We start from the raw sequence: 56334 nt of genomic DNA, 5'->3' as shown, positions 1-56334 counted from the left end.
CGTGCTTCGGCCCGGGCCAGTGCCGCTTCGAAGTCGAGCATCGCCTGCACCCGGCCCTGATCGCAGAACACGTCGCGCATATCGCGGGCAGTAAAGTAGGCATCGAACAATTGATTGCCCGGTCGCTGAGTCATAAACAGTCCTTGCCGGCGCGGGCCGGTGTGGCCCGCGCGCATCGGTTTAAAGGTCGTGGTGCAAATACTTCGCTTCTTTGGGCAGGCGCAGGCTGAACAGGAACGCCACGGCCATCATGATCGTGACATACCAGTAGAACGCGTTTTCCATTCCGCCAGCCTTGAGGCTCAGGGCCACGTATTCTGCCGAACCGCCGAAAATCGCGTTGGCCACCGCATAGGCCAGGCCGACGCCGAGGGCGCGGACTTCCGGCGGGAACATCTCGGCTTTCACCAGACCGCTGATCGAGGTGTAGAAACTGACGATCGCCAGCGCCACGGTGATCAGCACGAAAGCCAGGAACGGGCTGCCGACACTTTTCAGGCTGAGCAGGATCGGCACTGTGAACAACGTGCCGAGACCGCCGAACCAGAGCATCGAGTTACGCCGGCCGATCTTGTCGGCAAGCATGCCGAACAGCGGCTGCATGCACATGTACAGGAACAGCGCGCCGGTCATGATGTAGCTGGCGGTCTTGGCGTGCATGCCGGCGGTGTTCACCAGGTACTTCTGCATGTACGTGGTGAAGGTGTAGAAAATCAGCGAGCCGCCGGCGGTGTAGCCGAGCACGGTGATGAACGCAGCCTTGTGATCGCGGAACAGTGCGCGGATGCTGCCGGCGTCCTTGTTCTCGCGCATTTCCTTGCTGGTGGTTTCTTTCAGCGAGCGGCGCAGGAACAGCGAAATCAGCGCAGCGGCCGCGCCGACCACAAATGGAATCCGCCAGCCGTAGGCACGCAATTCTTCTTCAGAGAGGAACTGTTGCAGGATCACCACCAGCAGCACCGCCAGCAGTTGCCCGCCGATCAGGGTCACGTACTGGAACGAGGCGAAGAACCCGCGCTGGCCCTTGAGCGCGACTTCGCTCATGTAGGTCGCGGTGGTGCCGTACTCACCGCCCACCGACAGGCCTTGCAGCAAGCGCGCGAACAACAGCAGCAGCGGCGCCCAGACGCCGATGTCCTTGTAGGTCGGCAGACAGGCGATCAGCAACGAGCCGAAGCACATCATCAGGATCGAGATCAGCATCGAGTTCTTGCGCCCGTGCTTGTCCGCGACCCGGCCGAAAATCCAGCCGCCGATCGGTCGCATCAGGAACCCGGCGGCGAATACGCCTGCCGTGTTGACCAACTGCACCGTGGGGTTGTCGGAGGGGAAAAACGCCGGGGCGAAATAGATCGCGCAGAAGGCGTAGACGTAGAAGTCGAACCATTCGACGAGGTTGCCGGACGACGCGCCGACAATGGCAAAGATGCGCTTGCTGCGCTCTTCACCGGTGTAATGGGAGGTGAGGGTTGTCATTGTTTTTCACTCGATAGGGACAGTGAGAGTCTAGACACACTTTGCAACAGCCCCGTTCCACATTGGATCACCAGCCAGACCCGATCTCTGATCGTTCCCACGCTCCGCGTGGGAATGCCGCCATGGACGCTCTGCGTCCAATGTGACGCGGAGCGTCACGGTATGCATTCCCACGCGGAGCGTGGGAACGATCAGTATCCGGTTCAGTAATCGAAGAACACCGTCTCGGCATCAGTGCCCTGCAGGATCACATTCCACTGATAGACACCCGCCGCATCCGGCTTCGCCAGCAACGTATCGCGGCGCTCGGCCGGTACGCATTCGAGCAGCGGATCATTGACGTTCGCCGGATCGCCCTCGAAGTAAATCCGCGTCAGCAAGTGCTTCACCAACCCGCGCGCAAACACCAGCACCACCAAATGCGGCGCCTGGGTCGAGCCCTTGAGGCCTTCAACCGTGCCCGGCTTGATGGTGGTGAAACGAAAGCGCCCTTCCGCATCCACCGGCACCCGGCCGAAGCCTTCGAAATTCGGGTCGAGCGGCTTGGCCTGCTCGTCTTCCGGGTGGTCATATTTGCCGGCGGCGTTGGCCTGCCAGACTTCGAGCATGGCGTCGTTGACGACATCGCCGTTGCCGTCCACCACTTGCCCGGTGATCGCCACGCGCTGGCCGAGGGTCAGTTCGTTGGCGAGGTTTTCACGGTTCAGCCAGGTCAGGCCGATGTGGTAATACGGCCCGACGGTGTGGGACGTGGTCGCAGTCAGGGTCATCTCATTTCTCCATCGGCGTGGCTTCGCGGCCGCGCAGCACGATGTCCCAGCGATAAGCGAGGGCGTAGGACGGAATGGTTTTTTCCAGATCGAAAGCGGCGATCAGGCGTTCCTTGGCCGAGGTGTCCGGCACGCAGTTGTAGATCGGGTCGTAGGCCAGCAGCGGGTCGCCGGGGAAATACATTTGCGTGACCAGGCGCGTCAGGATGCTCGGCCCGAACAGCGAGAAATGCACATGGGCCGGACGCCAGGCATTGTGGTGGTTGCCCCACGGATAGGCGCCGGGCTTGATGGTCTGGAACTGGTACCAGCCGTCGGCGTCGGTCACGGTGCGGCCGGTGCCGGTGAAGTTCGGATCCAGCGGCGCGTCGTGCAGGTCACGGGCATGGTTGTAGCGACCGGCGGCGTTGGCCTGCCAGATCTCCACCAGAATCCCCGGCACCGGCAGGCCGTCTTCGTCGAGCACACGCCCGTGAATGATGATCCGCTCACCGAGCGGTTCGCCCTGATGCTGGGCGGTCAAATCGTTGTCGGTTTCGGCAACACGCTCGGCGCCGATGGTCGGGCCGGTGATTTCCGACAGCGAATGCGGCAGAAACACCAACGGCTTGGACGGCGAGCGCAGATTGGTGGATTGATAGGTCGGGTGCAGGTACGGCGGCTGGGTGCCTTCCTGCGGGCGGCGGTAACCAGGCTTGTCAGTCATTTCGCTTTCCTCTGTTCTTTTCATCACGGCTTGCGTCAGACGCGTTCGATGGCCAGGGCCAGACCCTGGCCGACACCGACGCACATGGTCGCCAGACCTTTCTTGCCACCGGTCTTTTCCAGCTGATGCAGGGCGGTCAGCACCAGACGCGCGCCGCTCATGCCCAACGGGTGGCCCAAGGCAATCGCGCCACCGTTCGGGTTGACCTGGGCCGCGTCGTCCGCCAGCCCCAGTTCGCGCAGCACCGCCAGACCCTGGCTGGCGAAGGCTTCGTTGAGCTCGATCACATCGAAATCGCTGACCGCCACGCCGAGACGTTCGGTGAGTTTGCGCACCGCCGGCACCGGGCCGATGCCCATCACCCGTGGCGCAACACCGGCGCTGGCCATGCCGAGCACTTTGGCGCGAGCGGTCAGGCCGTGTTTTTTCACCGCTTCCGCCGAGGCCAGAATCAGCGCGGCGGCACCGTCGTTGACGCCCGAAGCGTTGCCGGCGGTGACGGTCTTGTCCGGGCCGTTGACCGGTTTCAGTTTGCTCAGCGCTTCTAGCGTGGTGTCGGCACGAGGGTGTTCGTCCTGGCTGACCACGGTTTCGCCCTTTTTGTGGGCGATCCGCACTTCGACGATTTCCTCGGCGAAGTAGCCGGCAGCCTGGGCAGCGGCCGTACGTTGCTGACTGCGCAGGGCGAAAGCGTCCTGATCCTCGCGGGAAACTTCGTAGTCGTCGGCGACGTTGTCGGCGGTCTGCGGCATCGCGTCGACGCCGTACTGGGCCTTCATCAACGGGTTGATGAAACGCCAGCCGATGGTGGTGTCTTCCAGCTTCATATTGCGCGAGAACGCCGCATCAGCCTTGCCCATCACGAACGGTGCGCGGGACATCGACTCGACGCCACCGGCAATCGCCAGCTCCATTTCACCGCTGGCAATGGCGCGGAACGCCGTGCCGATGGCATCCATGCCCGACGCGCAAAGGCGATTGAGGGTGACACCCGGAACGCTCTCCGGCAGACCGGCCAGCAACAGCGCCATGCGCGCCACGTTGCGGTTGTCTTCGCCGGCCTGGTTGGCGCAGCCGAGGAATACTTCGTCGATGGCGCTCCAGTCCACCGACGGATTGCGTTCCATCAGGGCCTTGATCGGCACGGCGGCCAGGTCGTCGGCGCGAACCGCCGCCAGACCGCCACCGAAACGGCCGATGGGGGTACGAATCGCATCGCAGATATAAACGTCGCGCATCATGCTTCTCCCGGTGCCTGGCCGTGGGCAGCGGCCGTGCGCGCTTCGAGATCGCGCAGCGCAGTCAGTTCGACTTCTGTCGGTTCAGCGGTGGTTGCCACGCTGTCGGCAAAACGGATCGGCCAACCGGTGGCGGCGACCACTTGCTCGCGAGTCACGCCCGGGTGCAGCGCGGTGACCACGAATTCGTGGGTGCCCTCTTCCGGCTCCATGATGCACAGGTCGGTGATGATCCCGACCGGGCCGGCGCCCGGCAGGCCCAGACGTTTGCGCGAATCACCACCCTCACCATGGCCGACCGAGGTGATGAAATCGAGCTTGTCGACAAACGAACGCGCCGACTGCTTGAGGATGATCAGCACACTTTTGGCAGAGCCGGCGATCTCCGGCGCACCACCGGCACCCGGCAGGCGTACTTTCGGCTGGTGATAGTCGCCGACCACGGTGGTGTTGATGTTGCCGAAACGGTCGACCTGGGCTGCGCCGAGGAAACCGACGTCGATGCGCCCACCCTGCAGCCAGTAGCGAAAAATCTCACCGGTCGGCACGACAGTATCAGCGGTTTCTGCCAGTTCGCCGTCACCGATCGACAGTGGCAATACGCTGGGTTTGGCGCCAATCGGACCGGATTCGTAGATCAACACCACGTCCGGCGACGACGTCAGGCGCGCCAGGTTGGCGGCTTTCGACGGCAGGCCGATGCCGACGAAGCACACCGAGCCGTTCTTCAGGCGACGGGCTGCGGCGACAGTCATCATTTCATTGGTGGTGTAAGTCATTACTTGGCCTCCGAAGCAGCGGCCAACTTGGCCTGGAACTCGCTGAAGTCAGCGCAGCCATGGATGTATTCGTTGATCCACGCGGTAAACGTCTCACGGTCGCGGGCGATCGGATCCCACGCCTGATAGAAGCGGTTGTCACGTTCGGTGTAACCGTGGGCGTAGGACGGATGCGCGCCACCGGGTACATGGCAGACCGCGCTCAAGGCCCAGGTCGGCAGCACGCAGGCGTTCATCGGGGCGTTGAGGTTGTCGACGATTTCTTCGACCGTGACGATGCAACGCTTGGCGGCCAGTGCGGCTTCTTTCTGCACACCGAGAATGCCCCACAGCAGCACGTTGCCCTGACGGTCGGCTTTCTGGGCGTGGATCACGGTCACGTCCGGACGCACCGACGGCACCGCCGCCAGCACTTCGCCGGTGAACGGGCAAGTCACGGATTTGATCAGCGGGTTGACCTTCGGCAGGTCGGAACCGGCGTAGGCCCGCAACACCGCGAACGGCAGGCCGGAGGCGCCGGCGACGTAGGCATTGGCCAGGTCGGCGTGGCTGTGTTCTTCGATTTCCAGCGCGTGCGGCCATTGCTTCTCGACCGCGTCGCGCAGACGGTGCAGCGAACCCACGCCAGGGTTGCCGCCCCAAGAGAAGATCAGCTTGCGTGCACAGCCGGCGCCGATCAGTTGGTCGTAGATCAGGTCAGGCGTCATCCGCACCAGGGTCAGATCTTTCTTGCCCTGACGAATGATTTCATGACCCGCCGCCGTAGGGATCAGGTGAGTGAAGCCTTCGAGCGCGACGGTATCGCCGTCGTTGACGAATTGCTTCACCGCGTCGTGCAGCGAAAGGATCTCAGCCATGGAGCGGGCTCCCGTTTTTGTAATGAATCGCCAGTGAATAAAAAGGCGCGAGGTTCTGCGCCGGAGTCACTGAAGATTAAGCCGCTGATTTTCACCAAACAATCCGATAATCGACTGAGTGTTCGTTTATCGAACAGATTGTTATCTGCCTATCATTCCGTCACTGATCGTTCCCACGCTCTGCGTGGGAATGCAGCCCGGGACGCTCCGCGTCCCTTCCGAAGCCGAACGCGGAGCATTCTCTGCGGCCAGTTCGACGCGGGAACGATCCTGCAATGAAACTCAGGTCGCGTCCGCGTGACTGACCAGCCCCTTGATCACCACCGCTGCCGTGGCCAGCCCGGCCGGAATCACCAGCGCCGTCAGCACTTGCTCGAAATTCCAGCCCAACCCCAACAGGGTCGCGCCCATCCACGCCCCGAGAATCGCGCCGAAGCGGCCGATCCCGAGCATCCACGACACACCGGTCGCCCGGCCCTGCGTCGGATAAAACCGCGCCGCGAGCGACGGCATCGCCGACTGCGCGCCGTTGACGCACATGCCCGCCACCAGCACCAGCGTCGCCAGCAGCGTGATGTTGCCCAGACTCTGCCCGACCGCGTAGGCAAACACCCCGGCCAGCAGGTAGAAAATGCCGATGACCTTGTGCGGATTGAACCGGTCCATCGCCCAGCCTACGCCCACCGCACTCAGCACCCCACCGAACTGGAACAACGCGCCGATGAAGGCCGCCTGCTCCATGCTCGCGCCGCTGTCGCGCATCAGGGTCGGCAGCCAGCTGGTCAGCAGGTACACGATCACCAGACCCATGAAATAGGTCAGCCACAGCAGCAACGTGCCGACGCTGTAGGTGCCGGAAAAAATCACCGCAAACACGTTGCGCGCTTTCACGGTTTTCTGTTCCGGCACGCTGAAACTCGCGGCCTGCGCGACGATGGCAGGATCAATGGGTGCGAGGGTCTTGCGCACCTTGTCGGTGCCGCGATTGCGCACCACCAGATAACGCGCCGATTCCGGCAGCCAGAGCAGCAGCACCACGGTGAGGATCAGCGGCAGGATCCCGCCGATCAGCAACAGACTGTGCCAGCCGAATGCCGGGATCAACTTGGCCGAAATAAACCCGCCACCGGCCATGCCCAGGTTGAAGCCGCAGAACATGCTGGTCACCAACAGGGACTTCTTGCGCTCCGGGGTATATTCCGACAGCAGCGTGGTGGCGTTCGGCATCCCGGCGCCCAGTCCCAGACCAGTGAGGAAACGCAGCACCAGCAACTGATCGACATTGGTGGCGTAGGCCGACGCCAGGCTGAAAGCACCGAACAGAAAAACCGCGCCGACCAGTACGACTTTTCGCCCGAAGCGGTCAGCCAATGGCCCGGAGCCCAGCGCACCGAAGACCATTCCGATCAGCGCGGCACTCATCACCGGGCCGAGGCTGGCGCGGTCGATGCCCCAGTCTTGGGACAGGGCCGGCGCGATAAACCCCATGGCCGCAGTATCGAGGCCATCGAGGAACACAATCAGGAAACACAGGATCACCACTCGCCACTGATAGCGCGAGATCGGTTGGGCGTTGATGAAGGACTGCACGTCGAGGCAGTGACCTACAGCGGACTGAGGCTGGTTCATTATTTTTATTCCACGCAAGAAAACGCAGTCGAACGGCGGCCGGCCAGAGAGCGGCACGGTCACAACTATATAAGGAAGAAATCAGGCGTTGCGCTAATACCGGCAACAGGAACGGGGGCGGCGACAGTCGGGGAACGTGCGCATGGGAGGTTGCCTCTTGTCATTATTATGGGAGTCGACGATCCGGCGGGCTCATTCACATTCGCGCCGGATGACGCTGCCGCGACATTAATGATCCGGGGGTTTTAGCGTCAATTCGATAAACGCAACTCTGTGCGTTTATCGAACAGCTTCATCAGGCAAACAATTGCGCACTGAGGTCGCGACTGGCGCTCAACAGGCCCGGCAGAAAGCGCTGCTCGAGCTCGGTACGGCTGACACGACCGGCGTGGGTGCTGACATTGAGCGCGGCCACCACCTGGCCGGAAGCGTCATACACCGGCACGGCAATCGAACGCAGACCTTGTTCCAGTTCCTGATCGACGATGCACCAGCCCTGCTGCCGGACTTCCTGCAGACATTCGAGCAAGGCGTCGGGGGTGTGAATCGTGCGGCTGGTTTTGGCCACCAGTTCGGCGTGGTCGAGATATTCGCGCAGCGAGGTGTCGTCCAGCGCCGCCAGCAGGATTCGCCCCATAGACGTGCAGTACGCCGGCAAGCGCCCGCCCACCGACAGGTCCACCGAAATCAGACGCTGGGTGGTGGCCGAACGGGCAATGTAGAGAATGTCGTCGCCTTCCAGCGTGGCCATGTTGCAGGCCTCGTGCAGTTGCTCGCTCATGCGGTCGAGATACGGCTGGGCCGAGACCGCCAGCGGCGTCGACGACAGATAGGCGTGACCGAGGGTCAGCACTTTCGGCAGAAGCGAATAAGTGCGCCCATCGGTGGTGGCGTAGCCGAGCTTGATCAGTGTGTGCAGGCAACGGCGCACGGCGGCGCGGGGAATTTCCGTGCGATGGCTGATCTGGGCGATGGTCAGGTGGCGCTTGCGCTCCTGAAACGCCTGCACCACCGCCAGGCCACGGGCCAGGGAGGTCATGAAATCCGGGTCGCCGGTCAGGGCCTGGATACGCTTGGCCGGCGAAGCGACGATCGGCGGCGCTACCGAGGTGAAGGAATTGCGCATTTGATCGTTCATGTCAGGTCCTTTTTTTCTTGTTCGGATCAACGGCTATACAAGCGGCTCGCTGGCAGATACACAAGCGACAGACCGCCAACACCGGGCGATTATCGAACCGTCGACCGATAATCGCAATCGCCCTCACCTACTCGTTTGGGTTGTGCGGAACAGATTTGAACTTGGAACGCCGGTGTGGTTTAAGCGCCTTAGTTGTCCGACTAAATGGCGCCAGAAATCAAACACTGCGCAACGGCGATGCAACTATTGATGAAAGTTGCACGTCACAAAACAATCACACATCCAGAACCGTTTTTAACTTGGCAAAGATAGGCAATCCCGATTCGCCCGCTATAATGCACCTCAGTGGCACCGTGCTCTTATTTGCCGACGGTGCCACCCGCTGGCGCGATGTCCATCGCTGCCGGCCCCGGCCAGCGCCTGACGCTCATTACTCATGCACCGCCAGCGCGCTCGCTGAAACAGGAAACTGATGCTGCGTCAGTTTTAATCTGGTGCCGTAGCCGCCTGCAACATGGAAGTCCTGACCGTCTTCCCGACAACACCGCTGCCTGTCCGGGCAAGCGCTTGTTGATGAACCGGTTAAATGATTCGTTGCAGTGCGTTTCACCAGACATTTATCTCAACTCATACAGGTAGCACTGTGACGAAAGACGAACTGCGCGCGGAACTTGAGCGCCAGGAACAACGTTACAAGGAAGTTTACGGCGGGGAAGTCACCACCTACGCCGCCCAGCCCGAACCAGAACGCAAAGCCTGGCGTAAACGCCCTACCGTTCAGGATCAGGTCTTTCAGCAAGAACTGAAAAAAATGGAAGAGGAACTCAAAGCCGAAGAGCCTTGAAGCCGTCCTTTGCACCTTCCGAAGGTAAGCGTACTCACCGGGCTACAAGCACGGTGGACTGACGATGCCTTGCGCGCCCGCTACCCGCGGGCAGCGGCCAACTCCCCTGTATTGCACAGGTCTGGAGCATGTCAGACGCATTTCTCAGATATTTCATACAACTTTCAGCCCCCTCCCGACAACTGGCGAATTCGCCGGCGTCTCAAATTTTTATCAACCAAATCAACACCTTGCAAAACCCTGCAAAAAGCTTGGGTAATGCCCCCTGATACAAATTAATTCGTTGAAGAATGTTACCGATGAGCAGGTAGGGGATCGATTTCCAGTCTTTTCTGGCATAATCGCGCCCCCTTATGACCGGGTCAGAAAACCTTCATGATCGATTTATTCAGCGGACTGGATGCCTGGGTGCTTGTGAGCCTCCTGCTCGCCCTGACATTTGTCCTCGCCTTCGAGTTCATCAATGGATTTCATGACACCGCTAACGCGGTAGCCACTGTTATCTACACCAAAGCGATGCCGCCTCATCTGGCGGTGTTCTTCTCGGGCGTGTTCAACTTCCTCGGCGTACTGCTGGGCGGCGTTGGCGTGGCGTATGCCATCGTGCACCTGCTGCCGGTAGAACTGTTGATCAACGTGAACACCGGCCATGGTCTGGCAATGGTGTTCTCGCTGCTCGCCGCCGCGATCGCCTGGAACCTGGGCACCTGGTACTTCGGTATCCCGGCCTCCAGTTCGCACACGCTGATCGGTTCGATCCTCGGTGTCGGCCTGGCCAACGCTCTGATCAACGAAATTCCACTGGCTGACGGCGTCAACTGGCAGAAAGCGATCGATATCGGCGCCTCGCTGGTGTTCTCGCCGATGGCCGGCTTCCTGATCGCCGCGCTGGTGCTGATCGGCCTGAAGTGGTGGCGTCCGCTGTCGAAGATGCACAAGACGCCGGAACAGCGCCGCAAGATCGACGACAAGAAGCACCCACCGTTCTGGAACCGCCTGGTCCTGGTGATCTCGGCCATGGCCGTGAGCTTCGTGCACGGTTCCAACGACGGCCAGAAAGGCATCGGCCTGATCATGCTGGTACTGATCGGTATCGTGCCCGCGCAGTTCGTACTCGACCTGAACAGCACCACCTACCAGATCGAACGCACTCGCGACGCGACCCTGCACCTGAGCCAGTTCTACAAGCGCAACGCCGACACCCTGGGTGAATTCCTGGCCCTGGGCAAAAGCGTGGAAGGCGACCTGCCGGAGAAATTCCGTTGCAACCCGCAACAGACCGAACCGACCATCGCCGCCCTGCTCGACACCCTCAAAGGCGTAGCCGACTACCACTCGCTGTCCGCGGAAAGCCGCATCGAAGTGCGTCGTTACCTGCTCTGCCTGGACGACACTGCGAAGAAAGTCAGCAAACTGCCAGGCCTCGCCCCGCGTGAAAAGGCTGACCTGGACAAACTGCGCAAAGACCTGACCACCACCACCGAATACGCCCCGTTCTGGGTAATTCTGGCGGTCGCCCTGGCCTTGGGCCTGGGCACCATGGTCGGCTGGAAACGCGTGGTACTGACCATCGGCGAGAAGATCGGCAAGCAAGGCATGACCTACTCGCAAGGCATGTCGGCCCAGATCACCACCGCCAGCCTGATCGGCATGGCCAACATCTTCAGCCTGCCGGTGTCCACCACCCACGTCCTCTCCTCGGGCGTGGCCGGCACCATGGTCGCCAACAAAAGCGGCCTGCAAGGCGGCACGGTGAAAACCATCCTGCTGGCCTGGGTCCTGACCCTGCCAGCCACCGTGGCCCTGTCGGCCGGCCTGTTCTGGCTGGCATCGAAGGCGCTGGGTAGCTGATAGATTGATGTAGTGAAGAAGGCGTGATTCGAGAGGATCACGCCTTTTTTGTTGCTTCCAGAAATGGGACGCAGAGCGTCCCGGGCTGCATTCCCACGCGGAGCGTGGGAACGATCAAAGCAAAAGCAAAAGCAGTCGCTTTTCGCCTCTAACCACTCAACACGATGAGCGTTAGCTCGAGTACCGCTCTTGACGTGCCGGCCCCATCGGAAGGCTGAGTGGAGGGATTTATCCGGGGGTGGGAGCGCAGCGACCGTTTGGCGGAGCCAAACACATCGAGAGGAGGTGCAGCGAAGCAAACCGTAGGCGATGCCCCCGGATGAATCCCGGAACGAAGGAACACCGAGCCAAAGCGAGGTGCCGAACGCCGGGGCCCAGCCTTTTGGTTCCTTTTTGGCGTCTGAAAAAGGGACTCGCCGTAAGGGCGAAACCGCCAGCCGCAACCCCCGAAGAAACGGATATTCACCCAAAACCCCAAGAGCATGGTCGGCCCAAAGGCCGCCAAGACACAAAAAAAAGGGCAACCGAAGTTGCCCAAAATGCCTTGCGTGCTCATCAAACCCGGAAGAATCAAGGCTTCTTGCGCTTGTTCGCATCCTTCCAGATAAAAAATCCAAACCCTGCAAAAAACAGAACCATCAGCCCCACAGTCAGGACCCCGGCAAACACCACGTTATCGAAAAACATGACTGGCCTCCTGGCCCCTGCTCTGCTGCGATGGAACTAAGTTAACCAATCAGGCAGGCGCAGGAATTGACCGGGATCAATGCCGGTCACAGAGAGGAGGAAAGGAAGGGAAATAACTGACCTGCATCAACGGATGCAGGGGAGATCAACGCTTTTTCGGTTTGTTTTTCGGCTTTTTCTTCGGTTTACCCAACGGCATGGCCTGCTCGAAAGCCTGGCGCACTTCATTCAGGCGCTTCTCGTTGAGGTCATGAACCCGCTTGGCGCGTTCGGTGTTGAGGTCGATCAGCTTGTCGTCTTGGCTCATGGCGTTCGGTGCATCGCTTGGACTGAATCACAACTGCCGCTTCAACGGCAGGACTGCGCCAATAATGCGGCCTGGCGCGAACGCTGACCAGCCACTCGCCTGAACCCTCTACAACATTTCATGTACCGCCCACCGGATTTGCTTGCACAATCGGCGCCTCGCCCTGAACCCGAAGGATCTGCGCCGTGCCCCTGCATCAAGACCTGCCACCGCTGATGGCCTTGCGTGCCTTTGAGGCCGTGGCCCGTCATTTGAGTTTCATCAAGGCTGCCGATGAGCTGTCGGTGACCCAAAGCGCGATCAGCCATCAGGTACACAAACTCGAAGAATTCCTCGATCAGCGACTGTTCGTGCGCCGCACCCGGGCGATCGATCTGACGGCCGCCGGCGAACATTACTATCGGCAGATCGAGCCGGCCCTCGCCGCGATTGCCGCCGCCACCCACGACCTGCGCGGCGAGCGCCCCACCACCTTGCGCATCGGCCTGCTCGCCTCCTTCGCCACCTTGTGGCTGGCGCCGCGTCTGGCGGACTTCAACGCGAAATACCCGAACATCCATGTCGAACTGCTGCCCGCCGTGCAACTGGCCGACGTCGATGCCGGCGAGGTGGATCTGGCGATCCGCTACGGCAAGGGCGGTTGGCCGAAAGTCCAGGCCCGGCGGTTCATGGCTGAAACCCTGACGCCAGTCTGCAGCCCGGCCTTCAAGGCCAAAGGCGTGACCAACGGCCCCTTGCTGATGGCCAAGTCGCACCAGCCGTTCGAATGGATCGACTGGCAGCAACACAGCGGCATCGATCTGGCTCATGTGTCCAGCGTCATGCTCCACGACTACAACATCGTCGTCGAAGCGGCCGTCGCCGGTCAGGGCATTGCCATGGGTCGCCAGCGAATGATCGAACGGCGGATCAAGGAAGGCGCGCTGGTACCGGCTTTCGACACCCCGCCGATGCTCGGCGAGATCGGTTATTGGCTGGTCACGCCGCAACGCCCGCCCACGCCGGCGGCGCAGAGTTTCTGCGAATGGCTGGAGGAAACCGCGAACGCATGAGTTTTTTGGATGCGTCGGATTAAATCTATCCGTTTGTCGCCCTTCGCTCGCCCCAACATGCTGAAGCCCTCACTCAGGAGGACTTCCCATGACCGATTCCCTCAGCCAACGCGTGCAACAACTCGGCCTGCGCCTGCCCGAGCCGAGCCAGCCGATCGCCAATTACGTCAACCACGTGGTCAGCCAGAACCAGTTGTTCATCTCCGGGCAGATTCCATTGCTCGACGGCAAACCTGCGTTCATCGGACGACTGGGCGAAGCGATCTCCGACGAAGAAGGCGCCAACGCCGCTGAACTGGCTGCCTTGGGCCTGCTCGCCCAGTTGAGCCATGCGCTGGGCGATGACCTGTCGAAGCTGGTGCGCATCCTGCGCCTCGGGGTTTTCGTGGCCGCCACGCCGGACTTCAAGGCTCAGGGCGTCGTCGCCAACGGCGCCTCGAATCTGCTGGTCAACGCCCTCGGCGACAAGGGCCGACACGTGCGCACCGCGGTCGGCGTGGCGAGCCTGCCGGCCGGCGTCGCGGTGGAAATCGACGCAATCTTCGAGCTCAAGCCGTGAACATCGACGACATCTTGCGTCTGCGCGCCGCCACGCCCGGCTGCGCCCAGGTGATCCACTTCAACCACGCCGGCGCCTCGCTGCCAAGCCACGCCACCCTCGATGCAGTGATCGAACAGCTGCAACGCGAAGCACTCGGCGGGCCGATGGAGTCGGCAGACAACCGGGTCCAGGAACGCGCGCGCAATGCGGCCGCCGTCCTGCTCAACGCCCAGCCCGAAGACATCGCCTTCGCCAGCAGCGGCTCGGCAGCCTGGAGTCAGGCGTTCAACGCGCTGGGGCCGTGGCAGCCCGGCGAACGGATTCTGGTGGGTCGCCATGAATGGGCCGGCAACCTGGCGTGCATGGCCGAAGCGGTGAAGGCCGGCGCGCGGCTCGAAGTGATTCCTTGCGATGCCAAAGGTGCGGTCGATCCGCAAGCCCTGGCGCAGATGATCGACGGCCAGGTACGTCTGATCGCCCTGACCTGGCTGCCGGCCAACGGCGGTCTGATCAACCCCGCCGCGCAGATCGGCAATGTCGCGCGGCGCCACGGCATCCCTTATTTCATCGACGCCGGCCAGGCACTGGGACAGTTGCCCTGCGATGTTCAGGCCTTGCAGTGCGACGTGCTCAAGGGTGCCGGACGCAAGTTTCTGCGCGGGCCGCGCGGCACGGCGTTGATGTACATTCGGCCGCAATTTCTGCAACGGCTGCTCCCCGTGCAACGCGATGTATTGTCGGCGCCGTGGGACGGCAAGCGATTTACCCTGCGTGACGACGCGCGCCGCTTTGAAACCAGCGAGGTGTCGCTGGCCCTGCTGGCGGGGTTGACCAATGCGCTGGAGGAGCACAACCGCCTCGGCGCGATCGCCATCCGCCAACGCATCGAACAGCTGAGCAGTGAATTGCGCCAACGCCTGAAGGCGATTCCCGGTCTGACACCGCGGAATCTCGGCGCGGCCAATCAACAATCCGGGCTGATCGCCTTCACGCTTGAGGGCTGGGACAGCGTGGCGCTGAAACAGACGTTGGCCGAACGACGAATCAACATCGGCGCCAATGGCGTGGCCTACACGCCGCTGGACATGCAGGCGCGCGGGCTGACAAATATTGCGCGGGTGGCGGTGAGCTACTTGAACACACAAGAAGAGATCGACGTGTTGCTGGAAAACCTGACGGAGCTGGCCGCCCGGCCTCAGATTTCGATATCGACCCAAAGCCCCTGACGCGGCTGATCGTCCATCAGCGGCGCCACCGGCACAGTGTTGTCGGCATTGAGTTCGGTGCCGGGAACGGCGAGGTGCGCTTCGGGGTCGTCGTCGGCTTCGCGGCGGCGGCGATCGCGTTCCTGCTGGCGGCGCTGCTCTTCGCGCAGCAGATAGCCGTCCTCTTCCGGGTCGCGCTTTTGCAGGTCGATGGTGCTTTCGTTGGAGCTTTCCTGCACCGGCACCACAGGGGGAATGTCCGGTCGCTGGCGGATCGGATCCTGCTGGGAGGTGATCGGCACGGCGCTCAGGGGGAGCATCGGTGGCAGCATATGAAGGGTCTCCTGTCAGCAAGCTATCGGCTGGGGCGAGGTTGCCTTGAACCATCTGTCGCAAACTTGTGACCGGGTTGGCACTCACAGGTGCCCCGGCCCTGCGTAAAACTGACAGATGACCACATTTGCCTTACTTGCAGCGTGCAGCCAAAAGCTCGTTACCGCTCCTTATCCTTTGGCCTCAGGCCCTCATTCCGTTAAGATAGCCCGCTTTTTCAAGGTGGGAGTCAGGCAGCATGGCGCAGCAGTATCAACCGGGGCAACGCTGGATCAGTGACAGCGAAGCAGAGCTTGGTTTAGGCACCGTTCTGGCACAGGACGGCCGCTTGTTGACCGTGCTTTACCCGGCCACTGGCGAGACTCGCCAGTACGCGCTACGGAATGCGCCCCTCACCCGCGTGCGGTTCTCGCCGGGCGATTCGATCACGCACTTCGAAGGCTGGAAGATGACCGTCCAGCAAGTCGACGACGTCGACGGCCTGATGGTCTACCACGGCCTCAACGCACAGAACGAAGCGGTCACCCTGCCGGAAACCCAGCTGTCGAACTTCATTCAGTTCCGCCTGGCCAGCGACCGTCTGTTCGCCGGCCAGATCGACCCGCTGGCGTGGTTCTCCCTGCGTTATCACACTCTGGAACACACCAGCCGCCAGTTGCAGTCTTCGCTCTGGGGCCTGGGCGGCGTGCGTGCGCAACCGATCGCCCACCAGCTGCACATTGCCCGTGAAGTCGCCGACCGCATCGCGCCGCGCGTACTGCTGGCGGACGAAGTGGGTCTGGGCAAGACCATCGAAGCCGGTCTGGTGATCCATCGCCAGTTGCTGTCAGGGCGCGCCAACCGCGTGCTGATCCTGGTTCCGGAAAACCTCCAGCACCAATGGCTGGTGGAAATGCGCCGCCGCTTCAACCTGCAGGTCGCGCTGTTCGACGAAGAACGCTTCATCGAAAGCGATGCCACCAACCCGTTCGAAGACACCCAGCTGGCCCTGGTGGCACTGGAGTGGCTGGTCGACGATGAAAAGGCGCAGGACGCCCTGTTCGCTGCCGGCTGGGACCTGATGGTGGTCGACGAAGCCCACCACCTGGTGTGGCACGAAGAGAAAGTCAGCCCGGAATACTCGCTGGTTGAACAGCTGGCCGAAGTCATTCCCGGCGTGCTGCTGCTCACCGCTACCCCGGAACAACTCGGTCAGGACAGCCACTTCGCCCGTCTGCGCCTGCTCGACCCGAACCGTTTCCATGACCTGGCCGCCTTCCGCGCCGAGAGCGAAAACTATCGCCCGGTGGCCGAAGCCGTTCAGGAGCTGCTGGACAAGGGGCGCCTGTCGCCAGCCGCGCACAAGACCATCCACGGTTTCCTCGGCAACGAAGGTGAAGCCCTGCTCACCGCCGTCAACGATGGCGACACCGAAGCCAGCGCCCGCCTCGTGCGTGAACTGCTCGACCGCCACGGCACCGGCCGCGTGCTGTTCCGTAACACCCGCGCCGCCGTGCAGGGTTTCCCGGAGCGCAAACTGCACCCGTACCCGCTGCCATGCCCGGACGAATACCTCGAACTGCCGCTGGGCGAACACGCCGAGCTGTACCCGGAAGTCAGCTTCCAGGCCCAGCCGGACGCCAGCGAAGAAGAACGCTGGTGGAAATTCGACCCGCGCGTCGAGTGGCTGATCGACCAGCTGAAAATGCTCAAGCGCACCAAAGTGCTGGTGATCTGCGCCCACGCCGAAACCGCGATGGACCTGGAAGACGCCCTGCGCGTGCGCTCCGGCATCCCGGCCACGGTGTTCCACGAAGGCATGAACATCCTCGAGCGTGACCGCGCCGCCGCCTACTTCGCCGACGAAGAGTTCGGCGCGCAGGTGCTGATCTGCTCGGAAATCGGCAGCGAAGGTCGCAACTTCCAGTTCGCCCACCACCTGGTGCTGTTCGATCTGCCGTCGCACCCGGACCTGCTGGAACAGCGGATCGGTCGTCTGGACCGGATCGGCCAGAAGCACATCATCGAACTGCACGTGCCGTACCTGGAAACCAGCCCGCAAGAGCGCCTGTTCCAGTGGTATCACGAAGCACTGAACGCGTTCCTCAACACCTGTCCGACCGGCAACGCCTTGCAGCATCAGTTCGGCGCGCGCCTGCTGCCGCTGCTCGAAGAGGCCGACGACGGCGAGTGGCAAGCGCTGATCGACGAGGCGCGCACCGAGCGCGAGCGCCTGGAAGCCGAGCTGCACACCGGTCGCGACCGCCTGCTGGAACTCAACTCCGGCGGCGCCGGCGAAGGTGAAGCGCTGGTCGAGGCCATCCTCGAACAGGACGACCAGTTCGCCCTGCCGATCTACATGGAAACCCTGTTCGACGCGTTCGGCATCGACAGCGAAGACCATTCGGAAAACGCCCTGATCCTCAAGCCGAGCGAGAAGATGCTCGACGCCAGTTTCCCGCTGGGCGACGACGAAGGCGTGACCATCACCTACGACCGCAACCAGGCGCTGTCGCGTGAAGACATGCAGTTCATCACCTGGGAACACCCGATGGTGCAGGGCGGCATGGATCTGGTGCTGTCCGGTTCGATGGGCAACACCGCCGTCGCGCTGATCAAGAACAAGGCGCTCAAGCCAGGCACCGTGCTGCTGGAATTGCTCTACGTCAGCGAAGTGGTTGCCCCGCGTTCGCTGCAACTGGGCCGTTACCTGCCGCCGGCCGCCCTGCGCTGCCTGCTCGACGCCAACGGCAACGACCTGTCATCGCGCGTGGCGTTCGAGACCTTGAACGATCAACTGGAAAGCGTGCCGCGCGCCAGCGCCAACAAGTTCATCCAGGCCCAGCGCGATCAGCTGACGCCACGGATCAACGCCGGTGAAGACAAGGTCACCCCGCGCCACGCCGAGCGCGTCGCCGAGGCCCGCCGCCGTCTGGCAGCCGACACCGACGAAGAACTGGCACGCCTGACCGCATTGCAAGCGGTCAACCCGACCGTGCGCGACAGCGAACTGGATGCCCTGCGCAAGCAGCGTGAACAAGGTCTGGCGATGCTCGACAAGGCCGCGCTGCGACTGGAAGCGATCCGGGTGCTGGTGGCGGGCTAAACTGCCCTGCTCCATCGCCAAAAACGAAAAGGCCCGCAGCGATGCGGGCCTTTTTTTGTCTGCCCCCCTCACTGATCGTTCCCACGCTCCGCGTGGGAATGCCTCAAGGGACGCTCCGCGTTCCAGTTCTCGAATCGGACGCAGAGCGTCCCGGGCTGCATTCCCACGCAGAGCGTGGGAACGATCAGGCGATGCAGGTCATCAAGCGGTAACGGCCTGACTCTGCGGCTCAACCACCGCCACCATCCCGTCCTTCATCCGCTTCGCATCCCGCACAAAACAGCGCGAGGCGAGGAACAGGAACACCATGGTCAGGAACAGCGCCACCGGAATCAGATACATCGCATCATGCAGACCGACGGCCTTGAAGGCTTCGGTCATCTGCTCGGCGCCCGCCGAGGCCATCGCCGACTTGGCAAAGTGATCCGACAAACCACCGACCACCACCGGGCCCAAGCCGCCACCGAGCAAATACAACCCGGCAAAGAACAGCGCCATCGCCGTGGCCCGCAGACGCGGTTCAACCACGTCCTGAATCGCCGTGTACACACAGGTGTAGAAGTTGTAGGCGAACAGCCAGCCAACGCTGAACACAGCGACAAACACCCCGATCTCGATGCGCCCGGCATGCAGCGCCCACGCCGTGCACAGGGTCGAGATGATCAGGCTGAACGCGGCAAACAGCAGTCGCCCGTTAGCCACCCGCTGGTGAATCTTGTCGGCGATCCAGCCACCGAGGGTCAGGCCGATCAATCCGGTCACACCGACGATCACCCCGGTCGCCACCGCCGCGTCCTGCAACGGCATCAGGAAATAACGCTGGAGCATCGGCACCAGGAACGAGTTGCAGGCGTAGGTCGCGAAGTTGAAGCACAGCCCGGCCATCACCAGCCACAGGAAGGTCGGCACGGCGAGGACGCGGCGGATCGGTTTGTCGACTTTCTCCTGGGACACCTGCACGGTTTCCGCCGCGCCGCGCTTGGGTTCCTTGATGAAGAACATGAACACCGCCAGTACCAGCCCCGGCACGGCGGCGATGAAGAACGGCGCGCGCCAGCTGTCGAACGCCTTGACCATCCAGCCGATGGTGAAGAAGGCCAGCAGCAGCCCCAGCGGCAGGCCGAGCATGAAAATGCCCATGGCCCGGGCCCGGCGATGGGCCGGGAACAGATCGCCGATCAGCGAGTTGGCGGCGGGCGCGTAACTGGCTTCACCAATGCCGATGCCCATGCGCACCAGCAGGAAGCTCCAGAAACTGCCGACCAGACCGTTGACCGCCGTCAGCGCGCTCCAGGTCGCCAGGCCCCAGCCCATCAGTTTGCTGCGCGAACCGGTGTCGGCCAGGCGGCCCAGTGGTAATCCGGCAATCGCGTAAACCAGAGTGAACGCGGTGCCGACGATCCCCAGCTGAAAATCGCTGAGGTGCCATTCCATGCGGATCGGCTCGATGATGATCGCCGGGATGGTGCGATCGAAGAAGTTGAACAGGTTGGCAAGGAACAGCAGGAACAGAATGCGCCAGGCATTCGCCGCTTGGGTCGAGTTCTGCATGGGTCCGTCTCTTTATTGTTATGAGGGCTTCACTGCCAACGCATCGAGCCCGGAACCTGCAATCTAGTCACGCTCGTCGGGGCTGTCTGTGATCATTCGTCAGCCTGATGACGGGCCATGGCCGTGTAACGAAACGTAAGCCCTTGAAATGCTTCGAATCCCCCGAAAAACGGGGGTTTTGCAGAAAAATCCGGCAATGAAAAAATACTTTCACGCCCCCCTTCCCAACGCCGTGGCGAAGCCTAGAATGGCCGCCGGATCCGTCCGGATCCTGCCGATCAACCCCTTTGATATCCCGCCCATGTCCGAAGTCAGTCCGTGTCTGAATTGCGGTGCCTGCTGTTCCCATTTTCGTGTGTCATTTTTCTGGGGTGAATGCGCATCCTCCGGCGGGACCGTGCCCGATGAACTGGTCACCCAGATCACGCCCAGCCGGGTCGCGATGATCGGCACCGACCGCAAGGCGCCGCGCTGCACCGCGCTGGAGGGCGAAGTCGGAACAGCCGTGAGTTGCACGATCTACGACAAGCGTTCCAGCCCCTGCCGGGAGTTCGAAGCGTCGTGGGAAAACGGCGAACAGAATACCGACTGCGACAAGGCACGTGCCCGGTTCGGCCTGCCACCGCTGCAACCGCACTGGAACGAAGTCGCCTGAGTCCAGGCCTTTCAACGCTTAGTGCCAAACGCTATGACGCTAATGCCGAAATCATTAGCGCCAATGTGCCACTACCGCTTGCACGGCAAAAACCGCCTCTATACTGCAAACATTCGCCTGCGTTGATGACGCAGTAAGGACGTATTCAGAGACGGGGCATGCTATGGAGTGGCTTGGTTTGCAATTTGTTGCCGAGCAGCCGGAGAGCGGGCAGGTCATCCTCAATTGCACACACAATCCCCTGTTGGTGCTGGTGGCCTACCTGGTCGCCTGCGCCGCGAGTTTTGCCACCCTCGACATGGCCGAACGGGTCGCCCACGCTGAAGAACCCGGTTCGCAGCGACTGTGGCGCTGGATCGGCGCGACCTGCCTGGCCGGCGGTATCTGGGCCATGCACTTCATCAGCATGCTGGCGTTCCAGGCGCCGATCGACATTCAGTACGACCTGCCCGTGACCCTGTTTTCTCTGGTGATCGCGTTATTGGCGTCCTGGCTGGCGATGCACACCCTCAGCCATCCGCAGCCGAGTCTGCTGCAATACCTCAAGACCGCCATCGTCATCGGCCTCGGCATCGCCGGCATGCACTACGTCGGCATGGCCGCCATCGAATCCGCCGCCACGGCCTACTACGAGCCCACCCTGTTCCTGTCGTCGATCGTGATCGCCATCGGCGCCAGCTTCGCGGCGTTGTGGGTCGCCGGCAACTTGCGCGAAGGCACTGGCCTGCACATCCAGATGCTCAAATACCTGGCCGCGCTGATTCTCGGCGCCGGCATCCTCAGCATGCATTTCACCGGCATGGCGGCGCTGCAACTGGTGCTGCCCGAGGGGCAATTGCCAACCCTGGCGTCGCAATCCAGTCACTTGCAGTTGGGCCTCACCGTCGCGCTGATCACGCTGCTGATTCTCGGCAGCGCCATCAGCGCCGCGCTGGCCGACAAGAAGCTGCAGAACAAGGAACACGATCTGCGCCGGGTCAACGCTCTGCTCAGCCAGCTCGATCAGGCGCGCATGTCGCTGCAGCACGTGGCCAACTACGACGCCCTGACCAACCTGATCAACCGGCGCGGCTTCAATCAGATCTTCGCTGAAAAACTCAGCCAGAAAACCAGCGAAGGCGGCATGCTCGCGGTGATGTTCCTCGACATCGACCACTTCAAACGCATCAACGACAGCCTCGGCCATGACGCCGGCGACGAACTGCTGAAGGTCATCGCCCAGCACATCAAGGGCTCGGTGCGCAGCCATGAAGACGTGGTGGCGCGATTCGGCGGCGACGAGTTCTGCATCCTCATCGGCCTGCGCGACCGCGAAGAAGCGCGCAATCTGGCCCAGCGCATCATGCTCAAGATGAAAGAACCGATCGAACTGGCCGGACGACGCATGGTGATGACCACCAGCATCGGCATCAGCCTGTTTCCCGAGGACGGCTCGACCTGCGATGAACTGCTCAAGCATGCGGATCTGGCGCTGTACCAGTCCAAAGGCGCCGGGCGCAACGGCGTGCACTTTTTCGATTCCAACCTGAAAAACCGCGCCAGCCTCGAACTGCAACTGGAGGAAGAACTGCGCCACGCGCTGCGTCAGGAGAACGGTCTGTTGCTGTATTACCAGCCGATCTTCGAACTCAAGACCGGCAAGGTCACCAAGCTCGAAGCGCTGATCCGCTGGCAGCATCCGGTACACGGCCTGCTCACCCCGGATCGCTTCATTGCCATCGCCGAAAACAACGGCCTGATTGCCGAGCTCGACAACTGGGTCCTGCGCAAGGCCTGTGAAGATCTCGGCGAGCTGTCGCGCCATGGCTGTGAAGAGCTGAAGATCGCCTGGAACTGCTCACCGCTGAATCTGGCCCGGGAAGAACTGGCCAATGAAATCGAGCACGCCTTGCGCAGCGCCGGGGTCGCCCCGGAACGGCTGGAACTGGAGGTCACCGAAAACGCCTTGATGGGCAACATCGCCAACACCCTGGTGCTGCTGCGGCAGATCCGCGCCCTCGGCGTGTCATTGTCGATCGACGACTTCGGCACCGGCTATTCGTCGCTGGCCTATCTCAAGCGCCTGCCGCTCAACACCCTGAAGGTCGACCGCTCGTTCATCCTCGACATTCCCAAGGCCACCGCCGACATGGAAATCGTCCAGGCGATCATCGTCATGGCGCACACCCTGCATTTGCAGGTGGTCACCGAAGGCGTCGAAAGCCTGGAGCAGTACGAATTCCTCGAGCGCTCGGGCTGCGACTTCATTCAGGGCTACCTGCTCAGCCGCCCGGTGCCACTGGCCGAACTGCGCCCGGTGCTGGAGGAAATCAACCAGCGCAAACACGCGCACGTGCTCAATCCGCTGAGTCTGGCGCGCGGTACATTTGCACCAGTGTCGCTGGATCCTTCTGCAAAAAGCCTTGTGCCCCATGCAGGCGCATCAGTTGTGCGGCCAATCCGCTGATCGGTGTGGCCGAGCCGGTTTCCCGGGAAAACTTCACTGCGGTATCCAGATCCTTGAGCAGCGTGCGCACGTGCCACTTCACCGGTTCGAAACGGCTTTCGGCCATTTGCGGGGCGAGGATCTGCAACGGTTTCGAATCGGCAAAACCACCGGCCAGCGCTTCGGCAATCAGGCTGGCATCGACCCCGGCCTGCTCGGCCAGCGCCACCACTTCGGCGATCACCAAAGCGTTGCAGGCGACGATCATCTGATTGCAGGCCTTGGTTACCTGACCGGCGCCGACGCCACCCATGTGCGTGACGCGCTGCCCGAGTTCGAGCAGTACCGGTCGTACGCGATCAAGATCCGCTGCATCACCGCCCACCATGATCGCCAGGCTGCCTGCCTCGGCGCCGACCACCCCGCCGGACACCGGCGAATCGAGCCAGGCCATGCCTGTCTTGTCGGCCAGTTCGGCGGCCATTTCACGGGTGGCCGTCGGTTCAAGGCTGGAAAAATCCACCAGCAACTGACCGGGTTTCGCCCCCTCAGCCACGCCGGCCGGACCGAACACCACTTCGCGCACCACCGCCGTGTCGGCCAGGCACAGCATCACCACGTCAGCCTGCTCACAGAGCTCAGCGGGCGTCGCCACCTGCCGGGCGCCGGCCTCGACCAGCGGCGCGCACTTGGCCGGGTTGCGGTTCCACACCGTCAGCGGGTAACCGGCGGCCAGCAGACGGCGGCACATCGGCAGGCCCATCAGGCCGATTCCGGCAAAACCCAACGAAGGTCGCGTTGACATCATTTAGCCTCCTTTTGATTAAAGATCGCCGAATAATGGCCGATCCATCATCAATCAGGAAAGGATTCCCCCGCGCGACACTCAGGCCAGACCCCTGACGCACGGGCCAAACACGCGCAGAAAAAAGACGCGAGATTCCCATTCCGTGAGGTTCGACGACAGCGGTCGTTGAACCAACCAGTCCAGGTAGATGGCGCTCAATGACTTCTAAAAACAATCCGGCCACTGCGGTATCCGATCTGACTCTGAGCCCTGCGGCGAACAGCCCTGCCCCGATGAAGCCATTGCCCCCCTCGCGCCCGCTGGGCACCCAGCAATACCTGTACTTCACCGAAACCAACACCGACCGCATCCTCGACAACCTCGATGGCCTGCGTGACCTGGTGTTCCCGCGCCCGCCGCACCTGGAAGGCGACAACGAACAGCACAACGATCAGGAATTCCCCTCGGTGTGCCTGATCGGCCTCGGTCGCTGCGGCTCCAACATCGCCCTCGACGTGGCGGAGCTGGTGTACAACGCGCGCAAGTTCTACCTCAACGAATTCAACAACGAGGATCGCCCCTCAAGCGATCGTCGCTTGGCCGACAAGGGCTACAGCCCGGCCCAGTGGATCAAGCAGAACCTGCGGATCGGCCCGAACAAGTCGACCAAACCGGTGTTCCTGGTGGAGCCGCTGGTGATGCTCGGCGACCTCGACAAGGACATTGCCGGGCGTATCCGTTTCTCGCGCAAGGGCGAAAAAAGCGGCTTCCTGCGCGACTACAGCAAGATGAAGATCATGGACTTGTCCGAAGTCCACGCCGGTGGCGCCGGTAACGCGCCGATCCTCGGCCAGTACCTGGCGAAGATCATCCTCAACAAGGACACCCAGCGTTTCTCCAGCCCCGACTGGAAAATGATCCACTCGTACCTGATCGACAGCTGCGGCATCAAGGCCAACCAGTCGCGCCTGTATTTCTCGATCTTCAGTGCCGGCGGTGGTACCGGTTCGGGCATGGCCTCGGAATTCGGCCTGGCCCAGCAGCACTCGTACATGAACAAGACGTTCGACACCAAGCCGATGGACGAGCATGACGGCAAGAGCGGTCATTCCTTCGTGTTCGAACCGATCTTCACCAGCGGCATCTGCGTGCTGCCGAACATTTCCGATCACCGCAGCGAAATGTCCGAGGCGCTGCACATCAACGCCGGTCGTCTGCTGTGCAAATACCTCTCGGAAGAATGGGATTTCTCGTACAACTTCGCCAACGAAGACAGCAGCGAAGCCAGCGTCATGGGCCGTATCCGCCCATGGAACGCGATGATGCTGATTTCCAACGACATCATGCGTTACGCCGAAGAGAGCGATGACGGCAACATCCAGAACATTGATGTCAATGCGATGGAGAAGCACGCCAACCAATACATCTCGCAGCAGATCTTCAACATTCTGACGGCCCAGGCGGTCACGACCGACTACGACCAGAACTATTTCCGTCGCGCCGGCATCGACATCGGCGAGACCATTCGCCTGGACGCCAACGACCTGTTCATGAGTCTGGCCGGCCCGGTGGCGATTGCCTACGCCGAATCCGTGGTGCCGGAAACCCCGCCGCCGAGCAGCGACAAGTTCAAGGTGTTCGACAAAGAGCCGCAGCGCCTGAACATCGACGACCTGTTTTTCCGCTCGATCGACCTGCCGCACTTCAATAAAGTGACCCAGGCCATCGAAGGCATCAGCCTGCTGCCGATCGAGTCCAAGCGTTATCGCGCCTCGCTTGAGCAATACAAGAACTCCGGCTACGACGCGGCTGCGCTGCACGACCTGCACTTCTTCAAGAACTGCTCGTCGGTGGTCTCGATCGTTTCGCTGCCGAAAGACTACAAGCTGTCGTACATGGACCTGAACCGGTTGAAGACCCACCTCAACAGCCTGTTCCCCAACACCACGCTCAAGCGCTACGCGCTGGTGATCGGCGCCTCGGCCAACCTGTCGCTGACCACCCTGATCGCCAAAAGCCCGTGCCTGTCGGACGACTTCCTGACGCTGATCGTGGCGTTCATCAAGCGTTGCTTCGCCAAGACCCCGTACCGATTCGACGAGACCTTGGACAATTCGATCCTCGATTTCATCATTCAGGAAGAGTTCGATGAGGACCGCATCGACGACCTGCTCAACGAATTCGAGAATCCGGCGAAGATCCTCGATACCAACTGGTACGCGATCAAGCCGATGTATGAGAAGAAGTACCGCGAACTGATCAACGACAAAGAGAAGTTTGTCTCGATCAATGACATTCGCCTGTCGCGCGATTGCGTGAAGAAGTCGATCAAGTACCTGCGTGAGATCTACCGTCACCGGATCGGCAAGACCAAGGTTATTTCCCTTAATAACCATACTGGCAAGTCTTACTCGGTCTGACACCAGATCGAGGCGCCCCCATCGCGAGCAGGCTCGCTCCCACAATGGAATGCATTTCCTGTGGGAGCGAGCCTGCTCGCGATAAGGCGCTCAAATTCCCGGTTTATTCAGTTTTTCCAACATCCCGAAACAATTAAGCAGCCGTCAGGCTGCTCACTGAACTGTGCCCGTTACGTTTACGTCACCGTTATGCCACCCCCGCCTGTGGCATTTCTCTACGGCAATCGGCCATCACGCTACTCCGCTACACACTTTTTCGCGATCACAGCTCGCACCAATAAAGTGCAAACCATTAAACCACTGCCCTTTCCTGGATCAGGATCCACGGCCGGACTACCACCGCCCACATCTCGGGATCACGCTCGAAGATATCCAGCGCCCGCGTTTCAGACAGCTTGGCGACCTTGTCTTCGGCCAGCCAGGCAGCGACTTTCTCGCCCTGATCCGACGCCACGGCCTCAGCGACCGCGATCAAATCCAGGCCGGCGTCGACCCACAATAGGGCACCCTGGGCGTAGAAGCGCTCCAACTCTTTCCAGGTAATAGATGCGGTTTCACCAAGCAGCTTGGCATAGAGGGTGCTAGGTTCTTGATTCATGGGACTGTCCGGAAAAGAAATCGGCGCGAATGATAACGTCGGTGGTCCGGCAGAAAAACCCGGTTGCAAAAGGCCGTACCGAACGAAAAGAGCAGGAACGCCAAGGAATGCTGATGATTGGGGCATAAGCCCTCTGAACGTCCCGCCGCAATTCTGTCTTTTTCTTTCATTAAAGCGACACCCTCAGGTTTTGCCCCCTGGCGCCAGCTTCCCAGGCCAACAACCGGCGCTCTACACTGTACCGGTACAGTTGCCGGGGGCTTTTCCGGAGGGTATCGCCCAGATATCTGTCCCGGTTCTGCTGCTACGGCGTCAGGACTCTAAAAAAATACAACAGTAAGAGTGGAGCACTATGACTAAGGCTACTAAGCAGATTTCCAAACTGTTTGCCGCTATGGTTCTGGCCGGGGTTGCCAGCCATTCGTTCGCAGCTGACACCATCAAGATCGGTATCGCCGGCCCTAAAACCGGTCCAGTAGCCCAGTACGGCGACATGCAGTTCAGTGGCGCGAAAATGGCCATCGAGCAGATCAACGCCAAGGGCGGCGTCGACGGCAAGAAGCTCGAAGCCGTTGAATACGATGACGCCTGCGATCCCAAACAAGCGGTAGCGGTCGCGAACAAGGTCGTCAACGACGGCGTCAAGTTCGTGGTCGGTCACCTGTGCTCCAGCTCCACCCAGCCTGCTTCGGACATCTACGAAGACGAAGGCGTGATCATGATCACCCCGGCTGCCACCAGCCCGGACATCACCAACCGTGGTTACAAAATGGTCTTCCGCACCATCGGTCTGGACAGCGCCCAGGGCCCTGCCGCCGGTAACTACATTGCCGATCACGTGAAGCCGAAAATCGTCGGCGTGCTGCACGACAAGCAGCAGTACGGTGAAGGCATCGCCACCGCCGTCAAATCCACCCTCGAGAAGAAAGGCACCAAGGTTGCCGTGTTCGAAGGCGTCAACGCCGGCGACAAGGACTTCTCCGCGATCATCGCCAAGCTCAAGCAAGCCAACGTCGACTTCGTCTACTACGGCGGCTACCACCCGGAGCTGGGCCTGATCCTGCGTCAAGCCCAGGAAAAAGGCCTGAAAGCCAAATTCATGGGTCCGGAAGGCGTGGGTAACGACTCGATCACCCAGATCGCCAAGGACGCGTCCGAAGGCCTGCTGGTGACCCTGCCGAAATCCTTCGACCAGGATCCGGCCAACGTGGCCCTGGCCGATGCATTCAAGGCCAAGAAAGAAGACCCGAGCGGTCCGTTCGTGTTCCCGTCCTACTCGGCCGTTGAAGTGATTGCCGAAGGTATCAAGGCTGCCAAGTCCGAAGATGCTGCCAAAGTGGCTGAAGCCATCCACAAAGGCACCTTCAAGACACCTACCGGCGACCTGAGCTTCGACGACAAGGGCGACCTGAAGGACTTCAAATTCGTGGTTTACGAGTGGCACAACGGCAAACCTAAAACCGAAGTGTCGCCTCAGTAAGGCGCTGCCTGACTGACTGCCAATAAAGCCCACGGCGTGCCGTGGGCTTTGTTTTACGAATGTATTGGGCCGCGCTGGCGTGATCCGCCAGTCTCCCCACCTGAAAATCTCAAAACCGTCATCAGCGGTTCGCTGGCAAAACCCGGATTCGAAGTGGATAAAGATCCACGGGACCGGGCGGGAAAATGACTCCACCAGTGAAATGCGTATCAGGTTTTTAGGAGCGCTGTAATGCCTGACATCTATCACTTCTTCCAACAGCTGGTTAACGGCTTGAACGTTGGCAGCATGTATGCCCTGATCGCCATCGGCTACACGATGGTCTACGGCATCATTGGAATGATCAACTTCGCCCACGGCGAGGTGTACATGATCGGTTCCTACGTGGCGTTCATCGCCATCGCCGGGCTGACCATGATGGGACTCGAAAGCGTCCCGCTGTTGATGACCGTGGCGTTCATCGCCAGCATCGTCGTCACCAGTTCCTACGGTTACAGCATCGAACGCATTGCCTACCGCCCGTTGCGCGGCAGCAACCGTCTGATCCCGCTGATTTCCGCGATCGGTATGTCGATCTTCCTGCAGAACACGGTTCTGCTGGCGCAAGACTCCAAGGACAAAGCAATCCCCAACCTGATTCCGGGCAACTTCGCCTTCGGCCCGGGTGGCGCACATGAAGTGCTGATTTCCTACATGCAAATCGTGGTGTTCGTGGTGACCCTGATCGCCATGCTCGGCCTCACGCTGTTCATCTCCCGCTCTCGCCTGGGCCGCGCCTGCCGCGCCTGCGCCGAAGACATCAAGATGGCCAACCTGCTGGGCATCAACACCAACAACATCATCGCCCTGACCTTCGTCATCGGTGCTGCGCTGGCGGCCGTCGCGGCCGTGCTGCTGAGCATGCAATACGGCGTGATCAACCCGAACGCCGGTTTCCTGGTCGGCCTCAAGGCCTTCACCGCCGCGGTACTGGGCGGAATCGGCAGCATCCCCGGCGCCATGCTCGGCGGGCTGGTGCTCGGGGTGGCGGAGGCCTTTGGCGCCGATATCTTCGGCGACCAGTACAAGGACGTCGTGGCTTTCGGCTTGTTGGTTCTGGTGCTGTTGTTCCGTCCGACCGGCATTCTGGGCCGTCCGGAGGTTGAGAAAGTATGACTAGGAATCTTAAACAGGCGCTGTTCAGCGCCTTGCTGGTCTGGGCCGTGGCCTATCCGGTACTGGGTCTGAAACTGACCATCGTCGGCATCAACCTGGAAGTGCACAACACCAGCCCGGCCATTCTGGCGACCATCGCCATCTGCTCGGTGCTGATGTTCCTGCGGGTGCTGTTCAACCAGCAGATCAGCAAGGCGTGGCGTTCTTCGCCGGGCATGCCGCTGATCCCGGCCAAGGCCAGCAACTTCCTGACCCTGCCTTCCACCCAGCGCTACTTCATCATCGCGCTGATCATCGGTGCGCTGGTGTGGCCGTTCTTCGGCTCCCGTGGCGCGGTGGACATCGCGACGCTGATCCTGATCTACGTGATGCTCGGCCTGGGCCTGAACATCGTGGTCGGTCTGGCCGGTCTGCTCGACCTGGGTTACGTCGGTTTCTACGCCGTCGGCGCCTACAGCTACGCGCTGCTGTCGCACTACTACGGCCTGAGCTTCTGGATCTGCCTGCCGATCGCCGGCCTGATGGCGGCGACGTTCGGCTTCCTGCTCGGCTTCCCGGTGTTGCGTCTGCGCGGCGACTACCTGGCGATCGTGACCCTCGGTTTCGGGGAAATCATCCGCCTGTTCCTGCGTAACCTGACCGACATCACCGGCGGCCCGAACGGCATCAGCAACATCGAGAAACCGACGTTCTTCGGCCTGACCTTCGAACGCAAGGCTGCGGAAGGCCTGCAAACCTTCCACGAATATTTCGGCCTGCAATACAACTCGATCAACAAGGTGATCTTCCTCTACCTGGTTGCCCTGCTGCTGGCGCTGGCGGCGCTGTTCATCATCAACCGCCTGCTGCGCATGCCGATCGGCCGTGCGTGGGAAGCACTGCGTGAAGATGAAATCGCCTGCCGCGCGCTGGGTCTCAACCCGACCGTGATCAAGCTCTCGGCGTTCACCCTGGGCGCGAGCTTCGCCGGTTTCGCCGGCAGCTTCTTCGCCGCCCGTCAGGGTCTGGTGACGCCGGAATCGTTCACCTTCATCGAGTCCGCCATCATCCTCGCCATCGTGGTGCTGGGTGGCATGGGCTCGCAGTTGGGCGTGATTCTCGCGGCCGTGGTGATGATCCTGCTGCCGGAAATGATGCGTGAGTTCAGTGAGTACCGCATGTTGATGTTCGGCGCCCTGATGGTGCTGATGATGATCTGGCGACCTCAAGGTCTGCTGCCCATGCAACGTCCTCACATGGAGCTGCGCAAATGAGCCGCGAGATCCTGAAAGTCGAAAATCTGAGCATGCGCTTCGGCGGCCTGCTGGCGGTCAACGGCGTGGCCCTGACCGTGAAGGAAAAACAGGTGGTGGCACTGATCGGGCCGAACGGCGCCGGCAAGACCACCGTGTTCAACTGCCTGACCGGTTTCTACCAGCCATCGGGCGGCAGCATCCTGCTGGACGGCGAGCCGATTCACGGCCTGCCGGGCCACAAGATCGCCCTCAAGGGCGTGGTGCGCACCTTCCAGAACGTGCGGTTGTTCAAGGACATGACGGCGGTCGAGAACCTGTTGATCGCCCAGCACCGTCACCTGAACACCAACTTCCTGTCCGGCCTGTTCAAGACCCCGGCGTTTCGCAAGAGCGAGCGCGAGGCCATGGAGTTCGCCGAGTACTGGCTGGAAAAGGTCAACCTGAAAGAGTTTGCCAACCGCCCCGCCGGCACCCTGGCCTACGGTCAGCAGCGTCGTCTGGAAATCGCCCGCTGCATGATGACCCGTCCGCGGATCCTCATGCTCGACGAACCGGCCGCCGGCCTGAACCCGAAGGAAACCGAAGACCTCAAGGCGCTGATCAGCGTGCTGCGTGAAGAGCACAACGTGACCGTGCTGCTGATCGAACACGACATGAAACTGGTCATGAGCATTTCCGACCACATCGTCGTAATCAACCAGGGCACGCCCCTGGCCGACGGCACGCCGGAACAGATCCGCGACAATCCTGAAGTGATCAAAGCCTACCTGGGGGAAGCGTAAATGCTGCAGTTCGAAAACGTTTCCACCTTCTACGGCAAGATCCAGGCCCTGCACAGCGTCAACGTCGAAGTCCGCCAGGGCGAGATCGTGACCCTGATCGGCGCCAACGGTGCCGGCAAGTCCACGCTGCTGATGACGCTGTGCGGTTCGCCGCAGGCCCACAGCGGCAGCATCCGCTACATGGGTGAGGAACTGGTCGGCCAGGACTCGTCGCAGATCATGCGCAAGAGCATCGCCGTGGTGCCGGAAGGTCGTCGGGTGTTTGCCCGTCTGACCGTCGAAGAAAACCTGTCCATGGGCGGATTCTTCACCGACAAGGGCGACTATCAGGAACAGATGGACAAGGTTCTCGGACTTTTCCCACGCCTGAAAGAACGCTTCAACCAGCGCGGCGGCACCATGTCCGGCGGCGAACAGCAAATGCTCGCTATCGGCCGTGCGCTGATGAGCAAGCCGAAACTGCTGTTGCTCGACGAGCCGTCGCTGGGCCTGGCACCGATCATCATCCAGCAGATTTTCGACATCATCGAACAGCTGCGCAAGGACGGTGTGACGGTGTTCCTGGTCGAGCAGAACGCCAACCAGGCGCTGAAAATCGCCGACCGTGCGTACGTTCTGGAGAACGGCCGGGTGGTGATGCAAGGCACCGGTGAAGCGCTGCTGACCGACCCGAAAGTACGCGAGGCGTACCTCGGCGGTTGATCGATCGCTTCAAACAAAAAACGGCCTTCGGGCCGTTTTTTTTGTGCCCGGCAAAAAACTTTTACCGATCGCTGTAACGCATCGCCGAGTCGTTTCTCTAGTGGGGCAAGCAAGCGCAATCGCTTGTTCAAACCCAAGTTCAAACCGGAGAAACATCATGACTGCTACCACCCGCACCCTGTCCGCCACCGCCCTGGTTCTTGCCCTCGGTTCCGCCCTGAGCATCGCTGCCGTCTCCACCGCCCACGCCGCTGACGACAACATGGAAAAATGCTTCGGCGTGGCCATGAAAGGCAAGAACGATTGCGCCGCAGGCGCGGGCACCACCTGTGCCGGCACCGCGAAAATGGATCATCAGGCCAACGCCTGGAAACTGGTCCCGAAAGGCACCTGCACCACCACTGAAAGCAAAACCTCGCCGACCGGTTTCGGTCAGCTCGAAGCGTTCAAAGCCAAGTCCTGATCCGGGAGCCGCCCGAGTGTCGATCATGATCACATCCTGCGACCATGCCTTGCGCCGCACTCGGGCAGCCCTCACCGGGCTCCCGTCCCGTGCCGGGCTGGGGCTCAAGAGCGAGCACTTCAGCGAAGTGCTCGACTCACGTCCGGACATCGGTTTCTTCGAAGTCCACGCCGAAAACTACATGGTGGCCGGCGGACCGTTTCACCACTTTCTGGGTTTGATCCGCGAGGCGTATCCGCTGTCGCTGCATGGGGTCGGGCTGTCCATCGGTGCCGAAGGCCCGCTGGATGTCCAGCACCTCAAACGCCTGGCCGCGCTGATCGAGCGCTATCAACCCCACTCCTTTTCCGAACACCTGGCCTGGTCGAGCCATGGCCCGGTGTTCCTTAATGACCTGCTGCCCCTGGCTTACGACACGCCGACGCTGAACCGCGTCTGCGACCACATCGATCAGGTGCAGAACACTCTCAAACGCCCGATGTTGCTGGAAAACCCGGCGACCTATCTGGCGTTCCAGCGCTCGACCATCGACGAAGCCGATTTCATCCGTGAAGTCATCCGGCGCACTGGCTGCGGGCTGTTGCTGGACGTGAACAATGTCTACGTCTCGTGCATCAACCATCAGCGCGATCCCCTGACTTACCTCGATGCACTGCCGCTGCACGCGGTAGGCGAGGTTCATCTGGCGGGGTTTGCCGAAGATTCCGACAGCCTCGGTGATCGCTTGCTGATCGACGATCACGGCGCGCCTATCGATCAAGCCGTCTGGTCGTTGTATCGAAAAGCGCTGGAACGTGCCGGCCCGGTGGCGACGCTGATCGAACGGGACAATCAGGTGCCGGCCTTCAAGGTGCTGTTGGCCGAAGCGCATCAGGCCGATGAGCTGTTGCTGTGCGCGGGAGGTCGGCCATGAACACTCAAGCCGCATTCAGCGCAGCGTTGCTCGATATCGACCTGCCCTGCCCCGAGGGTTTGTGCAGTGCCAACGGCGCCGATCCGGCCAGCCGTTTCGCGGTGTACCGCAACAACGTGCAGGGTTCGTTGATCAATGCACTGGCCGACAGTTATCCCGTGGTGATGCAGCTGGTGGGGGACGAATTCTTCCGGGCCATGGCCGGAATTTTCGTGCAAAGCCGTCCGCCCCACAGTCCGTTGATGAGCGACTACGGCAGTGAGCTGGAGGATTTCCTCAGAGGCTTCGAACCAGCCTCGAGCGTTCCCTATCTGGCCGACGTCGCAAGGCTGGAACGCCTGCGTACGCTGGCCTATCACGCGGCCGATGCGTTGCCTCTGAGTCAGGAGCGGATCGCTGCCGTATTCGCAGATGCCGATGCGCTGAATGAACTGCGCATTGGCCTGCACCCTTCGCTGTATCTGCTCGATTCAAACTTCGCCGTGGTGGACATCTGGGCCGCGCATCAGCACGACGCGACCCTGGCCGGGATCGATCTCAATCACGCCCAACACGCGCTGATCCTGCGCAACGGACTGGAGGTCGAGGTGTTCGCCGTGGAGCTCGGCGCCAGCCAGTTCATTCGCCAGCTCAAGGCCGGTCTGTCACTGACCCGGGCACTGGAATCCGCCGAGGCCTTCGACCTCAGCCAGACCCTCGCCCTGCTGATCAGTCGCCAAGTCATCACTCATTTCCATCCAAAGGTGTCGTCATGAACAGCCTCATTGTCCGCGCCATCGCGCTGCTGGAAAAAATCCCCCACAGTCTGATCGCTTTCATCGCGCGTTTTTCCATCGCGGCGGTGTTCTGGAAATCCGGGCAGACCAAGGTCGAAGGGCTGGCCGTCGACCTGATCGACGGCACCTTCGAGTTCGGCTGGCCGCGCCTGGCCGACTCGACGATTCCACTGTTCAAGAGCGAATACCCCGTGCCGCTGCTGTCGCCGGAAATCGCCGCGCATCTGGCAGCGTTCGCCGAACACTTTTTCCCGATCCTGATCCTCATCGGCTTCGCCACGCGCTTTTCGGCGTTGGCATTGCTGGGCATGACCCTGACCATTCAGCTGTTCGTGTATCCGGATGCCTACCCGACCCACGGCGCCTGGATGGCGGTGTTGCTGTACCTGATGGCCACCGGACCGGGCAAACTGTCGATCGACCACCTGATCGCCCGGCACTACAACCGGTCCAGCGCCTCGCCGCTGAGCTTGAACCAGCCGATCAGATAATCCGCCAGCACTTGGGTGCGTTTCGGTAACCCGCCCTGGTACGGATGCACCAGGTACATCGGCATGCGGCGGGTCTGAAAATCGCGAAGGAGCCAGCGCAATCGGCCGTCAGCCAATTCCGCCTGCAGCAGATAGGAAGGCAGGCGGGCAATGCCGGCGCCAGCCAGAGCGGCTTTCTTCAACAGGTTGTAGTGATTGCTGGCGAACGGCCCCGACACCCGCACCCGCAGCAGTTCATGCTGCTGGTGATAAAGCCATTCCTCGCGACCGCTGTAGTGACTGTTGAGCAGGCAACGGTGTTCGGCCAGCGCCTGCGGCGTCAGCGGTTCGCCAAAGCGCTGCAGATATTCAGGGCTGGCGCAGGTCATTTCCTGCCAGGCCAGCAACGGCCTGGCCACCAGTCGCTCATCATTGGCCACTTCGGTGCGGATCGCCAGATCGAAACCTTCGCGGGACAGGTCTCGGTAGCTGTTGCTCAGCTCCAGTTCGATCTGCACTTCAGGGTATTTCCGGGAAAACTCCAGCAGCAGACCGTCGAAGAAGGTTTCCCCCAGCGACACCGGAACCGTCATACGCACCGGGCCGGCCATGTCGTCCTTCAATCGCGCCAAAGCCTGACGGGCTCGCTCCACCTGGACTACAAGTGCCTGAGCCTGTGGCAATAACGCCGCGCCGGCCGCTGTCAGGCTCAGCCGACGCGTGGTGCGTTGCAGCAACACCACGGAAAACCGCGCCTCCAGCTGACTGATGCGCTTGGACAACTGCCCCTTGCTGCACCCCAGTTGCTGCGCCGCCAGGGTAAAGCTGCCCGCCTCGATCAACACCGCGAACGCCGCCAGATCATCCATCTCGCTCATGGATTGTTTCCATTTGAAAACCAAAGGTTGCCCATTAGTGCGCTTATCCGCAGAAAAAACCACTCTAGACTGAAACCTCGTTCAATCACTTGAGGCAATCACGATGAAAATTCTGTTGATCGGCGCGGGCGGCACCATCGGTTCGGCCGTGGACAAAGAGCTGTCGCAGCGTCATGAAATCATTCGCATCGGTCGCAGCAGTGGCGATTATCAGGTGGATATCAGCGACAGCGCATCGATTCGCAAGCTGTTCGAACAGACCGGCAAGTTCGACGCGCTGGTCTGCGCCGCCGGCAACGTGACCTTCGCCCCACTGGGTGAAATGACCGAAGACAGCTTCGCCCTCGGTCTGAAAGACAAGTTGATGGGCCAGGTCAATCTGCTGCTGATCGGCCGCGAATTCGCCAACGACGGCGCCTCGTTCACCTTCACCACCGGCGTGCTCAGCCACGATCCGATCCGCAGCGGCGCCTCGGCTGCACTGGTCAACGGCGCGCTGGACAGCTTCGTGCGCGCCGCCGCCATCGAGCTGCCACGCGGTCTGCGCGTGAACTCGATCAGCCCGACCGTGCTGGTCGAAGCCATGGGCAGCTACGCCCCGTACTTCCGTGGCTACAAGCCGGTTCCTGCGGCGGATGTGGCATTGGCCTACGCCAAGAGTGTCGAAGGCTTGCAGACAGGTCAGACATTTCACGTGGGCTAAACCCTTGTGATGAACGGTCAGCCTGCGTAACGTGGCGGCACTTGTCTGGAGAGCCGAAGATGCGTGTTGCCCGTTCCCTGATCGTTGTTGCCCTGCTCCCGTTGTTTGCCGCGTGCCAGTTGTTCGATGGGGCGCGGGAAAGCGCCTCCCACGTCGGCCAGACGCGGATGCAGGGGCAACTGACCGCTGCCGACGGCAAACTGGTGTTCCAGGCCTGCGGCGAGCAGCGCCAATACGTAGTCAATGACATCGGCGGCACCAGCGTCCTGCAAGAGGCCGCCACGCTGGCCGATGAGCAGGGCAAACTGTTCGCCGACGTACGCGGAAAGATCGCCGGCGACCGCCTCGACCTGACCCAGCTTTATCGCGTCGAACGCTCCGGCACTGCCTGCGACGATCCCAACTTCAAACAGCTGATCCTGCGCGCCGCCGGCCATGGCCCGGAATGGAACGTCAAGGTCAGCGGCAAGGGCCTGGTCATCGACCGCGAAGGCCAGCCGCCGCTCGCCGTGCCTTACGTCGAAGAACAATTGGGCGATGGCCGCTTCAACCTCAGCAGCGAAGCCAACAACCAGCGCATCGAACTGTGGGTGGCGCCGCAGCGCTGTGTCGACAGCAGCACCGGCAGCGTGCAGCACATGAGCGCCGAGCTGCGTATCGACGGCAAGGTGCAGCGTGGTTGCGGGTATTTCGGCGGCTCGCGCAACGACTGATCGTTTTACCCTCACGGGATCCGGCCGATGCGGCTTATAATCGCCGCCTTCAAACGCCCTGGCGCAGTTGTGCGCCCCGCGAACCGGATCCTGTCATGTTACGAATCACCGAACTCAAGCTGCCGATCGACCATCCCGACGAAGACCTGCGCGCTGCCATCGTGCAACGCCTGGGCATTGCCAGCGATGACCTGCTCGACTTCACCTTGTTCAAGCGCAGCTACGATGCGCGCAAAAAGTCCTCCGAACTGTGCTTCATCTACACCATCGACCTCGAAGTGCGCGACGAGGCCAAAGTGTTGGGCAAGTTCGCCGACGACCGTAACGTCAACGTGGCGCCGGATGTCAGCTACAAATTCGTCGGCCAGGCGCCGAGCGACCTGAGCCAGCGCCCGATCGTGGTCGGTTTCGGTCCGTGCGGGATCTTCGCCGGCCTGCTGCTGGCGCAGATGGGCTTCAAGCCGATCATCCTCGAACGCGGCACCGAAGTGCGCCAGCGCACCAAGGACACCTGGGGCCTGTGGCGCAAAAGCGTGCTCAACCCCGAGTCCAACGTGCAGTTCGGCGAAGGCGGCGCGGGCACGTTCTCCGACGGCAAGCTGTACAGCCAGATCAAGGATCCGAAATTCCTCGGCCGTAAAGTCCTGCACGAGTTCGTCAAGGCCGGTGCGCCGGAAGAAATCCTCTACGTCAGCAAACCGCACATCGGTACGTTCCGTCTGACCGGCATGGTCGAGACCATGCGCGAAGAAATCCGCGCCCTCGGCGGTGAAGTGCGCTTCCAGGAACGCGTCACCGACGTGCTGATCGAAGACGGCCAACTGGTCGGCGTCGAGCTGGCCAGCGGCGAAATCCTGCATTCGAAACACGTGGTCCTGGCCCTCGGCCACAGTGCCCGCGACACCTTCCGCATGCTCCACAGCCGTGGCGTGTTCATGGAAGCCAAGCCGTTCTCGGTGGGTTTCCGGATCGAGCACCCGCAATCGCTGATCGACCGTGCGCGTCTGGGCAAGTACGCCGGCCACCCCAAGTTGGGAGCCGCCGACTACAAACTGGTGCACCACGCCAAGAACGGCCGTTCGGTCTACAGCTTCTGCATGTGCCCGGGCGGCACCGTGGTGGCGGCGACCTCCGAGCCGAACCGCGTGGTCACCAACGGCATGAGCCAGTACTCGCGTAACGAGCGCAACGCCAACTCCGGCATCGTCGTCGGCATCACCCCGGAAGTCGATTATCCGGGCGGCCCGCTGGCGGGGATCGAGTTGCAGGAACGTCTGGAGTCCCACGCCTTCATCCTCGGCGGCAGCGACTACAAGGCGCCGGCGCAACTGGTCGGCGACTTCATCAACGACATTCCTTCGACCGAACTGGGCGAAGTCGAGCCGTCGTACAAACCGGGCGTGGCACTGGGCGATCTGGCCCTTGCCCTGCCGGACTTCGCCATCGAAGCGATCCGCGAAGCACTGCCAGCGTTCGAGAAGCAGATACGCGGTTATTCGCTGCACGATGCAGTGCTGACCGGAATCGAGACCCGCACCTCGTCACCGCTGCGCATCACGCGTAACGAGGCGCTGCAGAGCATGAACGTCAAAGGGCTGTTCCCGGCCGGTGAAGGCGCGGGTTATGCGGGCGGGATTCTGTCGGCGGGTGTTGACGGGATTCGGATTGCGGAAGCCGTGGCGCGTGACATCCTCGGTCTCGAGGCCTGACACCGGAAAATTGTGGGAGCGGGCTTGCTCCCACATCAGGTTCCGGGTGTATCAAATATTGGCGCGCAGAACCGAGGTCGGCAGCGCCTCACCCCTCTCGGCACTCGCCGCTACAGCCGCCATCAATCCCTCCAGCTCATAGCCCTGCGCCTTGAGCCACGCCTGATCGTAATAGGTGTCCGCATAGCGCTCGCCACCATCGCACAGGATCGCCACGATCGAGCCTGACTCCCCCGCCGCTTTCATCTGCTGCGCCGCCATCAGCGCGCCGATCAGGTTGGTACCGCTCGACCCGCCCACATGCCGGCCCAGACGCTGCGCCAGGTAATGCATGGCCGCCAGCGACAACGAATCCGGCACCTTGACCATCGCGTCGATCACCTTGGGCAGGAACGACGCCTCCACCCGAGGCCGGCCGATGCCTTCGATCCGCGAACCGTGGTCCAGACGCAAACTCGCGTCGCCAGTCTGGTAAAAATCGAAGAACACCGAACGCTCGGCATCAGCGCACAGCACGCGGGTGCAGTGCTGGCGATAACGCACGTAACGCCCGAGGGTCGCGGTGGTACCGCCGGTGCCGGGGCTGGAGATCAGCCAGGCCGGGCATGGATGCTGTTCGTAGCGCATTTGCTGGAAGATCGATTCGGCGATGTTGTTGTTCGCCCGCCAGTCAGTGGCGCGTTCGGCGTAGGTGAACTGGTCGATGAAGTGACCGTCGTGTTCGCGGGCCAGGCGTTCGGATTCGGCGTAGATCTGGGTCGGATCATCCACCAGATGACTCTGGCCACCGTAGAAGGCGATCTGCGCAATCTTTTCCTTGGAAGTGGTCGCCGGCATCACCGCAATGAACGGCAGGCCGAGCATCCGCGCGAAGTACGCTTCGGAAATCGCCGTCGAACCACTGGACGCCTCGATCACCGGCGCGCCGGGCTTGAGCCAGCCGTTACACAAGGCGTAGAGAAACAGCGAACGGGCCAGTCGATGCTTGAGGCTGCCGGTCGGGTGGCTGGACTCGTCCTTGAAATACAACTCGATGCCCGGAAAACCCGGCAGCGGCAAGGGGATCAGGTGGGTGTCGGCGCTGCGCTGGAAGTCCGCTTCGATGATCCGGATGGCTTCGCGGGCCCACTGTCGGTTGTCGCTCATGGCTGTCGTTCTCGTTGAATCGGGCAGAAGTGCCTTCACAGGCTCAGCCCCCAAGCTTAGGAAAAAACCTACGGCACCGACAGATACAGCTGAACTTCAATCCCTTGGGCAACTGCTAGGCTCTCCTGCACGTGGGGCCGATGCCCTGCAATCATATATAACAAAAAAGAATATAACTTTTGTTTTAACAACTAACGGTACGGGTTAGGGTGTGCCACCTTTTGACTTTATCGATGGAGAGCGACCTTGCCTCTGCGTAGCACTTTCACGCGTTTCTTTCAGTTGGAAGCTGCCAGCGGTCTGTTACTGATCGCCGCAGCCATCCTGGCTCTGATCATCAACAACTCGCCGCTGTCGTGGTTGTACAACGGCCTGCTCGACACCCCGGTGGTGGCGCAGATCGGCGCATTGAAAATCGCCAAGCCTCTGCTGCTGTGGATCAACGACGGCCTGATGGCGCTGTTCTTCCTGCTGATCGGCCTGGAAGTGAAGCGCGAAGTCCTCGACGGTCAGTTGTCCAAGCCGTCGCAGATCGTCCTGCCCGGTGCGGCGGCGATCGGCGGCATGCTGGTGCCGGCACTGATCTACTGGTTCCTCAACCGCGACAACCCGGCCGCCCTCGATGGCTGGGCGATTCCGACCGCCACCGACATCGCCTTCGCCCTTGGCGTACTGGCCTTGCTCGGCAAGCGCGTGCCGGTGTCGCTGAAGCTGTTCCTGATGACCCTGGCGATCATCGATGACCTCGGTGCCATCGTGATCATTGCGATCTTTTACTCCGGTGAGTTGTCGACCCTGTCGCTGGGCCTGGCGGCGGCGTGCATCGCGGCGCTGGTGGCGATGAACCGGCTCGGGGTGGTCAAGCTCGGGCCGTACATGATCATTGGTTTGATTCTCTGGGTCTGCGTGCTCAAGAGCGGTGTCCACGCCACACTGGCCGGCGTAACCCTGGCATTCTGCATCCCGCTGCGCACCAAGAATGCCGAGCCTTCGCCGCTATTGGCCCTCGAACACGCGCTGCACCCGTGGGTCGCCTACGGCATTCTGCCGCTGTTCGCCTTCGCCAACGCCGGCCTGTCGCTGACTGGCGTCACCGCCGAAAGCTTCACCCACCACGTCCCGATGGGCATCGCCGTCGGCCTGCTGCTGGGCAAGACTCTCGGCGTGTTCGGCCTGACCTGGCTCGCCGTAAAAATCGGCATCGCCGGCCTGCCCCAAGGCGCCAACTGGGGCCAGGTGCTGGGCGTGGCGATCCTCTGCGGGATCGGCTTCACCATGAGCCTGTTTGTCGGCTCCCTCGCCTTCGTGCCGGGCGCCAGTGAATACGCCGGGATGGACCGAATGGGCATTCTCACCGGCTCGGTGTTTGCGGCATTGATCGGTTATGCGGTGACATTGGCGGCGAGCAGAAAGAACAGCGCGCTGCGATAGCCGTAGCGAACAATCCCCACGTCTTTAGAGATACGTCCTACAGCCACGATTTTCCTGCTTCGTTAACGTCGTGCAGCCCCTTGCGAGGGGTTGCCGATGCATGAACGAAAGGACAATTAGTGGCTGGTCAAAAGGACATTCCCCGGGTTCCCAACCCACCGGCAGGCGACGGGCATCACGTTACCTACCGCTACATGACGGCCACCGAACTAGCCGATCAGCAAGAACGACAAGACAAGTACGACGCCATGCTAGCGAGGCAGGACGCCTTCGAGCGTAGCCGTGAGGTGGCGGCGAACAAGCCTGAGCCGGTGCGCGCGGGCTGCGTATTTGCCAAGTCCTGCAAGTTGCCGGACGCGATCATCGATTACTCGAATCCTTCGGGGATGGTGCCGACTGACAGCCTGAAGGATTACGGCGAGCTGATTTTGCTCGGTGGCCGGGAAGCCGATGGCAGCGGCGGGGTTGAGCTCAAGAAAATCAGCGGCACCGCCATTCCTGCGGGGCTGGGCACTTTTTCCCTTGCCGGTGAGGCGTTCAAGGCATTGCCCGCGATGGCCTCCGCCGCTGTCATCAGTCCGTTGCTCGGGCTGGTGGCGATGTTCGTGCCCTCGAACCTGGGCGACAGCGCGCTCTATACCGAAGACCAGTTGCTCGCCCTCAAACAGGCCCGAACCCGTGTGCGCTTGCGCGTTGAACAGCAGGCCGATGGCAGCCTTAAGGGCTACGGCTTCTACACCGGCAAGAATCGCGATTGGGAGATGGTTGATGTTGTGCAGTTCGCTGCACGCGATAGCCGGTTTGTCGCAGACCTTGGTGAAGGTGTTGAGCTGGTCTGGACGCCTGCCGTGGATGGTTCCGACATTCTTGGTATTCCGGAACTGGAGGCTGCTCCGCAGGCGCCGCATATCTGGGTGTACCCGCCGACGAAAGCGGCGGACGGGATTCTGGTGAATCCGGTTTATCCGCCGGAGTATCGGGATTTCATATTGGTGTTTCCGGCGGAGTCCGGGGTTAAGCCGCTGTACATTGTTGTCAGCAAACCTGGAGACCATAAGTACTACGATGATCCCGAAACACTTCCTGCGTTCCCCGACACTCAAAGGGTGAAGTCAAAGGCCTCAGTACGAGGTGGTGGGAAAAAGAGAGCCCGCTGGCTTGATGGAAAAGGCCGGATATATGAATGGGACTCCAAAACCGGCGCTATTGAGCTGTACGACAAGCTGGGAATTCATTTGGGAGAATTCAATCATTTGACCGGAGAGCGAACAAAAAAAGCAAAGCCAGGCAGAACGACTCCCAAATAACTCACTAAAGAGAAAGAGATGCGCTATTTATCGATCACCGGATTTTTCCCCGATGAGAAACAGGATGACTCGTTGCAATTCGAGCTTAAGGTCAAAGACTACGGATTGAGCCAAGCGTTAGCGCAAATCACTGAATCCAAACCACTTGAGGAAATAGAACCAGGAGAGCTGGAGATGACAGAGAGTCAGGTCAGACAGGCAGCTGAGCTACTTAAAGTCGACTTTCCGCAAGGCTTGGAATACTTCATTGGTACTCGTGCGAGCTCGTGAACATATAAAGAAAAACCCCGACCAGTCACCTGATCGGGGTTTTCTTTTACCGCTCGTTTGCGATTAGTGCGAAACGCGGCTGGTCCCGCCAACGGTCGAAATCCGTACCCGCTCACCCACGCGGAACACTTCATTCTCCTGCACTTGCTGCACATAGGCGCGCATGCTGCCGTCGTCTTCACGCACGGTGATTTCAACACCTTGAGTGCGGGTCAGGCCTTCTTCAGTGGCCGAACCGATCAGGCCGCCGGCCACGGCACCGATAACGGCTGCAACGATGCTGCCTTTGCCGCCGCCGATCGCGCTGCCACCGACGCCGCCAACCACTGCACCGGCAGCGCCGCCGATCGGGGTCTTGGTGCCTTCAATTTTCACCGGACGCAGGGATTCGATGGTGCCCATGCGAATCGTCTGCACGCGACGCGCTTCGTCACGGGAGTAGGAGTCACCGGTCAGGCTCGACTGGCAGCCGGTCAGCAACATCGCCATCGTGGAAAAGGAAGCAACCAGCAGAACAGACTTACGCATAGCATCAACTCCAAAGGACAGGTATTCATTAAACTCCGCAGCTTGACGCCTGTCACGGCGTCGCCCGGATTAAGTTGCTTTCATTCAGGCCCGGTACAGGCGCCCGCGAACTCACCCAACAGTAGCGCCAAATTCCATTTCCTGCGCCGCCGACCCAAGGATTTCCATGGATTACTTCATCATTGTCGTCACCACCGCCGCCGGTCTGTACTTCCATTGGTGGCTGTATGTACGAATCAAACGCTGGATGGATCGCGATCTGGCATTGTCACTGGCCGGCAAGGATGAAGGCAAACGCGCCTTCATGCTCGAACGGCTGGAGCAGGCTCAGGCGCAGAAGATCAAGCGCCGGGACCTGCCGAAGTGGCTCGACGCCGCTGCGGCAGGCTATCCCGCTCGGTAGACTGCTCAGGGTGCCAGACGTTCAAGAATCCAGTCGGCGCCCTGCACACGGTAGTTGAGGCGATCGTGCAGACGGCTCGCGCGGCCCTGCCAGAACTCGATGCGCTCGGGGAGCAGGCGGTAACCGCCCCAGTGTTCCGGGCAGTGAGGCTGAGTGTCGGTGAAGCGTTGCTCGGTCGCCTTGAGCAAGTCTTCCAGTTCGCCCCGGCCGTTGATCACCCGGCTCTGCGGTGAGGCCCAGGCGCCAAGTCGGCTGCCCAGCGGCCGCACTTGATAGTACGCGTCGGACTCTTCAGGCGAGACCTTCACCACCCGCCCTTCAATCCGCACCTGGCGCTCGAGGGTCGGCCAGAAGAACGTCATGGCAGCGAACGGATTCGCCGCCAGATGCTGGCCCTTGGCGCTTTCGTAGTTGGTGAAGAAGGTGAAGCCCTGCTCGTCCAGCCCCTTGAGCAGCAGAATGCGGCAATGCGGACGGCCGTCCGCATCCACCGTGGCCAGGGTCATCGCGTTGGCTTCCACTGGCGCCTGTTCGGTTTTCACCGCTTCGGCAAACCACTGGTGAAACAACGCAAAGGGCTCCGCCGGGGCTTGCGCCTCGGTCAGGCCGTCCCGGGTGTAATCACGACGCATATCTGCCAGAGACTGGGTCACGGCGCATTCCTTTTCGTTAGCGGATCACTTTTTGGTGGTATCGGTCGCAGCGACTTTCTTGTCGGTTGCGGCGGCTTTGGCGGGCGCGGTCTTTTTCGCCGGAGCCTTGGCCGGGGCCTTTTTCGCTGGAGCCTTGGCAGCAGCTTTCTTGGCCGGAGCCTTTTTGGTGGCCGGTACGGCGGCCTTCTTCGCAGCCGGCGCCGGGGTTACCGGTTTGGCGGCAGGCTTGACGTCCTGGGCGGCGACCATGGTCACCGGCTTAGGTGCTGGCATGTTGTATTTGCTCAGCAGCGCGACCATGGTGTTTTGCGGAGTCACCAGCAGTTCGACACGGCGGTTCAGGGCACGGCCTTCAACGCTGTCGTTGGCGGCACGCGGTGCTTCGGAACCCATGCCGCGCAACATCAGGCGATCACGCTGCAGGCCGCTGAGGCGGAAGATCGCCGCCACAGCCTGGGCGCGTTCCTGGCTCAACTTGACGTTGGCCGGAGCGGCACCGGTGGTGTCACTGTGACCGAGCACCAGTACGGCGGTTTTCGGGTCGGCTTCGAGGATTTTCGCCACGCGGGTGAACGGGCCGAGAGTCACTGGCAGCAGCATGGCCGGGCGATCCGGGTTGAACGAGCCTTCCACCGGCGCCGTCACGACCAGCACGTTCTCACGGCGTTCGAGTTGCAGGTTGCTGTCCTTGATTGCGGTGCGCAGGCGCGGTTCGTAGTCATCCAGCCAGGCTTGAGTGACTTTCGGATCGGGCATCGGCACGACTTTGGCCGTGTCCTGCTCCTTGCCGCCGAACGGCCACCACCATTTGCCGCCCTTGTCGGCTTCAGCCTTGGCGACTTCGACCGGTTTTGCTTCGGGCTTGGCTTCAGCTTTCACTTCTGGCTTGGCTGCCGCCGAGTCGTCCGAGCCAAACGGCCAGTACCACGGACTGCTGCTCTCGGCCTTGGCCACCGGCTCGGTGGCGGCCGGTTTCAACGGCGCAGGCGCCGGAGCCGGCTCCTTGGCAGCAACTTTGTCGGAAGAACCGAACGGCCACCAACTGCCGCCATCGGCGTCGTTCTTCGGAGTCTGTGCACAACCGGTGATTGCGAAACACAGGGCCAGGGCGAGAGTTTGTTTGGACGACATTGGAAACCCACAAAAAGAATTAGTGAACAATCAGAGGACTTTCGCCCGGATAAACAGACGCTTTGAAACGAAATTCGCCATGAGGTTCCGGCCCTGGAACCTCGGACGATGCTTTACAGACAAGTGGCAAGTACCCGCGCCAGCTTCTGCGCGCGCGGATCCATCAAGACGTACGGCCCCAGGGTATTTGTCACAAATCCGAAGGCCACATCGTGCTCCGGATCAGCAAAACCGATGGAACCACCCGCACCCGGATGCCCGAATGCACGCGGGCCGAGGCCGTAAGTGGCATTCGGCACGTCGGGTTGATCAAGCATGCAACCGAGACCGAAACGGGTGCGGGTCAGCAAGGTCTTGTCCTCGCCGAGGCTGTGTTCACGGGTCAGTTCGTCGAGCATTTCGCTTTCCAGCAGGCTGCCGTCGAGCAGACCGGCGTAGAACCCGGCCAGACTGCGCGCATTGCCGTGGCCGTTGGCCGCCGGTTGCTGCATGCGGCGCCATTCCGGCTTGTTGGTGCTGGTGAGCACCGACGGCGGATTGGTGAAGGCCCGAGTGGTCATCGCTGTTGGTTCGCGCATGGTCACTTGCAGCAAGCGCTGGGCGGCAGCGTCGCCAGTGTTGCCCTTGCCCCGGGCAATGTGCGCCACGCGATGGAATTCTTCGTCGGCTAGACCGACATGAAAATCCAGCCCCAAAGGTTTGGCGACCCGCGCCACGATCGACTCCCCCGGTCCACGACCATCGGCGCGCCGCAGCAATTCGCCGATCAGCCAGCCGTAGGTGATCGCGGCATAGCCGTGACCGGTGCCCGGCGTCCACCACGGTGCTTCGGCCGCGAGGGCGTCGACCATGGTTTGCCAGTCGTACAGCGCTTCCGGCGCGAGCAATTCGCGCAGGGCCGGCAGACCGGCCTGATGGCAAAGCAGTTGGCGCAGGGTGACGGATTCCTTGCCGGCGGCGGCGAATTCCGGCCAGTAACGGGCAACCGGCGCATCGAGCTGCAACTTGCCTTCGGCAACCAGTTGCAGCGCGGTGACGGCGGTGAAAGTCTTGGTGCAGGAGAACAGGTTGGCGATGGTGTCGCTGTGCCAGGCCTCGGCGCCGTCCTTGTCGGCGGTGCCGGACCAGAGGTCGAGGACGGTTTCGCCGCCGACCCGGATGCACAACGCGGCGCCGCGTTCCTGGGGATCGTCGAACAGTGCGGCGAAAGCTTCGCGCACCGCTTCGAATTGAAGCTCGTAATGTCCCTGAATCTGCACCCGCAACTCCCCCGCGAAAACGCTCTACAAAGTGGCCCGCATTGTTCCAGCCCGTGAAGCTTTTGGGAACCGCTGCGGGCCGGGCGGTCTTCAGGTTTCGTATTGATCAGTGGCCGTTGCCGGAATGCCCGCCGGTGTGGCCTGCCCCCTGCCCCGGGCCTTTGCCGGCGTCCGCTTTACGGCCGCCTTCGGCTTCGTGGCCGGCCTTGTCCGCTGCGGCAGCCGCCTTCTGCGCCTCTTTGCTCAACTGATCGACGGTCGCCAGGTTGCTCTTGCGCACGGCTTCGACAAAACCCTGGAACGGCAGATCGGTGACGCCAACCAGACCGAAGTGGCCGTTCTCGCCATCGAGCAGGCGCCCGGTCACCGGTTGGTCCAGATACTGGAACCAGTGCACGCCGACAATCGACGGTTCGCTCAGCGCCTGTTTGAGGAAGTTGGCGTAGGCCGGGCCACGGTCTTCTTCCTTGCTCAACGGGGTCACACCGCCCCAGAACGGGCCTCGGTCGGTGGAGCCGAAGTTGAATTCGGTAATCAGCACCGGTTTGTCGAGGCTGCGCAGCGCGGCGAAGTCATAACCGTCCTGCGGTTGCAGGGTGTACATGTTGAAGCTCAGCACATCGCAATACTGGGCGCAGGACGCCACGGCTTCCGGGGTGCTGGTGGCGAAACGGCCGCCGAGCAGCAACTGGTTCGGCGCGTGCCATTTCAGCGAGTCGGAAATGGTCTTGAAGTAGGTGTCGGCGAAGACCTTCTGGAAGTATTTGAAGTCGGCCTCGATTTCCGGATGCTCCGGGTTCGGCAGCGGCGCCTCGAAACCCGGGTCTTCCATCAATTCCCATGCCGGCAGATCAATGCCCCAGGCCTTCGACAGCCCCGCCTGATTGCGGTACTTGTCGCGCAACTGCTTGAGGAACGCGCGTTTGGCCGGAACGTCGGTGGTCATTTTCAGGGTGCCGTAGGCCAGCGCGTAACGGGATTTCGGATCATCGCCGGGGCCGGCCCAGGCCAGTTCGTTGTCGGCGAAATAGCCGATCAACCACGGATCATCGCGATGGTCACGGGCGGCAATCGCCACGGCGCGTTCGGTGGCCATGGCGAAACGCGGATCGAACGGGTCAGGCATGCCGCCCCACCAGTCGGTCCCGGTGCTGATGCTGGTGTAATCGCCGACGATCGACAGCGGCAAGGTGTACGGCATGCGCTCGGCGTCACCGAGGACAGGCGCGCTCCAGTTACCGACCGTGTTGAAGCCCCAGGCTTGCAGGCGGTCGAGAGTGTGGCTGGCCCACTTTTGCTCGTCGACCGTGTTTTTGCACGGCGTCGCAACTCTTTGCCCGCTGGTGGCTGCCGACTCGGCAACCCCGGCTTTCGGCTGTTCGGAGGCGGCGACCGGCGCACTGGCGTTGGTCGCCGCTTCTTCAGCGGCCCCGGCCTTGGCGGCTTCGGCCACTCCGGCCTTGTTGCCGCTGTCCGAAGTGCACGGCTCGCCATACAGACGCTGAAGGTTGGCGCCGTAGAAGTCGTACCAACGCCCGAAGTTGTAGCCACGGCCCTGATCGGCGCCGTTGCCGCCACGGTTATCACCTTCGCCGAAGTGGCTGGCCAGTGGCTCTTCCGGTTTGGGCAGGGATTCGAACATGTATTCGCGGCCTGCCACGTAGGTCTGGTTGACCTCCGGGCTGACGGTGTTTACGCCCAGGGAATAGAACGGATGGCCCTCGGGCGTCACCAGATACCAGCGGCCTTCACGCTTTTCGGTGCGGAAGAAACCGCTGGCCTTGAACGCCGGGCCTTTGCTCCAGCCACCGAACTTGTCCAGCGAGGATTTTTCGCGCTCGGCCAGCCAGGTGTTCAGTTGTTGCTGTTCTTTGGCGGCGGCGGATTTCAGTTGTTCGTCATTGGCGACTTTCTCCAGCCACTTGCCGCGAGTGGATTGGCCATAGGCATCCACCAGATTGCCGTAGGCGGATTTGATCACCTCGCCCTCGTCCTGCACGCCAAAGCGCTCGAGCAACAGACTTTGCGCGGCTTTCGGCTGGTCCATCGACAGGCTGACCGATACCACCTGGCTGCGATCCAGCTCACCGCTGCTGCTCGCCAGCAGAATGCGCTGCCCATCGATCGTCATCGGCATCACCGGGCCGGCTTTCATGCCCTGGCTGAGTGGCGAGGTCGCGGTCAACGGCACGAGCAAGGTCTGCGCCGGGCCGGCCGGCAGGTCAACGCGGCTGACCAGGGTCTTGCCGTCATTGCTCTGGATCTGAACGTAGACGGTCACCGCCCAGTTCATCGCGCTCTGGATACGCAGGCTCATCATGCCGGACTGTGACCAGTCCCAGGCACCGGTCTGCGGGGACAGACGCAAGGTCGGGCGGGCCGTCGGGTTGAACGTCACCCGGCGCAGCACTTCACCCTCGGGAGTCTGCTCGGCGTTGGCTTGCGGCAGGTCGGCGTTTTCGGTCGCCACTTTCACCACATCGGCGGGGCGAACAAAGTTGAACAGGGTCTGCTGGCCGGCAGGTGCCGCGATTAAAGGCGCAGCGAAAACCAGGGCAAAAACGGCAGGCAACGAACGACGAATCATGAGAACGGAATTCTCCCTAACGACCCGCAAGGGCCAATGGAAAAGCAGTGACAGAGAGATAGACAGCGCGGCGGGCAAAACTGCCCACCGATGTCTCAGGATATTTCACGACGGAAAGGAGGCAACGCATTGAGGATCGCCTTGCCGTAGCGCTGGGTGACCAGCCGCCGATCCAGCAAGGTGATGGTGCCGCGGTCTTCTTCGGTACGCAGCAGTCGGCCGCAGGCCTGGACCAGCTTCAACGAGGCGTCGGGCACCGAGATTTCCATGAACGGATTACCGCCACGGGCCTCGATCCACTCCGACAGCGCCGCCTCGACCGGGTCGTCCGGCACCGAGAACGGGATCTTGGCGATCACCACGTGTTCGCAGTAGGCCCCCGGCAAATCCACGCCTTCGGCAAAACTGGCGAGGCCGAACAACACGCTGGAATCGCCGCCATCGACCCGCGCCTTGTGCTTGTTCAGGGTTTCCTGTTTCGACAGGTTGCCTTGAATGAACACTTGCTTGCGCCAGTCACGGTCGAGGCCGTCGAACACGTCCTGCATCTGTTTGCGCGACGAGAACAGCACCAGACTGCCGCGCGAGCCTTCGACCAGTTCCGGCAGGTCGCGGATGATCGCGGCGGTGTGGGCAGCGGCATCCCGCGGGTCGGCCTTCAGGTCCGGCACCCGCAACACACCGGCGTCGGCGTGATGGAACGGGCTCGGCACCACGGCGGTGACGGCTTTTTTCGGCAGGCCGGCACGCATGCGGAAGCGGTCGAAGGTGCCGAGGGCGGTCAAGGTCGCCGAGGTCACCAGACAGCCGTAGGCCACGTTCCACAGGCTGCGGCGCAGGGTTTCGGCGGCGAGGATCGGGCTGGCGTTGACCTCGATGTCGAACAGCGAACCGCTTTCGGCCAGGGTCAGCCAGCGGGCCATCGGCGGGTTGTCTTCGGGGTCTTCGGCGGTGAACGCGGTCCACAGTTCCCAGTTGCCGGAGGCACGGGACAACAGGCTGCCGAACAGTGGATACCATTCCTCGGCCTGATTGCTGGCGATGCCGATGTTGACCTCGCCGTCCATGCCTTCCTTGAGCAGATCCGTCAGGCGGGTGAACAGGTCGTTGAGGCGGGCGAAGCCTTTTTTCAGCTCGATGCCCATCTCGCGCATGTGCTCGGGAATCACCCCACCGATGAAGCGGTGACGCGGACGTTCGCGGCCTTCGACATCTTCACCGGGCTTGAAGTCGGCGATCTGTTCGCAGGCGGTGAACATGAACTGCTGCTGGGTCTTGATCTCCCGCGCCAGCTCCGGCACCTGCTCGATCAGCTTGCCGAGATCGCCCGGCAGCGGGTGCTGGGCCAGCAGTTTGGTGAGGTTCTTGGCGGTGGTTTCCAGCCAGTCGGCGGTGGAACGCAGGCGCGTGTAGTGAGCGAAGTGGCCGATGGCCTTGTCCGGCAGGTGGTGGCCTTCGTCGAATACATAAATGGTGTCGCGCGGGTCTGGCAACACGGCCCCGCCACCCAGTGCGAGGTCAGCCAGCACCATATCGTGGTTGGTGACGATCACGTCGACCTTGCCCATACCTTCGCGGGCCTTGTAGAAGGCGCACTGGCCGAAGTTCGGGCAGTGACGGTTGGTGCACTGGCTGTGATCGGTGGTCAGGCGCGCCCAGTCGGCGTCTTCCAGCGCGTTGGGCCAGCTGTCGCGGTCGCCGTCCCATTTATTGCCGGCGAGTTTCTCGATCATGCTGGTGAACAGCTTCTGGCTGGCCTCATCGACCTCGATCTTGAAGCCTTCTTCTTCGAACAACTGGGCGGTGGCGGTCTGTGCGTGGCCTTCCTGCAACAGCATGTCGAGCTTGGACAGGCACATGTAGCGGCCACGGCCCTTGGCCAGGGCGAAGCTGAAGTTCAGCCCGCTGTTGCGCATCAGGTCGGGCAAATCCTTGTAGACGATCTGCTCTTGCAGGGCGACGGTGGCGGTGGCGATCACCAGGCGCTTGCCGGCCAGTTTGGCCGTCGGGATCGCGGCCAGGCTGTAGGCCACGGTCTTGCCGGTACCGGTGCCGGCTTCCACCGCGACAATCGCGGGGTCGCCACTGCGCCGGCCTTCGTCGTCGGTGTCGATATCCCCGAGGACCTTGGCGACTTCAGCGATCATCAGGCGTTGGCCGTAACGCGGCTTGAGGCTCTTGGCCTCTAGAAAACGCGAGTAGGCGCCCTGGATCGTGGTTTTGAGTTCAGTGCTGATCATTGAGTGTCGGGCGCAAAAAACGCTGGATAAATTTTCAGTGGTTCGGATGGGGGGCTATCATACCCCGCGAATCAATCCTGCGCAGATCGGAGTACCCCAATGACACCTTTTAGCCTCGTTTACCCCATCCATGTACTGGCCGCGCTGGTGTGGGTCGGCGGTATGTTTTTCGCCTGGATGGTGCTGCGCCCTGCGGCGATGAAGGCCCTGGACGGTCCCGGGCGCCTGACGCTCTGGGTGGAAGTGTTTCAAGGTTTTTTTCGTTGGGTGTGGGGAGCGGTGATTCTGCTGCCGGTGACCGGGGTGGGCATGCTGCACCTGCAACACATCGCCTTCGACAACGCACCGCGCTATGTGCAGGTGATGATGGGGTTGTATGTGGTGATGACCGCGTTGTTCATCCGGATTCAGGCATTGATGCTGCCGGAACTGCGCACGGCGGTGCAGGCGAAGGACTGGCCGGCGGGTGCGGCAGTGCTGGGGCGGATTCGCAAGGTGGTCGGGTTCAACCTGCTGATCGGGGTGCTGCTGGTGGCCGTGGCTGCTGCGCGCCCCTCGTTCTGACAAGCGCGTTTTACCTGATCGTTCCCACGCTCTGCGTGGGAATGCAGCCCGTGACGCTCCGCGTCACTGGACGCGGAGCGTCCCTAAAGGCATTCCCACGCAGAGCGTGGGAACGATCAACGTAGAGGGTGGGAGCAATCGATTACAGGCGCTGTACGGTGACAGACCCCGCCGCACCCGCAGGCCCCGGCTGCCCGTCAGCCCCCGGCTTGCCGCTCTTGCCGCCGTCGGCGCGATACACCAGGCAGCCCTTGGATTTGCCACCCGCCCCCGGTTTACCGCCAGGACCGGCCGGGCCACCGGCACCGCCGGCGACTTCGACCTTGATCAGCTCAGCCGGAAACTCGCGCGGTACTTCAAGTCGCACCAGCGCGCCCGGTGCACCCGGCTGACCATCGCTGCCGTTGCTGCCATCAAAACCGTGTCCCGCCTGACCCCAGGTGCAACCCGGCTCCTGACCGTTGGCGCCATCAAGCCCGACAAATCCCGGCGCACCGGTGCCGCCACGGGCATCGACCACCAGTTTCGGCGCGTTCAACGCCTTGAACTGCAGATTCAGATTGCGCCCGGCGCGGGCAGCTTTTTCGTAGGTGCCCGGTGCGCCACGGGCGGTGATCTGGCTGCCTTCGGCGAGTTCGGCGCGGCTGACTTTCATCTCCAGCGCCTGTTCGCTCGGCACGATGGCAATGCGCGCTTCATGGCCCAGCTGCAATTCGCCGACACTCAGTTCGGTCACGTTCGAGGGAATCAGCAAAGTGCCGTAATCGGCGACCACCAGTTTCTCCAGTTGCAGAGTGCTGGCGGTGTTCGGCAGACGCATCAGCGAGTTGGTTTCGACGCTGACCACTTGGGCGCAGGCCAGGGGACTGATGAATGCAGCAAGCAGGCAGAGTTTACGCATGGGAAGCCTCCGGAGCGGCCGGGGCCGGGATGGTTTGCAGGTGGAATACGCCGAACAACAGGATGCGGCCACGATCACGCCAAGGGTGCGGACGCCCCTTGAGGCTGCGGTTGCACAGCAGCACTTCGAGCACGTGGATCGCCAGCAGCAGACCGCCGGCCAGATTGACCAGCAGGTGCAGCGGATGAACAAACGGCACCAACTGATTGGCCAGCACCACGCAGCAGAACAGCAGGGTCAACAATCGCCCCAGCCCACAGAACACCTTCATACGCTCCCCCGTGTTGCGAATTATTCTTTGGGCGCACAGTAACGGCTTCTGCAGGGGATAAGCCAGAGGGAAAAATGAAAAAAACCGATCCACCGCCGGATGGCTGCCGGTTCGACGACGTTCATCGACCGACAGCTCTAGCCCGCGGACTACAGACCCATCCTAACGATTGATGTGCAGTTCCACCCGACGGTTCTGCGCACGCCCCTCGTCCGTGTTGTTATCGGCGACCGGTTCGGTTTCGCCGCGCCCTTCACTGGTGAGTTTGTTCGGCGCCAGGCCCTGACTCAGCAAATACTCCGCCACGCTGCTGGCGCGACGTTCCGAAAGCGCCTGGTTGTAGGCATCCGAACCCTTGCTGTCGGTGTGGCCGATGACCTTGATGCTCACCACATCGGCATTGCGCAGTTTGTCCATCAGCGTGTCGAGCTGGCTTTTTGCGGCCGGTTTCAAATCCGACTTGTCGAAGTCGAAGAGCACGTTGCCGGCATCGTTGAGAGTGATGACTTCGGTTTGCGGGGCCGGTTCGGCGGGTTTCTCGGTGAGCGGGTATTGCGGCAACGGGCAGCCACGGTGGTCGACCGGGGTGTTGGCCGGGGTATCGGGGCAACGGTCGCGGCGATCGAACACGCCGTCGTCGTCTTCATCGCCATCCTGGGCATAGCAGATCAATCCGCCGGTGAGGATCCCCAGCGCAGCGCCACCGCCGGCCCAGCCGCCACTTTCGAGCGCGCCGAGACCGCCGCCGACCAGTCCGCCAATAAGGCTGCAGATCGGCCAGGTACGTTGATTGAGGGGAGCGGTGCCATCGCTGTGGGTGGCGCAACCGGTCAACAGGCTGCCCAGCAGCAGAACCGGCAAGACGGACCTTGTAAGAACACTCATCGTTAAAGCTCCTGTGTCACCGGCCCATACCGGTTACACAGGAGTAAAGACCCGCATCCGCGACTGCACAAGCCGCGGATGCGAGGGGGCTAGCGGTTGATTTTGATTTCGGTACGACGGTTCAGCGCGCGACCGTCCGCAGTTTTGTTGTCTGCCACCGGCTGGCTTTCACCGGCACCGGTCACCGACACGAAGCTGCTTTGCGGTACGCCGCTTTCAACCAGGTACTTGACCACCGAGTGCGCGCGGCGATCCGACAGTTTCTGGTTGTAGGCATCGCTGCCGACGCTGTCGGTGTGGCCGGTCACGGTCAGTTGCGCGGTGCTGGATTCCTGTTTCAGGCGCGAAGCGACCTTATCCAGGACCAGTTTGTCGGCCGGGGTCAGCGTGGCCTTGTCGAACTGGAAGTGAACATCGCGGATGACAATGGTTTCTTCCTTGACCACTACAGCTTCTTCGACCACTGGTGCAGGGGCTGGTGGAGGGCAGCCGTCGGCATCGACCTGTACGCCTTTAGGCGTGCCCGGGCACTTGTCGCGACTGTCCGGCACACCATCGCCGTCTTCATCGCCGTCACCGTGAACCCAGCAATAGGCCGCTGCCGTACCGCCGACGAGTAACGCGCCATACCCCGCCCATGCGGAGCTTTCGGTCGCACCGAGCCCCGCACCGACGACACCACCGACTGCCGCACAGGTCGGCCAGTCGGTTTTCTGCAAACCTGCGCAACCAGTCAACACACTGGTTAGCAGAACCAAGGGTAATGCTGTCCGAACTATGCTCATCTAGTTTTCTCCTGAGGGATCGGCTTAGAACCGATTCAGGGAGTAAAGACCGGAGTTTTAATCTCCGCCAGCAATAGGCCATTGCTGTTTGTGCGCCTGTTCACGGGACTTCGACGAATTTGCCGCAAACCCGCAGGACAGAGATCTAGGCCTTGGCGTCCGGGCAGGCTAGTCTTGGCGCTCTGATTGAGGAGCTTCGATGAACGTCGCCATTTCTTCCCGCACGCCACAGCAGGCATTGGCCGCCCTGCTCGACCGCTACGCCCCGGCACGTCTGCTGCTGATCGGCGCCAGCGAGTTCCCGGCGCTGGCTGCCTTCAAGGAAGCGCACCCGGACACCTGCGTCGCGCACGCCGCGCCCGGTGCGTTGCCGGCGGAGCTGGCGGCCCGCCGTTTCGACCTGGCGCTGGTGGTCGATTGCCTGGAACATTTGCCCAAGCGCGACGGCCTGAACCTGTTGGGCGGGATCCGCAACCTCAACGCCAGCCGCATCGCCGTGCTGGCGGATCTGCCGGCCAGCGGCTGGCAGGAAACCGATTTTTACTCTCTGGCCCTGCAAGCCAGCGAACGCTTCGCCCGTGACGAGCAGGTACTGACACTCTTCACCTACGATCTGCTTGACTACAAACAAGTCCCCGACTGGCTCAACTCGCGGTTCTGGGCCAATCCGGAAAACTTCGGGAAATACTGGTGGTAATGCAATGAGTACAGCCATTTGCCCTTGCGGCAGCGGCAACCTGCTGGATGCCTGCTGCGGTCACTATCACGCCGGCCACCCGGCCCCGTGCGCCGAAGCCCTGATGCGCTCGCGCTACAGCGCCTACGTGCTGGGCCTGATCGATTATCTGGTGGCGACCACCCTGCCCGCCCAGCAAGCGGGGCTGGATCGCCAGTCGATCAGCAACTGGAGCGCCCAGAGCACCTGGCTCGGTCTGGACGTGGAAAGCTCGGAAGTGCTCGGCGGCCAGCCGGAGCACGCGTTCGTCACCTTCACCGCGCGCTGGCATGACGGTCAGGGCGAACACAGCCACCGCGAGCGCTCGTCATTCGTGCAGAACAG

Annotated in this window: 55 protein-coding genes (2 of these 55 running past the window's edge); 28 read left to right on the top strand and 27 right to left on the bottom strand. The window is 61.7% G+C overall.

Annotated elements, in window-relative coordinates; genetic code table 11:
- The 9 genes from ACM6JM_RS18230 to pcaR all read right to left on the bottom strand — a co-directional run.
- Positions 1-134 carry the start of a 3-carboxy-cis,cis-muconate cycloisomerase gene (locus ACM6JM_RS18230; RefSeq protein ID WP_414882288.1) on the bottom strand. The gene continues 1231 nt to the left of window position 1, outside the view, so the window shows 134 of its 1365 coding nt (coding positions 1-134); its start codon is at positions 132-134; its stop codon lies beyond the left edge, outside the window.
- Between the two features lie 46 nt (positions 135-180).
- Positions 181-1476 (bottom strand): MFS family transporter, encoded by a 1296-nt coding sequence (locus tag ACM6JM_RS18225; RefSeq protein ID WP_039771430.1) that lies wholly within the window; start codon positions 1474-1476, stop codon positions 181-183.
- A gap of 203 nt (positions 1477-1679) precedes the next feature.
- On the bottom strand, positions 1680-2246 hold the full coding sequence (gene pcaG / locus ACM6JM_RS18220; protein WP_039771428.1) for a protocatechuate 3,4-dioxygenase subunit alpha: 567 nt from the start codon (positions 2244-2246) through the stop codon (positions 1680-1682).
- A 1-nt stretch (position 2247) separates the two neighbouring features.
- Positions 2248-2952 (bottom strand): protocatechuate 3,4-dioxygenase subunit beta, encoded by a 705-nt coding sequence (pcaH, locus tag ACM6JM_RS18215; protein WP_039771426.1) that lies wholly within the window; start codon positions 2950-2952, stop codon positions 2248-2250.
- 35 nt (positions 2953-2987) lie between these two features.
- A complete protein-coding gene (pcaF, locus tag ACM6JM_RS18210) occupies positions 2988-4193 on the bottom strand; it encodes a 3-oxoadipyl-CoA thiolase (RefSeq protein WP_178076184.1) in 1206 nt (401 codons plus the stop codon).
- Positions 4190-4969 (bottom strand): CoA-transferase subunit beta, encoded by a 780-nt coding sequence (locus ACM6JM_RS18205; protein ID WP_039771422.1) that lies wholly within the window; start codon positions 4967-4969, stop codon positions 4190-4192. The genes pcaF and ACM6JM_RS18205 overlap by 4 nt, the downstream gene beginning before the upstream one ends.
- A complete protein-coding gene (locus ACM6JM_RS18200; RefSeq protein ID WP_003222404.1) occupies positions 4969-5826 on the bottom strand; it encodes a CoA transferase subunit A in 858 nt (285 codons plus the stop codon). The genes ACM6JM_RS18205 and ACM6JM_RS18200 overlap by 1 nt, the downstream gene beginning before the upstream one ends.
- Positions 5827-6108: 282 nt before the next feature.
- Positions 6109-7455 (bottom strand): MFS transporter, encoded by a 1347-nt coding sequence (locus ACM6JM_RS18195; RefSeq protein WP_011332817.1) that lies wholly within the window; start codon positions 7453-7455, stop codon positions 6109-6111.
- A gap of 295 nt (positions 7456-7750) precedes the next feature.
- Complete coding sequence (pcaR, locus tag ACM6JM_RS18190) at positions 7751-8593, bottom strand: pca regulon transcriptional regulator PcaR (RefSeq protein ID WP_007917109.1); 843 nt, start codon at positions 8591-8593, stop codon at positions 7751-7753.
- 643 nt (positions 8594-9236) lie between these two features.
- Between pcaR and ACM6JM_RS18185 the strand changes: the two genes are divergently transcribed.
- Positions 9237-9437: a hypothetical protein gene (locus ACM6JM_RS18185; RefSeq protein ID WP_007957826.1), complete on the top strand. Its 201-nt coding sequence runs from the start codon at positions 9237-9239 to the stop codon at positions 9435-9437.
- Between the two features lie 375 nt (positions 9438-9812).
- Complete coding sequence (locus ACM6JM_RS18180) at positions 9813-11288, top strand: inorganic phosphate transporter (RefSeq protein ID WP_039771417.1); 1476 nt, start codon at positions 9813-9815, stop codon at positions 11286-11288.
- 570 nt (positions 11289-11858) lie between these two features.
- Here ACM6JM_RS18180 and ccoM read toward each other — a convergent pair.
- Positions 11859-11975, bottom strand: coding sequence for a cytochrome c oxidase subunit CcoM (gene ccoM / locus ACM6JM_RS18175; RefSeq protein WP_007959205.1), 117 nt, complete (start codon positions 11973-11975; stop codon positions 11859-11861).
- A gap of 145 nt (positions 11976-12120) precedes the next feature.
- Positions 12121-12282: a hypothetical protein gene (locus ACM6JM_RS18170; RefSeq protein ID WP_007959203.1), complete on the bottom strand. Its 162-nt coding sequence runs from the start codon at positions 12280-12282 to the stop codon at positions 12121-12123.
- A gap of 185 nt (positions 12283-12467) precedes the next feature.
- Here ACM6JM_RS18170 and ACM6JM_RS18165 point away from each other — a divergent pair, with 185 nt between their 5' ends.
- The 3 genes from ACM6JM_RS18165 to ACM6JM_RS18155 all read left to right on the top strand — a co-directional run bounded on the left by ACM6JM_RS18165 (position 12468) and on the right by ACM6JM_RS18155 (position 15101).
- Complete coding sequence (locus ACM6JM_RS18165; RefSeq protein ID WP_039771414.1) at positions 12468-13334, top strand: LysR substrate-binding domain-containing protein; 867 nt, start codon at positions 12468-12470, stop codon at positions 13332-13334.
- An 88-nt stretch (positions 13335-13422) separates the two neighbouring features.
- The gene (locus ACM6JM_RS18160; RefSeq protein WP_074691428.1) at positions 13423-13893 is read left to right on the top strand and encodes a RidA family protein; all 471 of its coding nucleotides are present in this window, start codon (positions 13423-13425) and stop codon (positions 13891-13893) included.
- A complete protein-coding gene (locus ACM6JM_RS18155; RefSeq protein WP_414882287.1) occupies positions 13890-15101 on the top strand; it encodes an aminotransferase class V-fold PLP-dependent enzyme in 1212 nt (403 codons plus the stop codon). Before ACM6JM_RS18160 ends, ACM6JM_RS18155 begins: the two co-directional genes overlap by 4 nt.
- Here the strand turns inward: ACM6JM_RS18155 and ACM6JM_RS18150 are convergent.
- Positions 15071-15412: an aspartate-semialdehyde dehydrogenase gene (locus ACM6JM_RS18150; RefSeq protein WP_074691426.1), complete on the bottom strand. Its 342-nt coding sequence runs from the start codon at positions 15410-15412 to the stop codon at positions 15071-15073. The genes ACM6JM_RS18155 and ACM6JM_RS18150 overlap by 31 nt on opposite strands.
- 239 nt (positions 15413-15651) lie before the next feature.
- On the opposite strand from ACM6JM_RS18150, the gene rapA reads away from it, so the two are divergent.
- Entirely contained in the window at positions 15652-18498 is a 2847-nt protein-coding gene (rapA, locus tag ACM6JM_RS18145) for an RNA polymerase-associated protein RapA (RefSeq protein ID WP_414882286.1), read from the top strand.
- A 201-nt stretch (positions 18499-18699) separates the two neighbouring features.
- Here the strand turns inward: rapA and ACM6JM_RS18140 are convergent, their stop codons facing one another.
- A complete protein-coding gene (locus tag ACM6JM_RS18140; protein ID WP_039771403.1) occupies positions 18700-20049 on the bottom strand; it encodes a spinster family MFS transporter in 1350 nt (449 codons plus the stop codon).
- A gap of 301 nt (positions 20050-20350) precedes the next feature.
- Here ACM6JM_RS18140 and ACM6JM_RS18135 point away from each other — a divergent pair, with 301 nt between their 5' ends.
- A complete protein-coding gene (locus ACM6JM_RS18135) occupies positions 20351-20704 on the top strand; it encodes a YkgJ family cysteine cluster protein (RefSeq protein ID WP_039771496.1) in 354 nt (117 codons plus the stop codon).
- Between the two features lie 163 nt (positions 20705-20867).
- On the top strand, positions 20868-23150 hold the full coding sequence (locus ACM6JM_RS18130) for a putative bifunctional diguanylate cyclase/phosphodiesterase (protein ID WP_414882285.1): 2283 nt from the start codon (positions 20868-20870) through the stop codon (positions 23148-23150).
- Here the strand turns inward: ACM6JM_RS18130 and ACM6JM_RS18125 are convergent.
- Positions 23041-23937: an NAD(P)-dependent oxidoreductase gene (locus ACM6JM_RS18125; protein ID WP_163974132.1), complete on the bottom strand. Its 897-nt coding sequence runs from the start codon at positions 23935-23937 to the stop codon at positions 23041-23043. The genes ACM6JM_RS18130 and ACM6JM_RS18125 overlap by 110 nt on opposite strands.
- 197 nt (positions 23938-24134) lie before the next feature.
- On the opposite strand from ACM6JM_RS18125, the gene ACM6JM_RS18120 reads away from it, so the two are divergent.
- A complete protein-coding gene (locus tag ACM6JM_RS18120; RefSeq protein ID WP_210711112.1) occupies positions 24135-26336 on the top strand; it encodes a hypothetical protein in 2202 nt (733 codons plus the stop codon).
- Between the two features lie 292 nt (positions 26337-26628).
- Here the strand turns inward: ACM6JM_RS18120 and ACM6JM_RS18115 are convergent, their stop codons facing one another.
- A complete protein-coding gene (locus ACM6JM_RS18115) occupies positions 26629-26934 on the bottom strand; it encodes a DUF2288 domain-containing protein (RefSeq protein WP_210711111.1) in 306 nt (101 codons plus the stop codon).
- A gap of 352 nt (positions 26935-27286) precedes the next feature.
- Here ACM6JM_RS18115 and ACM6JM_RS18110 point away from each other — a divergent pair, with 352 nt between their 5' ends.
- From ACM6JM_RS18110 to ACM6JM_RS18070, 9 genes are all read left to right on the top strand, one after another.
- Complete coding sequence (locus ACM6JM_RS18110; RefSeq protein WP_039771394.1) at positions 27287-28414, top strand: branched-chain amino acid ABC transporter substrate-binding protein; 1128 nt, start codon at positions 27287-27289, stop codon at positions 28412-28414.
- Between the two features lie 231 nt (positions 28415-28645).
- Complete coding sequence (gene livH / locus ACM6JM_RS18105) at positions 28646-29569, top strand: high-affinity branched-chain amino acid ABC transporter permease LivH (RefSeq protein WP_007959165.1); 924 nt, start codon at positions 28646-28648, stop codon at positions 29567-29569.
- Positions 29566-30822 carry a high-affinity branched-chain amino acid ABC transporter permease LivM gene (locus ACM6JM_RS18100; protein ID WP_039771392.1) on the top strand — a complete coding sequence of 419 codons (1257 nt, stop codon included), beginning with the start codon at positions 29566-29568 and terminating at the stop codon, positions 30820-30822. The genes livH and ACM6JM_RS18100 overlap by 4 nt, the downstream gene beginning before the upstream one ends.
- A complete protein-coding gene (gene livG / locus ACM6JM_RS18095) occupies positions 30819-31586 on the top strand; it encodes a high-affinity branched-chain amino acid ABC transporter ATP-binding protein LivG (RefSeq protein WP_007959160.1) in 768 nt (255 codons plus the stop codon). The genes ACM6JM_RS18100 and livG overlap by 4 nt, the downstream gene beginning before the upstream one ends.
- A complete protein-coding gene (locus tag ACM6JM_RS18090; RefSeq protein ID WP_003222380.1) occupies positions 31587-32288 on the top strand; it encodes an ABC transporter ATP-binding protein in 702 nt (233 codons plus the stop codon).
- Between the two features lie 157 nt (positions 32289-32445).
- Complete coding sequence (locus ACM6JM_RS18085; RefSeq protein ID WP_011332799.1) at positions 32446-32751, top strand: DUF2282 domain-containing protein; 306 nt, start codon at positions 32446-32448, stop codon at positions 32749-32751.
- Positions 32752-32776: 25 nt separating this feature from the next.
- Positions 32777-33664 (top strand): DUF692 domain-containing protein, encoded by an 888-nt coding sequence (locus ACM6JM_RS18080; RefSeq protein ID WP_414882284.1) that lies wholly within the window; start codon positions 32777-32779, stop codon positions 33662-33664.
- The gene (locus ACM6JM_RS18075; RefSeq protein WP_103386899.1) at positions 33661-34419 is read left to right on the top strand and encodes a DUF2063 domain-containing protein; all 759 of its coding nucleotides are present in this window, start codon (positions 33661-33663) and stop codon (positions 34417-34419) included. Before ACM6JM_RS18080 ends, ACM6JM_RS18075 begins: the two co-directional genes overlap by 4 nt.
- On the top strand, positions 34416-34931 hold the full coding sequence (locus ACM6JM_RS18070; protein WP_134334019.1) for a DoxX family protein: 516 nt from the start codon (positions 34416-34418) through the stop codon (positions 34929-34931). Before ACM6JM_RS18075 ends, ACM6JM_RS18070 begins: the two co-directional genes overlap by 4 nt.
- On the opposite strand, the gene ACM6JM_RS18065 is transcribed toward ACM6JM_RS18070, so the two are convergent.
- Complete coding sequence (locus ACM6JM_RS18065) at positions 34880-35788, bottom strand: LysR family transcriptional regulator (RefSeq protein WP_134334020.1); 909 nt, start codon at positions 35786-35788, stop codon at positions 34880-34882. The genes ACM6JM_RS18070 and ACM6JM_RS18065 overlap by 52 nt on opposite strands.
- Positions 35789-35891: 103 nt before the next feature.
- Here ACM6JM_RS18065 and ACM6JM_RS18060 point away from each other — a divergent pair, with 103 nt between their 5' ends.
- The 3 genes from ACM6JM_RS18060 (at position 35892) to ACM6JM_RS18050 (ending at position 38913) form a co-directional block, all read left to right on the top strand.
- The gene (locus ACM6JM_RS18060) at positions 35892-36491 is read left to right on the top strand and encodes a short chain dehydrogenase (protein WP_414882283.1); all 600 of its coding nucleotides are present in this window, start codon (positions 35892-35894) and stop codon (positions 36489-36491) included.
- A 59-nt stretch (positions 36492-36550) separates the two neighbouring features.
- Positions 36551-37204, top strand: coding sequence for a COG3650 family protein (locus tag ACM6JM_RS18055; RefSeq protein WP_039771383.1), 654 nt, complete (start codon positions 36551-36553; stop codon positions 37202-37204).
- 95 nt (positions 37205-37299) lie between these two features.
- Positions 37300-38913 (top strand): NAD(P)/FAD-dependent oxidoreductase, encoded by a 1614-nt coding sequence (locus tag ACM6JM_RS18050; RefSeq protein WP_414882282.1) that lies wholly within the window; start codon positions 37300-37302, stop codon positions 38911-38913.
- A gap of 51 nt (positions 38914-38964) precedes the next feature.
- On the opposite strand, the gene ACM6JM_RS18045 is transcribed toward ACM6JM_RS18050, so the two are convergent.
- On the bottom strand, positions 38965-40059 hold the full coding sequence (locus ACM6JM_RS18045; protein WP_414882281.1) for a PLP-dependent cysteine synthase family protein: 1095 nt from the start codon (positions 40057-40059) through the stop codon (positions 38965-38967).
- A 246-nt stretch (positions 40060-40305) separates the two neighbouring features.
- Between ACM6JM_RS18045 and nhaA the strand changes: the two genes are divergently transcribed.
- From nhaA to ACM6JM_RS18030, 3 genes are all read left to right on the top strand, one after another.
- Positions 40306-41490, top strand: a complete 1185-nt coding sequence (gene nhaA, locus ACM6JM_RS18040) for a Na+/H+ antiporter NhaA (protein WP_414882280.1) — start codon at positions 40306-40308, stop codon at positions 41488-41490.
- Positions 41491-41609: 119 nt separating this feature from the next.
- Positions 41610-42797 carry an S-type pyocin domain-containing protein gene (locus tag ACM6JM_RS18035; protein ID WP_163974129.1) on the top strand — a complete coding sequence of 396 codons (1188 nt, stop codon included), beginning with the start codon at positions 41610-41612 and terminating at the stop codon, positions 42795-42797.
- An 18-nt stretch (positions 42798-42815) separates the two neighbouring features.
- On the top strand, positions 42816-43067 hold the full coding sequence (locus ACM6JM_RS18030) for a pyocin S6 family toxin immunity protein (RefSeq protein ID WP_039771372.1): 252 nt from the start codon (positions 42816-42818) through the stop codon (positions 43065-43067).
- 63 nt (positions 43068-43130) lie between these two features.
- On the opposite strand, the gene ACM6JM_RS18025 is transcribed toward ACM6JM_RS18030, so the two are convergent.
- Positions 43131-43595, bottom strand: a complete 465-nt coding sequence (locus ACM6JM_RS18025; protein ID WP_007969461.1) for a glycine zipper 2TM domain-containing protein — start codon at positions 43593-43595, stop codon at positions 43131-43133.
- A 166-nt stretch (positions 43596-43761) separates the two neighbouring features.
- On the opposite strand from ACM6JM_RS18025, the gene ACM6JM_RS18020 reads away from it, so the two are divergent.
- Positions 43762-43998, top strand: coding sequence for a hypothetical protein (locus tag ACM6JM_RS18020; RefSeq protein ID WP_103386895.1), 237 nt, complete (start codon positions 43762-43764; stop codon positions 43996-43998).
- Positions 43999-44003: 5 nt separating this feature from the next.
- On the opposite strand, the gene pdxH is transcribed toward ACM6JM_RS18020, so the two are convergent.
- From pdxH to dinG, 5 genes are all read right to left on the bottom strand, one after another.
- Positions 44004-44651, bottom strand: coding sequence for a pyridoxamine 5'-phosphate oxidase (gene pdxH / locus ACM6JM_RS18015; RefSeq protein WP_085612359.1), 648 nt, complete (start codon positions 44649-44651; stop codon positions 44004-44006).
- 24 nt (positions 44652-44675) lie between these two features.
- Positions 44676-45782: an OmpA family protein gene (locus ACM6JM_RS18010; RefSeq protein ID WP_414882279.1), complete on the bottom strand. Its 1107-nt coding sequence runs from the start codon at positions 45780-45782 to the stop codon at positions 44676-44678.
- A 113-nt stretch (positions 45783-45895) separates the two neighbouring features.
- A complete protein-coding gene (locus ACM6JM_RS18005) occupies positions 45896-47041 on the bottom strand; it encodes an EstA family serine hydrolase (RefSeq protein WP_011332785.1) in 1146 nt (381 codons plus the stop codon).
- 106 nt (positions 47042-47147) lie between these two features.
- Positions 47148-49628, bottom strand: a complete 2481-nt coding sequence (locus tag ACM6JM_RS18000; protein WP_414882278.1) for a beta-agarase — start codon at positions 49626-49628, stop codon at positions 47148-47150.
- 95 nt (positions 49629-49723) lie between these two features.
- Positions 49724-51868 carry an ATP-dependent DNA helicase DinG gene (dinG, locus tag ACM6JM_RS17995; protein ID WP_007952008.1) on the bottom strand — a complete coding sequence of 715 codons (2145 nt, stop codon included), beginning with the start codon at positions 51866-51868 and terminating at the stop codon, positions 49724-49726.
- Between the two features lie 99 nt (positions 51869-51967).
- Here dinG and ACM6JM_RS17990 point away from each other — a divergent pair, with 99 nt between their 5' ends.
- Positions 51968-52432, top strand: a complete 465-nt coding sequence (locus ACM6JM_RS17990; protein WP_074691390.1) for a CopD family protein — start codon at positions 51968-51970, stop codon at positions 52430-52432.
- A gap of 142 nt (positions 52433-52574) precedes the next feature.
- On the opposite strand, the gene ACM6JM_RS17985 is transcribed toward ACM6JM_RS17990, so the two are convergent.
- The 4 genes from ACM6JM_RS17985 to ACM6JM_RS17970 all read right to left on the bottom strand — a co-directional run bounded on the left by ACM6JM_RS17985 (position 52575) and on the right by ACM6JM_RS17970 (position 55274).
- On the bottom strand, positions 52575-53333 hold the full coding sequence (locus ACM6JM_RS17985; protein ID WP_039771355.1) for a collagen-like triple helix repeat-containing protein: 759 nt from the start codon (positions 53331-53333) through the stop codon (positions 52575-52577).
- Positions 53326-53604 carry a DUF1145 domain-containing protein gene (locus tag ACM6JM_RS17980; RefSeq protein WP_039771353.1) on the bottom strand — a complete coding sequence of 93 codons (279 nt, stop codon included), beginning with the start codon at positions 53602-53604 and terminating at the stop codon, positions 53326-53328. The genes ACM6JM_RS17985 and ACM6JM_RS17980 overlap by 8 nt, the downstream gene beginning before the upstream one ends.
- Before the next feature lie 162 nt (positions 53605-53766).
- Positions 53767-54489 carry an OmpA family protein gene (locus ACM6JM_RS17975; protein ID WP_414882277.1) on the bottom strand — a complete coding sequence of 241 codons (723 nt, stop codon included), beginning with the start codon at positions 54487-54489 and terminating at the stop codon, positions 53767-53769.
- An 89-nt stretch (positions 54490-54578) separates the two neighbouring features.
- The gene (locus tag ACM6JM_RS17970; protein WP_011332779.1) at positions 54579-55274 is read right to left on the bottom strand and encodes an OmpA family protein; all 696 of its coding nucleotides are present in this window, start codon (positions 55272-55274) and stop codon (positions 54579-54581) included.
- A gap of 199 nt (positions 55275-55473) precedes the next feature.
- On the opposite strand from ACM6JM_RS17970, the gene ACM6JM_RS17965 reads away from it, so the two are divergent.
- Both ACM6JM_RS17965 and ACM6JM_RS17960 read left to right on the top strand, forming a co-directional pair.
- A complete protein-coding gene (locus ACM6JM_RS17965) occupies positions 55474-55971 on the top strand; it encodes a DUF6231 family protein (RefSeq protein WP_011332778.1) in 498 nt (165 codons plus the stop codon).
- A gap of 4 nt (positions 55972-55975) precedes the next feature.
- Positions 55976-56334, top strand: partial view of a YchJ family protein gene (locus ACM6JM_RS17960; RefSeq protein ID WP_039771349.1) — the 5' portion only. It continues 118 nt past the right edge of the window; 359 of the gene's 477 nt are visible here — the first part of the coding sequence; the start codon lies at positions 55976-55978; the stop codon falls past the right edge of the window.

The sequence above is a fragment of the Pseudomonas sp. IT-P2 genome, assembly GCF_949767575.1.
In the GTDB taxonomy this organism is placed as follows: domain Bacteria; phylum Pseudomonadota; class Gammaproteobacteria; order Pseudomonadales; family Pseudomonadaceae; genus Aquipseudomonas; species Aquipseudomonas pharyngis.
Note: the sequence above shows the minus strand (reverse complement) of the source record. Positions and strands in the feature narration are given on the sequence as shown.

Coding starts and splice junctions, on each gene's coding strand:
- ACM6JM_RS18070 (WP_134334019.1), top strand. CDS start 34,416: ATGAACAGCCTCATTGTCCGCGCCATCGCGCTGCTGGAAAAAATCCCC.
- ACM6JM_RS18200 (WP_003222404.1), bottom strand. CDS start 5,826: ATGGCTGAGATCCTTTCGCTGCACGACGCGGTGAAGCAATTCGTCAAC.
- ACM6JM_RS18115 (WP_210711111.1), bottom strand. CDS start 26,934: ATGAATCAAGAACCTAGCACCCTCTATGCCAAGCTGCTTGGTGAAACC.
- livH (WP_007959165.1), top strand. CDS start 28,646: ATGCCTGACATCTATCACTTCTTCCAACAGCTGGTTAACGGCTTGAAC.
- pcaR (WP_007917109.1), bottom strand. CDS start 8,593: ATGAACGATCAAATGCGCAATTCCTTCACCTCGGTAGCGCCGCCGATC.
- ACM6JM_RS18110 (WP_039771394.1), top strand. CDS start 27,287: ATGACTAAGGCTACTAAGCAGATTTCCAAACTGTTTGCCGCTATGGTT.
- ACM6JM_RS18130 (WP_414882285.1), top strand. CDS start 20,868: ATGGAGTGGCTTGGTTTGCAATTTGTTGCCGAGCAGCCGGAGAGCGGG.
- ACM6JM_RS18090 (WP_003222380.1), top strand. CDS start 31,587: ATGCTGCAGTTCGAAAACGTTTCCACCTTCTACGGCAAGATCCAGGCC.
- ACM6JM_RS18150 (WP_074691426.1), bottom strand. CDS start 15,412: ATGCTGCCACCGATGCTCCCCCTGAGCGCCGTGCCGATCACCTCCCAG.
- ACM6JM_RS17980 (WP_039771353.1), bottom strand. CDS start 53,604: ATGAAGGTGTTCTGTGGGCTGGGGCGATTGTTGACCCTGCTGTTCTGC.
- ACM6JM_RS18205 (WP_039771422.1), bottom strand. CDS start 4,969: ATGACTTACACCACCAATGAAATGATGACTGTCGCCGCAGCCCGTCGC.
- livG (WP_007959160.1), top strand. CDS start 30,819: ATGAGCCGCGAGATCCTGAAAGTCGAAAATCTGAGCATGCGCTTCGGC.
- ACM6JM_RS18065 (WP_134334020.1), bottom strand. CDS start 35,788: ATGAGCGAGATGGATGATCTGGCGGCGTTCGCGGTGTTGATCGAGGCG.
- ACM6JM_RS18225 (WP_039771430.1), bottom strand. CDS start 1,476: ATGACAACCCTCACCTCCCATTACACCGGTGAAGAGCGCAGCAAGCGC.
- dinG (WP_007952008.1), bottom strand. CDS start 51,868: ATGATCAGCACTGAACTCAAAACCACGATCCAGGGCGCCTACTCGCGT.
- ACM6JM_RS17985 (WP_039771355.1), bottom strand. CDS start 53,333: ATGCGTAAACTCTGCCTGCTTGCTGCATTCATCAGTCCCCTGGCCTGC.
- rapA (WP_414882286.1), top strand. CDS start 15,652: ATGGCGCAGCAGTATCAACCGGGGCAACGCTGGATCAGTGACAGCGAA.
- ACM6JM_RS18030 (WP_039771372.1), top strand. CDS start 42,816: ATGCGCTATTTATCGATCACCGGATTTTTCCCCGATGAGAAACAGGAT.
- ACM6JM_RS18060 (WP_414882283.1), top strand. CDS start 35,892: ATGAAAATTCTGTTGATCGGCGCGGGCGGCACCATCGGTTCGGCCGTG.
- ACM6JM_RS18025 (WP_007969461.1), bottom strand. CDS start 43,595: ATGCGTAAGTCTGTTCTGCTGGTTGCTTCCTTTTCCACGATGGCGATG.
- ACM6JM_RS17970 (WP_011332779.1), bottom strand. CDS start 55,274: ATGAGCATAGTTCGGACAGCATTACCCTTGGTTCTGCTAACCAGTGTG.
- ACM6JM_RS18120 (WP_210711112.1), top strand. CDS start 24,135: ATGACTTCTAAAAACAATCCGGCCACTGCGGTATCCGATCTGACTCTG.
- pcaH (WP_039771426.1), bottom strand. CDS start 2,952: ATGACTGACAAGCCTGGTTACCGCCGCCCGCAGGAAGGCACCCAGCCG.
- ACM6JM_RS18125 (WP_163974132.1), bottom strand. CDS start 23,937: ATGATGTCAACGCGACCTTCGTTGGGTTTTGCCGGAATCGGCCTGATG.
- ACM6JM_RS18010 (WP_414882279.1), bottom strand. CDS start 45,782: ATGTCGTCCAAACAAACTCTCGCCCTGGCCCTGTGTTTCGCAATCACC.
- pcaF (WP_178076184.1), bottom strand. CDS start 4,193: ATGATGCGCGACGTTTATATCTGCGATGCGATTCGTACCCCCATCGGC.
- ACM6JM_RS18140 (WP_039771403.1), bottom strand. CDS start 20,049: ATGCAGAACTCGACCCAAGCGGCGAATGCCTGGCGCATTCTGTTCCTG.
- ACM6JM_RS18100 (WP_039771392.1), top strand. CDS start 29,566: ATGACTAGGAATCTTAAACAGGCGCTGTTCAGCGCCTTGCTGGTCTGG.
- pcaG (WP_039771428.1), bottom strand. CDS start 2,246: ATGACCCTGACTGCGACCACGTCCCACACCGTCGGGCCGTATTACCAC.
- ACM6JM_RS18080 (WP_414882284.1), top strand. CDS start 32,777: ATGATCACATCCTGCGACCATGCCTTGCGCCGCACTCGGGCAGCCCTC.
- ACM6JM_RS18085 (WP_011332799.1), top strand. CDS start 32,446: ATGACTGCTACCACCCGCACCCTGTCCGCCACCGCCCTGGTTCTTGCC.
- ACM6JM_RS18020 (WP_103386895.1), top strand. CDS start 43,762: ATGGATTACTTCATCATTGTCGTCACCACCGCCGCCGGTCTGTACTTC.
- ACM6JM_RS18050 (WP_414882282.1), top strand. CDS start 37,300: ATGTTACGAATCACCGAACTCAAGCTGCCGATCGACCATCCCGACGAA.
- ACM6JM_RS18055 (WP_039771383.1), top strand. CDS start 36,551: ATGCGTGTTGCCCGTTCCCTGATCGTTGTTGCCCTGCTCCCGTTGTTT.
- ccoM (WP_007959205.1), bottom strand. CDS start 11,975: ATGTTTTTCGATAACGTGGTGTTTGCCGGGGTCCTGACTGTGGGGCTG.
- ACM6JM_RS18180 (WP_039771417.1), top strand. CDS start 9,813: ATGATCGATTTATTCAGCGGACTGGATGCCTGGGTGCTTGTGAGCCTC.
- ACM6JM_RS18000 (WP_414882278.1), bottom strand. CDS start 49,628: ATGATTCGTCGTTCGTTGCCTGCCGTTTTTGCCCTGGTTTTCGCTGCG.
- ACM6JM_RS18045 (WP_414882281.1), bottom strand. CDS start 40,059: ATGAGCGACAACCGACAGTGGGCCCGCGAAGCCATCCGGATCATCGAA.
- ACM6JM_RS18160 (WP_074691428.1), top strand. CDS start 13,423: ATGACCGATTCCCTCAGCCAACGCGTGCAACAACTCGGCCTGCGCCTG.
- ACM6JM_RS18195 (WP_011332817.1), bottom strand. CDS start 7,455: ATGAACCAGCCTCAGTCCGCTGTAGGTCACTGCCTCGACGTGCAGTCC.
- ACM6JM_RS18170 (WP_007959203.1), bottom strand. CDS start 12,282: ATGAGCCAAGACGACAAGCTGATCGACCTCAACACCGAACGCGCCAAG.
- ACM6JM_RS17990 (WP_074691390.1), top strand. CDS start 51,968: ATGACACCTTTTAGCCTCGTTTACCCCATCCATGTACTGGCCGCGCTG.
- ACM6JM_RS18135 (WP_039771496.1), top strand. CDS start 20,351: ATGTCCGAAGTCAGTCCGTGTCTGAATTGCGGTGCCTGCTGTTCCCAT.
- ACM6JM_RS17965 (WP_011332778.1), top strand. CDS start 55,474: ATGAACGTCGCCATTTCTTCCCGCACGCCACAGCAGGCATTGGCCGCC.
- ACM6JM_RS18075 (WP_103386899.1), top strand. CDS start 33,661: ATGAACACTCAAGCCGCATTCAGCGCAGCGTTGCTCGATATCGACCTG.
- ACM6JM_RS17975 (WP_414882277.1), bottom strand. CDS start 54,489: ATGAGTGTTCTTACAAGGTCCGTCTTGCCGGTTCTGCTGCTGGGCAGC.